We start from the raw sequence: 57,671 nt of genomic DNA on the forward strand, positions 1-57,671 counted from the left end.
TCACATCCATCATTTTGTCAATTTATGTAACTAGTTAAGTAACCGGTTACTTTATGTTTCAATCATAGCATCGCATATCCAGTATGTCAAGGAAAACAAGGAAGTTTGTGAATGATAGACAGTTTTCTATTCAGGCCATTATACACTTTATACATAACCGGTTACTTTACCGATTACTTATTGTTCTTTCTTCCTTTTTCTGCTATACTTGGCATGAAGAGCTACCTATATCTCAATACAGGGACGCGCGGAATTGCGTCCTTCTATACATTTACGTTTCTGGGAAAGGAGAGCATTATGAACCGAAAAAAAAATATAACTTTTGACGATATAGCCAAATATACAAATTTTTCCAAGACGACGATCTCCAGATATTTTAACAATCCGGATTCCCTTACTTTAAAAAACCAGGAGATCATCGCCCAGGCACTTGTGGATCTTGACTACAAAGAAAATAAAGTAGCCCGTATTCTGGCAAGCGGAAAGACAGAATTCATCGGCATCGTAATCCCATTTCTGCACAATCATTACCATTTGGAAATGCTAACCCAAATCCTGCTGACCTACGAACAGTTCGGCTATAAATTTCTCGTATTTATCGGAAATGGGGAAAAAGAGACAGAAAGACAATATATCGATGAACTGCTCGCCTATAAAATCGAAGGGCTCCTGATCCTAAGTTTTACGATCCCTTCAAGAGAGCTGGCTGATCTGCCGATTCCCATCGTGACCATCGAGAGGGAAGACAAATATGTATCCAGCGTAAACACGGATAACTATATGGGAGGAGTCCAGGCTACCAGCCTGCTCGCCAAACACGGCTGTGATATCCTGATTCATCTGAATACACATACTTCCCCTTCCATCCCTTCTTATGGCCGTATCAAAGGATTTCTCGACCTGTGTGAAGAAAAACACCTGAACCAGCGTGTTATATACAAAGATATCGGGACTGAGTACGAGACAATGAAAAAGAATATGGGAGAGATACTTGATGAAATCGAAGCCGAATATTCCGGCATGAAAAAAGGAATCTTTGTCTCCAACGATACAAATGCAAATGTGCTGCTCAATCTTTTAATACGAAAATACGGCAGACTGCCGGATGACTATTATATCGTCGGTTTCGACGATTCCCCAATCTCCCGTGAGGCAGTCATGTCCATCAGTACCGTGGGACAGCAGATTGATAAAATTGCTTTTGAAGCGGTCAGTCTGCTGGTGGAACAGATGAACGAAAGGAAAAAACGCAGACCGACACCGTTGACCGAACCTGTTCATAAGGTCGTCACTCCTGTTCTGCTGCGCCGGGAGACTACAGAACACTAGATATTTGCGCTAAAAAAACACCAGAGCCAAACTTTTTTCAAAAGCTTGGCTCTGGTGTTTCACATATATTGTTCCAGAAACTCTCTTTATGCAGTTTTGTACAGTTTGGGGAGGATCCGGAAAATCGGCCTGTAAAGGGCGATGCAGACGACGATATTTCCGATACAATGGAGGATATCATACGGAATCCCAGACACCCAGTAGGCAAATCCTGCTCCCATCCCTCCCGCGAAAAAATATGGGATCGCACAGAAGGCTCCAAACAAAAGCCCGAAAAATCCAGCTACCAAAGCCCATATCCAGATTGACTCCTGCTTTTTTAAAAGAAGTACCACTCCCGCCAGAATACTCCACACATACAAGTAGTTGATCCACCAGATTCCGAAACCATAGATAATCCCTTCCAGAAACACAAATACATAGATGATCCAGAAAACTTTCTTTCCAAAACTCTTTGCATAGATCATAATAAGCAAAGATACAAGCTCAATGTTCGGTAAAAACGCCAGTCCGACCTGCACAACAAGCAAGACAGCGGCGCATACAGCCAGAATTGCATAGTCCCTGACTTTGATTTTTGCGGAATCTTTCATTAATATCCTTCCTTCAGCGTGAGTTCAAATTCATCTTGATCAGAGACAGGTGTCTGATCCGCCGATGTATTGACCTGCTCTCCTCCTTTTGTAATGCACCACCACTGCTGTTTACTGTCATCCGCTTTCTCTCCGTCTACTTCTGTAATGAAAAGTCCATACTGTCCTTCCGTTCCTTTAACCAGATCATGCTCCTCCAGCACTTCTCTTAAGTACTCCGCGTCTGTCTTGTACTCAAATGATGTTTCCTTTTTATCTCCATGGATCACAGTAATGCTTACTTCTTTCTGTCCTTTTTCCGCTTTTGGCCGGAAATTCTGGTACAAAATGACGGCCGCCGCTATAAGGATTACCAGTACACAAGCTGCGATCAAAAGTATCCTTTTCTGCTTTTTCTCCATCTTCTTTTCCTCCTTGTTCATAAAATAAACAGCCGGGCTACAGGACACGCTATCCTGAGCTTCTGGCATTCCCCTACTATACTATAGATCTTTTCTCATGTCCAGCTTTTTCCATGGTTCTCGCCATGCAAAAACGACTCTGTTCAAACCGTTTTCCGGTTCCCACAGAGTCGTTTCTCTGGCAATAAATTGCAGCCTGTTTCTATTCCTGTTCTGTCTGTGAACTTATCCCTCGATAGCGATATGATTGTTCTGTTCTACTGTTTTATGATCTCTTTTCGGGATGGATAATTTCAGGATACCATCTTCGTATTTTGCGTGAATATCTTCTTTCGTCACGCCTTCTCCGATATAAAAACTTCTGCTCATGCTGCCTGAATACCGTTCACGGCGAATATAGTTTCCTTTTTTATCCTGCTCATCTTTATCGAGACCTTTTGCTGCGGAAACGGTAAGATATCCGTTCTTCAGCTGGGCATTGATCTCATCTTTTTTAAATCCCGGAAGGTCAACATCAAGTTCATACGTATTTTCCGTTTCTCTTACATCTGTCTTCATCATATTTCTTGCATTCTTTCCATACAGTGGATTTTTACTTCCAAAAAAGTCCTTCTCAAACGGGAAATCCATCCAGTCATCAAATAAGTTTTCTCCAAAAATACTAGGCATCATCATAAGTCATATCTCCTTTCATCATGACAAATTGATTTTTCTATTAGCACTGTCGGAGAAATCCGAAGTGTCGATTCCGAACATCGTACTTGGAACCTTTCTTTTTTGTTCCTTCCTTTGTTCTATCTGTAATATAACACTTATTGTTGGCACTGTCAAGCATTGAGTGCTAATAATTTTGTGAAAGAATTGTGAACCTTAAATGAAAACATAACCTCTGCTTTTCTTATATCTTCTTGCTCATATATAAAATCAAATCATCGTCATTGCAGCAGGTTGTGTACGGTTTCAATATCTCGTTTCTGTACCAAACACCGCTTCCGTCTGGAATATAACCCCTTTTCACATAAAGCCTCTGAGCCGCCCCATACCCACTGTGAAGGCCGACTGCCAGGCTGACATGATCTCCGTAGGCGCTGGCCGCTTTCTCCGCTTCATCCATGATACGGCTCCCTATCCCTCTCTTTTGATACGCCATCAAAACATTGAAATCCGTCAATTCCGGGTATCCAAGCTTTGCAAACGGTCCGTTCTTTGCGTGTGGAAGAAGAGTAATGTAGCCTACCGGACGCTTCTCATACTCTGCCACAAAGACATTTCTTTCGGCTTTTTCCTGCTCAGTATAATAATTCCGGAATATTTCCATTTTGGGCGGCCACCCTTGTTCCAAGAAAGAGCGGCAGAACTGTTCCGCATCACTCTCATACATTTTCCTGATCTTTAGCATGCAGATTTCTCCTTTCATTTCTGTCTGTCCTGTCACAGGTAAATCATGTTATACTGTTTTCAGCGTTACCGGCGCTGATCATTTTATTTGGAGGTAGTGGTACCATGTTTGATATCATTTTGTTCGATCTTGACAATACGCTTCTGGATTTTAACTGGGCGGAACGAAGCGCCCTTCTTCACACGCTTCCCTCACTCGGCATCGAGCCGTCGGAAGCCGTGATCCGCCGCTACAGCGAGCTGAACCTTGCCCAGTGGAAACTTCTGGAGCTTGGAAAACTTACCCGGGAAGAGGTAAAACTTCGCCGCTATAAACTTCTCTTCGAAGAGATCGGGTCAGATGCTTCCCCTTATGAAGCTGTAAAAATCTACGAATCTTATCTTTGCCAAGGGCACTGCTTTCTTCCCGATGCAGAAGACATTCTGAAGACTCTCTGCTCTTCCCGCCAGCTTTATCTCGTGACAAACGGCACTGCTGCCGTTCAGAAAGGACGAATCGAAAGCGCAGGGCTTTCCCGATATTTTCGGGATTTCTTTATCTCCGAAGAGATCGGGTACAACAAACCGTTCAAGGAATACTTTGATTACTGTTTTTCTCATATTCCAAATTTTTACAAAGAATCTTGCGTCATTGTGGGAGACAGCCTGAGCTCTGATATCAAAGGCGGAAAAAATGCCGGAATCCAGACAGTCTGGTTCAATCCAGCACTTTCCCAACCGGATTTTGATATTCAGCCGGACTATGAGATCCACGCGCTCAAAGAGCTGCTCACTATTTTGTGATCTGTTTTTCCCAGACTTGTCTGTTTTTGCGATACGGTATCTGTTTCTCCCGCCCTTTGGGGCGGGACTTTCCTGGATACTGTTATTCCTTGACAGCAGATATAAGAAGCATCATCGGTCTTCGCATCTCGTCTTTCATCCCCGGCCACTCCATCATTCTCTGTGGTGGCTCCGGCTCTACCACCCGTTTTATCGAAAACCCCATTTGAAGGAGTGTATCCAGATAGGTCGTCAGCGTTCTGTGATATTTTGTCACTTTCTCCCCGAGAAATACGGCCTCTCTTTTCCCTTCGTAATAATAATTGTCTACCGGAAAATGCAGGATGCTTCCATCCGGTCCGTAATACCAATCCTGATTTCCATAAGCTGTAAACACCGGATGTTCCACGGAAAAGACAAATGCTCCTCCTGAACAAAGCCACCCTTTGATCCTGGATACAAGATCCGGGAAATCTTTTACATAATGAAAAGCAAGGGAACTCAGCACCACGTCAAAAAAATCCTCTTCCAGCACAAGATCTTCCATAGCGCATCTTCTGTACTCAATTATCTCCCCTGCATTCTTCTCTCGCGCTGTCTCCAGCATCTTCTCCGACAGATCGATTCCGAGTACAGATACTGCGCCTTTCTCAGCCGCATACGCGCAGTGCCAACCATATCCGCATCCGAGGTCAAGGACTCGTTTCCCTTGAAAATCCGGCATCATTTCCCGAAATCGTTCCCATTCTCCCGCTCCGGAAAGTCCATATCTCGATCGGCTCATTTCACTGTATTTCTGAAAAAATTTCTCATCATCATATTTATTTTCCTTCATAAGAATTTCCTCCTCGTTGGCTACTTTCCATTATTATAACTTATCCATATTGACACTTCTAGTATTTTGTATTACAATATAGTTAAAGGTATTTTGTATTGCAAAATACTATATAAAACGGAGGCCGCACTATGATTTCTTCACAAATGCTAAAAGGGACACTGGAAGGCTGCATTCTTGGAATCATCAGCCGGAAAGAAACATATGGATATGAGATCTCAGAACAGCTTGGGTCGTACGGATTCGGGAAGATTACCGAAGGAACCATTTATCCCATTCTTCTGCGGCTGGAAAAAAACGGGATGATCACAGCCACCTACCGGCAGTCCGATATGGGACCGAAGCGGAAATATTATTCCCTTACCGCTGAGGGTATGGAAGAATTCCACCATTTTGTATCTGGTTACAACGAGCTATCAAACGCCGTGTCCTGTCTGCTTCAGGATACTTTAGGAGGGGAACGCTATGAAAAGAAATGAAAAAGAGCTGCGCCGGGAAAACAATCTTCTGGAAAAGCAGTTATCCAAAGAAAATCAGGCCATATTGACAGACATTGTCGTATATCTCAAGTCCTTTGATATCAGCGAATACCGCGTAGAAATTGTGCGTCAGGATATCACGAATATGATACTCGAAGGCGAGCGAAGAAATCTTCGGACAGAGGATGTGATCGGTCCTGACTACAAGGCATTCTGCGACAGTATCGTGTCCGAACTCCCGCCTCTGACAAGAAAAGAAAAAGTATGGAACATGGTAAACTCAGTTCTTCTTGAGTTTTTAGTGCTTCTTCCTATCTGGGCTTTGACTTCCTTCTCTTCCGCATGGAAGGTTGAGCATTCTCTTCCGGAGTTTCCGGTATACGCTGGTTCACTCCTTAGCCTTTTCTTCATCGCCGCACTTGCCCAGGGGATTGTCTGGTACATTACGAAAACTTCATTTGAAAAAGAAGAACCTTTTCACGGAAACTGGTGGAAACAATGGCTTTCCCTTACGGCCATCCTGCTGATCTGCTTTTTGCCGTCCTTTGTGTTTCGTCAAGTTCTCTTTTATGTACATTTTGGGTATGTAATCCTCTTGTTACTTTTACTGTTTGCCGCTTACAGACTGAGCGAACTCCTGCATAAATGATACACTCCTTAGATAGGATTCTCCTTTTATCATAAAAAGATACTCATCTTTTTTCCCAAAGTGCTATACTATTTACAGAATCATTCACTATTATTTCTGTCAGAAGGGAGAGACTTTTATGAACTGTTCAGATGCCATAAGAGAAAGAAGAAGTATCCGTAAATACAAAGAGGGCGTCATCATTCCGGATGAAGACATGCACAAAATACTGGAAGCTGCCATGATGGCTCCAAGTGCACGCAACACCCGACCATGGGAATTCTTCGTTGTGACAAACCGTGAAATTCTTGAGAAATTTACCGAAGCACATCCATACACCACTATGCTACGCACCGCATCTGCTGCTATCGTCGTATGCGGACGCCCGGATCTGCAGGAAGGCGTCTGCGCAGGATACTGGCCGCAAGATTGCGGCGCTGCTATCGAAAACCTCCTGCTCCAGGCAAAAGCTCTTGGATACGGCACCTGCTGGTGCGGCTGCTATCCATCCATGGATCGCGTCGAAAAATTGCAAGAAATCCTGCATACTCAAAGCATCCCTGTATCCATCGTGGCAATCGGGGAAGCCGCTGAAACACCGTCAGCAAGAGGATATTTTGATCCCGCACGGGTAACCTACCTCAATTAGAATTATCATTTCGCAAGAAATCCTGCAAAAAATCAGCATCACTGTATTTACATCAAATACATTTTCTATGTTTTGTACGCAGCAGAACGTATAGGGGACGTGTTCCGGCAAGCCGGAACACGTCCCCTATTTTATTCAAACAAACTCATCTGATGGTATTGTTCTTTTGGTTTCTTTTTTCCGGGAGCAATTTCTTTTTTGACTGTTTTTTCATCCAGTTTTTTTGTAAATATGCTTTCTTTTCCGGATTTTGTCATGATCAATTCTTTTTTTGCTCTTGTCATTCCTACGTACAGGAGGCGTCTTTCTTCTTCTTCGTTGGTTGTATAGTTTTCGGATTCCAGTGGGATTGTTCCTTCTTCTACCCCGCAGATGATGGTTACCGGAAATTCCAGTCCTTTGGATCCGTGCAGTGTCATCAGTGTTACTGTTTCGGATGTATATTCATGTTCTGCGCATCGTCTGAGGTCGCTTTCTACACCGAGCTCCAGGGCATTGAGGAATTCCGGCATTGTCCGATAGCATACAGCCATTCCAGTGAGTTTTTGCATGGAGTCTGATTTTTTCAGGTTCATATCGTCGATCCATGTTTCCATAAATTTTTTTGGTTTTTGTTTTTTATAGTTTTTTTCGTATTTTTCTTTTGTCTTTTTCAGGATTTCTTCTGATATAGGGTGGAGTTCATCTTTCCACAGTAATCGAACACTTTCTTCTTTTGCATAATCATCATCCGGATTTTCCAGATATTTGAAAAAGGAAATGCTGCCTCGTACTTCTTCTTTTTCGAGAAAGCTTTCCCGCCCGGCGATCTGATAAGGTATTCCTTCTGTCTTTAAGGTTTTTTCCAGAAGTTCTGCCTGCCGGTGTGTCCGGTAGAGGACTGCTATATCGCTGAATCCTCTCACTTGTTTTCCTTGTCTATTTCCCAAATCATTGTGTGCTTCCAACATTCCAACACCTCCAACCAGACGGTTGATCTCTTTTGCAATAAAGATGGCTTCGCCCATTTTCCCTTTTGTCTCTATCATCCTGACCGGAACTCCTTCGTTTTGATTGGAATGGAGTGTTCTGTCTTTGCCGGGATTTTCGGAAATGACGTCCTGGGCCGCCCTGAGAATTTCTGGTGTGGACCGGTAATTTTCTTTCAGGCGGATTTCTTTCAGATTTTTGAAGTCTTTCCTCAGCCGTTCAAAACATTTCTCATCGGCTCCACGGAATCCGTAAATAGCCTGATCCGGATCCCCGATGACAAAGAGTTCGCGCCCGGCTCTGTTCCACACTTTGATCAATTCGTACTGAACAGGACTGATATCCTGGAACTCATCCACGAGCAGATAACGGAACGGTTTTCCCCATCCTTCGCCTACTTCCTTTTCTTGAATCATTCTCAATGTTTCCAGAAGCAGATCGTCAAAGTCCATCCGCCCCTTTTCTTTCTTCCTCTTTTCATAATCCGAAAATGCCTCTTCTTTTTCACAGTGTTCCTTCTGACCTCTGTGAGTTTTCCACATGGACACCTCATTCAAAAACATGTCTGGCCTGATGGAAAGTCCGTATTCGGCAATGATTTCTTTTGCTATTTCTTTTCGTTCTTCTTCATCTGCCAAAAAGACATCCAGTCCCTGGTTTTTCAGAAATTGCAGGCAAATCGAATGGAAGGTACCGATCTGCATTTTGCCGATCCTCCTGTCTTTCGCAAGTTCTGTTTGAATCCGTTCTCTCATCTCCCGTGCAGCCTGATTGGTAAAGGTTACCGCCGTGATCTCCGAAGCTTTGATCTTCCGGTGTTCCAGAAGATAGACAATGCGGGAGACGAGTGTCTTTGTCTTTCCCGTCCCCGGTCCGGCGATGACAGCGATGTTTGATTCAGCCGCCCTCACTGCCTCACATTGCTCCAAGTTCAGTCCTGGTATTTCTGCACAAGCTTCTGGCATACTGCTTTCTATATCCAACTGTTTTTCATCGCAGTATAGATCCTTTTTCCCCTCCGCAGTTTCTTCCTCTTCTTTATTTTTTGTGTTTCTTTGCATCTGCAGTCCAAGCATTCCAAAGAAATCCATCTGCCCTTTGAGATTTTCCCTCTCATCCGGCCGAAACAGACGGATCGTCCCGTACTCTCCGTCAAATCCCGGGATCTTTTCCGCCTTTCCTTCCCGGAGTCTTCTGATCCCCTCGGCGATCATTCCTCCGGAGACAGAGCGGATCTCTTCTTCCGGAATGGTTCTTAAAATATCGAATTCAGCCCCGAGATGCTTCAACAGGTTTGTGTATTCTTTCTGTACTTTGACGCTGGCCGGCGAATATCCCAGAGATGTCCCGATCACTTCCGGGAGCGGCATAAGATTTTCGTATACTTTCGCATCTTTTCGGACAAACCCTTCCTGCCTGTCTGCCAGCTGCTCGACCCGATGCGACACTCCGACCGTAATCTTTTTCCCGCAGACCGGACAGATTCCATTGTATTTTTCTGTCTCTGCCGGAGTCAGGCAAAGCCCGCATTTGCGGTGCCCATCCAGGTGGTATTTCCCTTCCTCCGGGAAAAACTCGATCGTCCCGCAAAGTCCGTCGCCTTCCTCTATCGCCTTTCTCAATCCTTCATAGGACAGTTCTATATCCAGGAGATTGGCTTCTCTCCCAAGCTTGGACGGAGAATGTGCGTCCGAATTGGAAATCAGCTGATAGCGATCAAGCGCCGAAACTCTCCAGTTCATCGGAGGATCAGAGGAAAGTCCCGTCTCCACAGCATGAATATGGGAAGACAAATCCAAAAAGCACTCTTCTACCGAGTCAAAACCGGAAAACGCTCCGAACATAGAAAAATGCGGTGTCCAGATGTGGGCAGGCACAAACATGGCGCCCCTTACTGTTTCCAGCAAGATTTCCAGAAGATCATGACAGCTAAGCCCCAGAATCGGTCTGCCATCGGAGTGAATGTTTCCGATGCCCGCCAGTTTTTCTGATAATATCTCCGCCTCCTCAATTCCCGGAAGAACAATCAGACTGTGTACTTTTCTTACCTTTCCTCCCTGCTTATAGATGGAGCTGATCTCCCCTGTGATGACAAACCTTGGGATCATCGTGTCTGCTATCGATCCGTCCTGAATCCGGTATTCCGGTTTGAGAACATAAAGCCCATCTTCTGCTGGCATCAGTTTCTCTTTCAATTCTTCCCTCCATGCAGGATGCGTGAAATCTCCGCTTCCTACGATGTGTATTCCTTTCCTCCTGGCCCAAAGATCCAGATGTTCCGGGGTCCCGTCCTTGCTTGTAGCTCTCGAATATCGGGAATGGATATGTAAATCCGCTATGTACGTCATATTCCTTTTCTCCTTTTCCATCGATGTGGCTGTTTTTGTCATGAAAGCGCCCTGATCTTGCCAATCAGTTTTGTCCGGTTACAAAGATTTACGATTTTACCAACTGCCAGTGCAGAAATGACCGTCCCGATGCCAAGTCCGTTCAATCTGTGGAAAAAAAGCAGTGAGAGGATAAACGACAATGTGATCAGTGTCGTGTCAAACACCACTTTCACAGTGCCAAACCGTTTTCTGCTTACTGCAGATATCGCCTTCACAACGCCTTCTCCCGGTACCAGGAGAACATTCGGCGCTACCTCAATGCTGATCCCCATTGCAAGGATCACACATCCTGCCAGCAAAGACAGTATCTGCGCTGAAGCCCCGGACGGAGCAAACGCATCAAGCATATTCATACTGATATCGATAAAGGCACTGAAAATCACATTTACTCCGATCTGCAGAATCTGCCTCTTCTGAAAATCTTTTTTCAAAAGAAAGATTTGCATCAATATGAAAATCATATTCATCACAAAGGTAAATTGCCCCAATGTAAGAGGAAATTTCTTACTCAGTACATACGGCAGACTGGAGATTGGCGATGTTCCAAGCGCGGCCTTTGTAATAAAGGCAATGCCGAACGAATTGATCAAAATTCCAAGCATAAAGCAAATACACCGAATACATTTTTTCCCCATTTTATCTCTCCCCTCTCTTCAGATTCAACAGTATTTTCCTGAATGTTTCCAAAAACCGTTTTCTTTCTTCTTCGCTGATATCGCCCCATGCCTCCTGATCGACTCCGGCGCATATCTCCTTTACTTTTTCCGCTGTTTTTTTCCCTTTTTCCGTGAGAAAAATATTGCTTATCCTTCTGTCTGCTTCGCCTGCTTCCTTTCTCACAAGACCATTTTCCTCCATACGTGACAGAAGGCTTGTCACTGTCGATTTATCCAAAATACACCCTTCCCCAATTTCTTTCTGCGTACATCCTTCTCTGGCTAACAGAAACTCCAGAATTTTCGGTTGTCCTGGCATAAGGTTCTCTCTTCCTGTCCGTGAGACAATCGCCTTGTTAGACAGATTGAACGCAAGAAGAAGAAGATAATGCAGTTCTTTTTCCTCCATATGTTTCCTCCTCGCAATTAGTTTTAATGCAAACTATATTAAATTATATTCTCACTGTTTTTGAAAGTCAAGAAAAAAAGCAGCCCTCCCCGGTTTACGGAAAGTTCTGCCTTCTTGTACACATTTTCATTTTTATTACCGGAACATCCTGCCCCGAAATTTTGTCCATATATGAGCCTGCACATAATCATATGCCCGATCATAGATAAAGAGTCCAATCTGACCTGCCGCTACAATCCCTACAAGAAACATACCAGACAGGCTTTTCCCTCCAAAGAGTACTTCCTGAAAAAAGAAAATCATCGGGACAAACATAATATTGAATACAATATACTTTATTACCCAGAAGATTACCGTTTTCTGCATCCTGTGATCCTTGGCCATAAGCCTCCATGCCGCTTCTATGATAAGAATATAAAACCCCATGGCAGCAAAAGAAATGACATAAAACTTATTCGGCGCAGTCATAAATCCGAGAAGGACATCGGCAACGTAAAACGCTGCACCGACCCGCATCCCGAATTCCCGGATCACGATCCCCACAAAATAGGAGGCCGCTGCCAGAAGGAACAGCGTGTTCGTCTCAATCACGCTTCCAAGAGCCATGCAGACAACCGACAGGGCCAAAAGCAGCCCTCCAAAAGCCATCGTCTTTGGTTTTACATGCATGAACAAAGATCTCCTCCCATACATTCACATAACGTATCCGCGCACCATAAGTCACAGCACATATTTCCTGTTCCGCAGGAACTGTTTCCGCCTCCGTATCCGCCTCCGTACGGATTGTTCTGATATCTCCGGCTGTTCCAGTCGATGGTATTCAGAAGCTGACGATACTGAACATTGTTTGGCTCCATATTGACCGCCTGCTGCGCATGCTCCCGCGCCACAATATTATTTCCGATTCCCATGTTAGCCGCGCCGCTTGCATAGTACCACATGGATGTGCGGTTCGGCATCCTGTCCAGAAGATTCAGTGCCTCCCGGTATCTTCTTGTGTTGATAAAGTTGAATACCGCCTGCATCTCCGCATCCTGACTATTGTTATAAGAAGAATTGTAGGAAGAGGAACTGCTGCTGCCGTAACCGTAAGAATAGCCGCCCGTACTTCCGCCGGATGAACGCTCTTTCATAATCTGATCGTACGCTTCCTGCACTTCCTTGAATTTTTCCTCCGCAAGATCTGCAAGCGGATTATTTACATTGGCATCCGGATGATATTTTCTCGTCAGATCTCTATATGCTTTTTTTATTTCGTCTTCTGATGCATTCTGGGAAACTCCCAGAACATCATAGGGATTTTTTGACATCGTTCTGTTCCTTTCCTTCTTTCTTTTTCTTTTGAATCGCCTTATAGCGGTTCCACACTCCATCATACAGGATATTCCTCAAAATGTCCACATCCAAAAGACATGGAAGCTTCTCAAATTCTGCGCTGCACTCCGCGATCATCATGCAAAGCAGCGTCCGGATCTGTTCCTCGTAGTCTTTCTGCTGCCAGATCTTCCTAAGCGGATTGTAACAGTTTTTTTCCAGGTCGCTGTCCAGGTCATCGTAGGCATCCATAATATAAATAAACTTTCCAAGGAAAAAGCCAAGCCTGCGGAGAGTCTGTTCCCACACATCTTTTTTGTAGACGAAGAATTCCTCCATCAATTTTCCAAAACATCCGGCAGTTTTGTCCAGATCCATGCTGTTTTCTTTCTCGCATTTTGACAATTCCGAAAGTGATCTGCGGATCGCTCTGCTTTGTCTCGGATATTTGGAAATGATCTTTCCCGCTTTTCGCTTCAGCATTCCCATACCCACAAACCCGGACACTTTCTTTTCATCTATCCAGTCATCCTTCATATGGTAGTACGCCAGGAGCACGTTCATATCTGCCGCATACTCGGTTATCTCATTTCGGAGCATCATCTGTTTCTTTACCGGGTGGATCTTGCAGCGGTGCTGCTCTTCCCGCGTCTCGCTCTCGTACAGAGAGGTCAGAAGAATGATGGCGAAAGTCATGTCGTAAGTAAGAGTCATCTGTCCTGAAAACCCATACTTCTCTTTCAGCACACGGCACAATCCGCAGTAATATGCCTTATATTTTCTGAAATCTTTCATTTTCAATTCCGGCTCACAGACCGTCACATACCCAAACATATGTCTCCTCCGATCCTGTTGATTCACGCCGCTTTCGGCACTATACAAAATATTTTAGCAAAATCGTCTCCAAATATCCATAAAATTTTCCTTAAACATTGTTTTCCCTGACCATTTCCCGCTTCTGCTTTCTCATAATATAAAAATAATACGGGATCAATGGAATCAGTGCTGCGATCCACGCTGCCGGATCAGTAAGACATACTCCGACAAAACTTGTTTTTCCAGCTACCAGGGCCACAAGCGCTGCTCTGGCAGCCAATTCGAAAACACCTCCAAGCATTGGAACAAGTCCGTATCCCATACCCTGAAGTGTATTCCGATAAAGGAAAATGCTTCCCACAAACGGATATGCCCAGAATACCGTGTGGAAATATAGCACTGCTACCTCTACCACTTCCGTCTCAGACGGATCCACAAACAGGAACGTCATATACTCTCCAAAGAAATACATAACGACCATCGTAACGAAACTCCACACCAGAATCATGATCTGCGTACACCTTACCCCGCTCTTTACACGATCCATCCTTCCGGCTCCGTGGTTCTGTCCCACATAGGTAGCCATAGTGGCTCCCAAAGCCCCAAATACTGTTGCAACGATATTCTGGATCTTCCCTGCCGCTGAAAATCCGGCCATATAGACAGCTCCATATACATTGACAGCTCCCTGTACGATGATCGTTCCGATAGCTGTGATAGAAAATTGAAGCCCCATCGGGATACCAAGAGCCAGCAGACGTCCCAAACTATGTAAGGAAATCTTGAAATCCATCTTCTTAAGATGCAGGATTGGGAATTTTTTCCATATATACACCAGACACAAAAGTGCTGAAATTCCCTGCGCGATGACAGTCGCGTACGCACATCCTGCGACGCCCATTCCAAACCAGACAATAAAGACGATATCCAGCACCACATTGATTACCGCAGAAATAATAAGAAAATAAAGCGGAGACTTGGAATCCCCAAGCGCTCTTAGAAAGGCTGCAAGAGAATTATATGCAGCTGTTACCAAAAGCCCGGCATAGATGATTCCCATATATGCCTTTACATCGCCCATCAGTTCTTCCGGCGAATTCATCAACCTAAGGATCGGCTCATTGGCAATCTCAAAAATAACCGTCATCACAACTGAAAAAGCAACGGCCAGATAGATTGACATTGCGACATAGTGACGCATCCTGTCATACCGCTTGGCCCCAAACCACTGTGATACTAAAATGGCAAATCCGCTGCACAGTCCGCTCAGCCATCCTGTTACAAAAAACATCAAAGATCCCGTACTCCCGATAGCCGCCAGCGCGTCAACTCCTATAAACTGTCCTGCTATAATAGAGTCTGCAATATTATAAAACTGCTGAAAAATATTCCCAAGACACATCGGAATCGTAAAACGGATGATCAGCCCTGCGGGATTCCCAACCGTCATATCATTGGTCTTAGTTCCCCCCATGATTTAACCCTTCTTTCTCTCTTTTTTCGCACGTTTACTATCATACCATATCTCAGATAGATGTCTATAGAAAAGAATACATTCTTTTGCACAAAAAACAGTTTTTATGTACAAAATCTGAACATATGCTATACTTATTATCAAAATATACAGAAACGGAGGTTGGCTATGAAAATAGAGTTAAAGAAATGGTCTTTAGACGATAAGAAAAGCCTGAGTGAAGTGTGCAGCCGGGTTGACCGTACTTATCTTTCCAACCGGCTGCCTTCCCCTTACACTGAGGACAGTGCCGCCTGGTGGCTCAATATGGCCTGCGAGCAGGAAGGACATTCCGGAATTTTCCGTTCCATTAACGTGGACGGAAAGATTGTAGGAAATATCTCCGTGGAGCAAAAATCTGACGTATACCAAAAAGACGCAGAGATCGGATATCTGCTTACCACAGAAAACTGGTCCCGCGGGATTATGACAGAGGCGGTAAGGCAGATTTGTGACATCGCTTTTGCCAAACTCGACATCATCCGCATTACCGCCCTCGTGTATGAGCCGAATACCGCCTCCAGAAAAGTCCTTCTGAAAAATCAGTTTGTTCTGGAAGGAATCATGAAACGCGCTGTGTGGAAAGACGGGCACATTTACGATCTCTGTGTCTATGGGCGGCTGAAGGATCCCCTCTGATCTTTCTGAGATTCCCTTCTTTTCTTTCTTCTTTCCACAAGGGTCCCTGCCGCTATCCCGGCGGCAGCACAAAGAATTCCCGGCAGCATGGCAGAGAGCTGAGGCAGATTTACTTTATCAAACGTCCTCATGTTTGCCATGGAAAAGGTTGCATACGGAACAAGCATATACAGAACGCCAAAAAACAGAAGCATCAGCCATTTGTACGCGTTCCATCCATCGTCCTTTCCGACAAAAATGGAGCTTACAAATATTACCACCGGGAAGACAATATGCAGAAACAAGATAGAGTAGCCCATGGCATTTTCTTTTGCTCCCAGCCAGAAGATCAGAATACACCCCATCCAGATCAACAGATCGGTAAGGAGCAGCAGGCGTCTTCCAAGCGCCTTTCTGCTCTTTACCACATCTGTGCTTTCTGCCAGATACGCCATCATCTTCTCGTCCTCTTTCAGAAGTTCGTCCAAACTGATATTGTAAAGTCTGCTCAGATCTATGACATATAAAATGTCCGGGTAGCTTCGATTGTTTTCCCAGTTGGATATGGTTTGTCTGCTGACCCCTATTCGCTCAGCCGCAGTTTCCTGTGTGATCTTTGCCCTTTTTCTCGCCTCTTTCAGTCTTTGTCCAATATCCATCCCATCCCCTCCTTTGGCTTCATTATGTCATGGAGAGTCAAAAAAATCTATCAAATATTTTTGACATCGACTTCTTTTATCCCGTTCTAGGTTTCCACATATGCTTCCCTGCACATATCCAGAAACTCCTCACGGCTGCATCCGCCCAGCGCAGCCTCACTTGCTAGCAATATAAGCTCTTTGCGGTGTCCTTCGTTGGATGCAAAATCAGGCATTTGGTTTTTGGCACAGACGACAGCCCCTCTTCTTCTGTCCGTCACAATATACCCTTGCTGATCCAAAAGTTTATATGCCTTGCTGACAGTCATCGTATTAACGCCGATGTCTGCTGCCAGGCTACGCACAGTGGGAAGCTGTTCCCCGAAATCGATCTGCCCTCTTCCAATTCCCTTTACGATCTCATTTCGTATCTGGAGATAGACCGGTACCTCGCTTTGGTAGTCCAGTTCCATGATCATGATCCATTCCCTCCTTTTATCTCCTCGTATATCCGGATTGTCTGAGCTGGATCATCGTCGTTCACGATATAGATGTCCGTCTCTGTCTTGAGTACCAGATACGGACGGTGTTTCCACGCAAGATAGACTCTCACATTCCCGTATTTGTCATAACGGAATTTCCCCTTCCCATAAGATGCTGTGGACGACCCGTTCGTCCGGATCCCCTCGCCCAGATCGTCGGTAAGCTCCGCCTCCACAACCTGTTCTTTCGGAATCTTAGCATCATACAGAGGACCTGTTACTTGGATCACTCCATCTTCTATCACAAGATCCGCAAGAAGACCTTTTTTATCCAGATACTTTGGATAAGCAAACTGCCAAACGACAAACAGAGCAATTCCGGCACAAAACAAAATGATGCCAGCTGTCATCCATTTCCCCTGTCTTGCCGCCTGATTGACTGCGAGGTTAAGTCCGCCGCTGTTATTCTCTTTGAAAACCTCAGGATCGTAAGGATTGGAATATCGAAGTCCAAACCAGCCGACATCCCAGTATGCCTCCTCGTCATACTCATACACGACTTCACTGGCAAGCTCATACTGCTTCTCTCTCCCATACTCAGCCAACGCAAGGATCGCCGCTGTAACAGCCACAATGAGCGCTGCCCCTGCCAAAAACAGGCACTGCAGACGTTCACTGTAAAGAAATCCTGCAATGCCAAGATTCCACACCGCATCCCCACTGCAGATCCAAAGCCATGCCCTGCTGGCTGCTGCTTTTTTCTTTCCGTTCATCCTCTGATTGACAGTGGACTCCTCGCAGTATGTCTTATTTGGCAGCCAGCGAATGAATCCGATTCCGGCCGCTATGATAAGGAGACCGAGTACACAGACTGCAGCAAACGTCTTCCCGCCTTCTCCCTGAACAAGACAGTATACAAAGGCGATACACTGAATCGCAATAGGAATGAGAAACCACCATCTGCTTGTCATCGACTGGTTAGACCTTTTCCTGTCAAGTTTCAGGTCAATCTTATGTCGAGATTCTGTACGGATAAACCATTGTTTCTCTTGCTTCAGAAGCATAAGACGCTTTCTTGATGTTCTCTCGATCCTGGATGGAAGCATTATCTGTACAAAACCAGACAGTATCATCCACACAAATCCCCACTGAGGAGGAAGAAAGAAAATGATTGCACCCAGGAAGACGCATACAAAGAAAAACAGCCGAATTCTTTTTTTATACTGTCCCAGTATTTCCTGGACACTTTCTTCTTTGGCCATCACTGCTGTGATACGTACCATAAATGGATGCCCAAACCGAGTTCTTGCTTCCTGGATATACGTCCAGTAGAATGTGGCACACAACAGAAGATAGATTCCCAAATAAATAAGCTGCACGATCCTTATTTGATCCATAAGACCCCTCCTTTTGTATTATTTATTATAATACAAAAATGAGGGGATTACAATAGAACTGCACCGCGTTCCAAATATTATTTTGTCTGTCTCATTCTTTCGATAACGCTTCCTTTTTTCGCTATACTGTTCCATACAAAAAGCGGAATCAACGTACAGATCAAAAGAATCGCTGCTGTCATGAGAAGTACCGGCCCAGTCGGCACCGCAAAAGGAACATTCCGATAATTTACCGCTTGAAAGATCAGCCAGGTAATTCCCGTCCCAAGAGTCGCTGCAATGCAAAGAGAACCCGCTGCAAAGAAAAGACCTTCTATGATAAGCATGCCGCGTATCTGTCCTTGTGTCATGCCCATACTTTCCATGACGGCAAACTCTACCCGGCGGTTTTGAAGATTTCCCGTTACTGTGTTCATATAATTCAGGATACCGATAAATGCCAATATCAGCGCAATACAGATCCCGATTTCCGTCAGATTCCCCTGAGCTTCTTCTACCATCTCTTTTTCCTCTATCTTCGATGTACTTGAAAAATCTTTGGCGTATGGACTTTTTCCGACCAGTTCCATCATCTCTTTCTCCGCCTGCCTATCGTATTCTCTCTCATAGCGGACCGCAATTCTGGATATGGTAATCTGGTCATCCGGAAGAAACTCTTTTAGAGTATCAGCGCTTACAATAATCGTCATTCTGCTCTGGGACGCTGCCATGTAATAATTTTCTCCCGTGAGACCCGCAATTTCAAACGTCCGCCTGTTGTCCGGATCTCCATATCCGGTACAAGTTACACGCTTTCCTTTCAGATCAGATTCGGCAATATCCAGACCATTCTGATAGAGAAGACAGGTTTTCCCACTGAAAAACTTTTTTCGGTTTACTTTCGTATTTAATGTCTCTGTCAGATAGTCAAACTCATCTTCATCTATCCCGACAATACAGAACAGATTGTCTTCCAGTGTGCCACTTCTGTAAGATTCTCTTACATGATCGTAAGACTCGTACATCCACATCTCGTAAAATTCTCTCATCCACTGGTCGGAAAATTCCGGCTCCCATGGGACATCGATCCGGGCAAAATAAAGCGGATTCGCCTGCTTTATCCCCCCGTTGTGTCTGATTTCCCCCAGAAACCTGTCATCCATGAGTTTTTCCCATTTATCTGAATCTTCTTTTTTCAATGTATCATTGTATAAAACCAAATCCATATCCATGTAGTTTGATACGATTGTGCGTGCTCCCTGGCTTTCAATGATCGTGACCATGCAGAGAAATACCGAAAGCCCTGCTGCCAGCGACAAAAGTATGACTGTTGTCTTTTTCCGGTCTTTCAGAAACTGCTCTTTTGCCATGCGCCAGATAATTTTTCCTTTTCCCGTCTTTTTTCTGCTCTTTTTCCCGTAAGACGCCCGGTATCGAGCTGCTTCCACAGGAGAAATCTGCACTGCCATTCTCACTGGTTTCCTGCTGCCGATCCAGACAGTACAGCCCGCTACCAGCGCCGTCAAAAGAAAGACGAGAGGGTGCATGGAAATCTGTACTCCTCCGATTTTGTCTGCATTTATCCCCAGGGATCCTAAAATGACCGGAATGAAACCGATCGACACTGCTACACCCAATAAGACACCTGCCAGGGTACCTGCACTTCCAAGAATCATCATCTGCCTCTTCATCAATGTGCTGATCTGCTTTTTTGTCATGCCGACAGTCTGAAGCAGACCATAATAACGAACATCCCCGGCCACAGACAAATACATAATATTATATATGAGCAAGTAAGCGCAAAAACACGTGATCATCACGATTCCTATCATCCCGAAATAAATCGGAATGGATGCCGCCATTCCTTCCGTAAAGATCAAAGCCTGCTGCTTATCAAGCTTCATCTTCTCCTGAAATTCCTGCTGTTCTTTTTCCGTTAGGAATGTCTTTGCAAAATCGATGTGACATCTCCCGGACACCACACTGGAAAATTCATAGCCGCATGTATCGTACAGCGCTTTTGAAATGTAAAACACATTTTTGTCTCCGTATCCATCCCAAATTCCGCATATACGGAACTCCATATCCTTTTTCTGTCCTTTTCCGTCCACATAGACTGCCCGAAAAGAATCTCCGATCTGCCGGTCTTCCAGCCCGCATGTCTTCAACGCCTTTCTTGTTACCATGACTTCTTCTTTTTCCTGCGGGTAGGTTCCTTCTACGGAAGTTCTTGCAGGAGACATCATCTCGTTCCAGAATGTCTCATCCGCCCAGACAGTGCCCAAATTAGCCGTTTTGTCCCCTTCCGTCTCCTCAATGTAACCAGCTACCCCTACGAGGCCAACCGCACGCACATCCTCATCTGTTTTACATTTTTCCAGCTGTTCTTCAGATCCCCCATACATCACGGCATCGAAGTCCGCTCCATTCATCCGAATATTCTGAAGACGCGTCATCTTATAGTAGGTACTTCCTATCGTAAAAACGCTGAAGATCATAAAAGATGACAGCGCTACAGCCGCAAACAGGAGGATGCTTCTTCTTCGGTTATATCTGAGCGCTCTCATGGCCATGCGGCAGATAATCTTTTTGTTATTATTCTCCATCATGCATCTCCCCCGCTTTCACAATCTTTCCATCTTCAATATGGATGATCCGATCCGCCATCTGCGCAATATCATTGTCATGTGTAATGAGGATGATCGTCTGTTGAAATCTCTTGGCCACTGTTTTCAAAAGACGGATCACATCATGGCTTGCCGATGTATCCAGATTACCTGTAGGCTCATCCGCCAGGATAATGGATGGTTTTGATGTCAACGCTCTCGCGATTGCTGTCCGCTGCTGCTGACCGCCTGAAAGAGTATTCGGAAGAGCTTCTTCCTTCTCTTTCAAATGTAAAACCTGAAGGATTTCCTCTACAAACTCCCGATCCGGCACTTCCCCGTCTAACTCCACGGGAAATACGATATTTTCATATACATTCAAATCCGGTACCAGATTATAGCTCTGAAATACAAAGCCAACCTTCCTTCTGCGAAATATCGCCAGCTGGTTCCTGTTCATCCCGGACAGTTTTTGTCCGTCCACAAAGACTTCCCCTTCTGTAGGAACATCCAGACCACCTAACATATGGAGAAGAGTACTCTTTCCGCTCCCCGACTTTCCGATTACCGCCACAAACTCTCGTTCTTTTACCAAAAGATCCACACCGTCCAGCGCTTTTACCGTATGTTTCCCCAACATATAATACTTTTTCAGACTTTCTGTTTTTACGATCCATTGACTCATCTCTTCTGCCTCCTTTTTTTGATACTTTGATCATATCAGGGCAAAATCACAAACCAGTCTCAATCTTAAATTATCACAGCACTGTGAGCATTCCCCTGCTGGTTTGGAAGACAGATCCGAAAATCCGATCCTTTTCCCGGCTCAGAACAAACTTCCACATAGCCGTCCTGCAGCTCGGCAATCGTTCGGGTCAGATAGAGTCCGATGCCGACGCCGTCCTGATCATGTACCTCCGGCTCCCTGTAAAATCGGGTAAAAATCTGAGCCTGCCGTTCTTTTGCAATCCCCTTCCCGCTGTCTTTCACATGGATCTCTGTATAGATTTCTCCCCTCACAGTAAAGACATGTATCGTTCCTCCTGCGTCCGTATATTTTACCGCATTGTCCAAAAGGTTGCCTACTGCCTCTTCTGTCCATTTTCGATCGTGCGGTACCTGTATCTCCAGAATCCCTTTTTGGGAAATCCTGATCCTTTTTTCAGCCGCTCTGCAGGAAACGGCTGCTGCCGCACTTTGTACAGTCTTGGCAATATCCTGATCTTTCTTTTTAATCTGAATGATCCCGGTCTCAAGCCGGGACATTTTTACCATACTCTGAAAAAGGAACTCCAGCTTATCTGTCTGATGCTCCAGCTTGGCAAGAAATTCTACGACTCGCTCCGGCAGTTCCTCGCCGCGCAAAATCTCCAGATAAATCTTCTGGTTTGCGATCGGCGTTTTCGTCTGGTGGGAAATATCCGCGATCAGTTCTTTCATCTTTTCTTTCTCAGCCTTCTCTTCCTCCTTCTTCCTGTCCCATATATGACAAACCCGAGCAAATTTCTCACTTATCCTTCCGATCAGCGTATCCTCCATCTCATATCTTCTTTCCGCTTCTCTCCCGGCAAGAACAGCATCCATCGTCTGTTCCAGCTGTTCTGCAAATATATATATCTTCTTCTTCATCTTCCTTGTCCGAAAAAGAAGAAAGCCTGACACGAAAAACATACCCCCTGAAACAATCATCATCCAATCCATTGATATCCCATCCCATATATATTTGAAATATATTTGTGTTCTCCCTGCTCAATCTTTCCTCGCAGCCGGTTCATGTTCACTGCCAGTGCATGCTTATCCACAAACTGATTTCCTTTTTCCCAAAGATACTCCAAAAACACCTCATATGTGAGAAGCTGCCCTCTGTGGGAAATAAACTCTTGCAGGATCCGAAATTCCGTCGGTGTCACAGGGCACTCTTTGCCTTCGATCTCCACCTTTCCTTTTACAAAATCAATACGCAGAAATCCATCGTCAAAACTTTGTCCTTTGACGTCTTTTCTTCGTTTCAAAATCAAATCTATCTTTTTCATAAGGATACGGATGGAAAACGGTTTCGTGATATAGTCCTCCGCTCCAAGCTCATAACCCTTCAGGGCATCTTCCTCAAGGTCACGCGCTGTCAAAAAGATGACCGGTATGTTGTCCTTCTCTCTCATCCACTTCAGAAAGTCGTATCCGTCTCCGTCCGGAAGATTCACATCAAGAAGGATCATATCCAGTACTATATTCTTATAATGCCCCTTTGCCTCCTCCACTGAGTGTGCAGCCACAGTATGCAATCCTTCTTTTTCCAGCATATAACAAATTCCCTGGTTCATCTCCCAGTCGTCTTCCACTACCAATATGTTTGCCATACCATTTCTCCTTTCTGTCCACGCTCTACCGCTATTTTACTATAAATCGGCTTCCGGCAAAACTCCCTTGGACAATTATCACAAAATCGTGACTGGCATCTGCGCACCAGAACAACACGATTTTTATTGCAAAACTTCGGAGAATCGTGCAAAATATAGATATCAAAATGAAGGAGGTAAATAATAATGAAACTATATATCACTTATGGCAGTAATCTCAATAAAGCTCAGATGGCAAAACGCTGCCCTAAAGCCATCCCGGCAGGATCCGGAATTCTCAAAGACTGGGAACTTCTTTACCGTGGAAAGGAAAGCGGCTTTTATGCTACTATCCAGCCAAAAAAAGGCTCTGTCGTACCTGTTGGCCTGTGGGAGATCTCCCCGGAAGACGAAAAAGCTCTTGATATCTATGAAGTGTACCCGGATCTTTATTACAAGGAAACACTTTCTGTGACACTCACAGACGGTACCGAAAAAAATGCCATGGTTTATATCATGTGTGAAGATGCCCGTGACGGTCGTCCTACCGCGGAATATATACAATCCATACGAGACGGATACGCTGATTTCGGCCTTGATATCCGTATTTTCGAGGCATCTCTTGATCAGATAAAATAGATATTTTATTTATCCGCCCTGTTTTTTCTGTATTTTTATATGTTTTTCTATTTTTTTCTGTATTTCTATTGACATCTGCTTATTTATGAGTTATATTTGGTTCATCAAAAACAAGGAGGTCAGACCAATGGGACGGTAATCTATTTCGAAAACTACTATTTTAAATAAATAGTTTCAAATAGATAAGAAAAAATAAGGAGGACATACCAATGGATGGAATAGGTTAAAGATCCACTGTTCGGAAAGAAAAAGAACAGTGGATTTTTTTTGACAAATTTTAAAAAACCTATTGTGTTCTGTCTCCACTATGTTTATCCTAGTATAGGAAACACGTAGAAAAACTTAGCGAGGTGTGTGAAATGAAACCAATTAAAGAAGGAAAAGTCCGTGAAATCTATGACAACGGCGACAGTCTGATCATGGTTGCTACCGACCGTATCAGCTGCTTTGATGTGATCCTGAAAAACACAGTAACAAAAAAAGGAGCTGTATTGACTCAGCTTTCTAAATTCTGGTTTGATATGACAAGCGACATCCTGCCGAATCATATGATTTCAGCAGATGTAAAAGATATGCCGGAGTTCTTCCAGCAGCCGCAGTTCGATGGAAACAGCATGATGTGCAGAAAACTGAACATGCTTCCGGTAGAATGCATTGTCCGCGGCTACATAACAGGAAGCGGTTGGGCTAGCTATCAGAAAGACGGCACTGTATGCGGAATCAAACTGCCGGAAGGACTAAAAGAATCCGATAAACTCCCGGAACCGATCTATACACCATCCACAAAGGCTGAGATCGGCGATCATGATGAAAACATTTCCTACGAACAAAGTGTGGCACATCTGGAAAAATACTTCCCGGGAAAAGGCGAAGAGTACGCATCCAAACTCCGTGATTACACGATTGCCCTTTACAAAAAATGTGCAGACTATGCATTGAGCCGCGGCATCATCATTGCAGACACGAAGTTTGAATTCGGTCTCGACGAAGAAGGCAACATCGTCCTTGGCGACGAAATGCTCACACCGGACAGCTCCCGTTTCTGGCCAGCTGAAGGATATGAACCAGGACATGGTCAGCCATCCTTCGACAAACAGTTCGCCCGTGACTGGCTGAAAGCAAACCCTGACAACGACTGGACTCTGCCGGATGACATCGTACAGAAGACCATCGACAAATACCTTCAGGCTTACGAAATGATTACCGGAGAAAAGCTTCAGTAAATTTCAAACCTGTACAGGCCTACGCAAAATATGGGGCATCGAGGTTCAAAAGATCTCGACGCCCCATATTATTTTATACAATACAAAACTTTTACCCAAGCTCTTGGCAAAGAGCTACGATACAAAATCCCCGCAGAACCATGGTCCTGCGGGGATTCTATTTACATCATCATCTTACGATAATAATTCAATATACAATCTTTAATTATTCGATGATTGTAGCAACACGTCCAGATCCTACTGTACGTCCACCTTCACGAATAGCGAAACGAAGTCCCTGTTCCATAGCTACTGGATGGATCAGTTCAACTGTCATTTCTACGTTATCTCCAGGCATGCACATTTCTGTTCCTTCCGGAAGTTCGCAAACACCTGTTACGTCTGTTGTTCTGAAGTAGAACTGCGGACGGTAGTTGTTGAAGAATGGAGTATGACGTCCACCTTCATCTTTTGTCAGAACGTAAACCTGAGCTGTAAATTTGTGATGGCATGTTACAGAGCCTGGTTTAACAAGAACCTGTCCTCTTTCGATTTCTGTTCTCTGAACACCACGAAGAAGAGCACCGATGTTATCTCCAGCCTGAGCTTCGTCAAGAAGTTTACGGAACATTTCTACACCTGTTACAACTACTTTACGTGTTTCTTCATGGATACCAACGATTTCTACTTCGTCAGATACGTGAAGTGTACCACGTTCTACTCTACCTGTAGCAACTGTACCACGTCCTGTGATAGAGAATACGTCTTCGACTGGCATAAGGAACGGTTTGTCTGTAGCACGTTCCGGATCCGGAATGTAGCTGTCAACAGCGTCCATAAGTTCCATGATCTTGTCGCCCCATTCTCCTGTCGGATCTTCAAGAGCTTTCAGAGCAGAACCTTTGATGATCGGAGTGTCATCGCCCGGGAATTCGTATTCGTCAAGAAGTTCACGAATTTCCATTTCTACTAATTCAAGAAGTTCTTCGTCGTCAACCATGTCACATTTGTTCATGAATACAACGATATACGGTACACCTACCTGACGGGACAGAAGGATGTGCTCTCTTGTCTGAGCCATAACACCATCTGTAGCAGCTACAACAAGGATAGCTCCGTCCATCTGAGCAGCACCTGTGATCATGTTCTTAACGTAGTCAGCATGACCTGGGCAGTCAACGTGTGCGTAGTGACGTTTTTCTGTTTCGTACTCAACGTGAGCTGTAGAGATTGTGATACCACGTTCTCTTTCTTCCGGTGCTTTGTCGATGTTTTCGAAATCTACTGCAGCGTTACCAGCAACTCTTTCAGCAAGAGTTTTTGTGATAGCAGCTGTTAAAGTTGTTTTACCATGGTCAACGTGTCCGATTGTACCAATATTACAATGTGGTTTTGTTCTTTCAAATTTAGCCTTTGCCATTTGAATAGTCCTCCTTAATTCTGCCCCGGATACGGGCAATTTTTTGATTTAAAAGTTTACTCAGCTATATCTGATTATATTTCAAATCTGCCGAATTTTCAAGCCTTTTTAGGCATTTTTATTGGATAATACTTTTTCCTGTACGTTCTTCGGTACTGGTTCGTATTTTTCGAAGAACATGGAGTAGTTACCACGTCCCTGTGTTCTGGAACGAAGATCTGTGGAGTATCCGAACATTTCAGAAAGCGGTACATATGCACGTACGATCTTTCCGCCGCCCAGGTCATCCATTCCTTCGATACGTCCACGACGGGAGTTGATATCTCCGATAACGTCTCCCATGTATTCTTCCGGCATCGTTACTTCTACCTTCATGATAGGTTCAAGAAGTACCGGAGCTGCTTTTGACATAGCATCCTTGAATGCAAGAGATCCTGCAATGTGGAATGCCATTTCAGAAGAGTCGACTTCATGGTAAGATCCGTCGTAAACATTTGCATGGATACCAACAACCGGGAATCCGCCAAGGATACCGGACTTCATAGCTTCTTCGATACCTTCGCCAACTGCCGGGATGTATTCCTTCGGAATAGCGCCACCAACAACTGTGGATTCGAATTTGTATGTTTCTTCTCCATTGACATCCATTGGTTCAAATTTAACTTTACAGTGTCCGTACTGTCCACGACCACCGGACTGTTTTGCATACTTGCTGTCCACATCAACTGCTTTTGTAAAGGATTCTTTGTAAGCAACCTGCGGAGCACCAACGTTTGCTTCTACCTTAAATTCACGAAGAAGTCTGTCTACGATGATTTCAAGATGAAGTTCTCCCATACCTGCGATGATCGTCTGACCTGTTTCATGGTCTGTATGAGCACGGAATGTCGGGTCTTCTTCTGCAAGTTTTGCAAGAGATTCTCCAAGTTTGCCCTGGGAAGCTTTTGTCTTCGGTTCGATAGCAAGCTCGATAACCGGTTCCGGGAATTCCATGGATTCAAGGATTACCGGATGCTGTTCGTCACAGATTGTATCTCCTGTTGTGGAGAATTTGAATCCGATTGCTGCAGCAATATCTCCGGAGTAAACTTTGTCAAGTTCTTCTCTCTTGTTTGCGTGCATCTGAAGGATACGTCCGACACGTTCTTTTTTGCCTTTTGTTGCATTCAGAACGTAAGAACCGGAGTTCATTGTTCCTGAGTACACACGGAAGTAAGCAAGCTTACCTACGAACGGGTCTGTCATGATCTTAAATACGAGAGCTGAGAACGGTTCTTCATCAGAAGAATGTCTCTCTACTTCGTTTCCGTCTTCGTCAACACCCTTGATAGCCGGGATGTCTGTCGGAGCCGGCATGTATTCAACAACCGCGTCAAGCAGCTTCTGAACACCTTTATTTCTGTAAGCAGAACCACAGCAAACCGGGATAGCCTGACATTCGCATGTAGCTTTTCTTAATACTGCTTTTAATTCGTCGATGGACGGCTCTTCGCCTTCCAGGTACTGCATCATCAGATCGTCGTCAAGCTCACAGATTTTTTCTACGAGCTCTGTACGATAGAGTTCTGCATCATCCTGCATATCTTCCGGAATATCGCAAACTGTGATGTCATCGCCCTTATCATCATTGTAGATGTAAGCCTGCATTTCCATCAGGTCGATGATTCCTTTGAATTCGTCTTCTTTTCCGATCGGAAGCTGAAGACAGATTGCATTTTTCCCTAATCTTGTTTTGATCTGTTCTACTGCATTGTAGAAATCTGCTCCCAGAATGTCCATCTTGTTGATGAACGCCATACGCGGTACGTTATATGTGTCTGCCTGACGCCATACGTTTTCAGACTGCGGTTCTACACCACCTTTGGCACAGAACACACCTACAGCGCCGTCAAGTACACGAAGGGAACGTTCTACTTCTACTGTAAAGTCAACGTGTCCCGGAGTATCAATGATATTGATACGGTGTTCAAGAGCACCTTTTTTCGGTTTTGTCTTTTCTTCCAATGTCCAGTGACATGTTGTAGCAGCTGAAGTGATCGTGATACCTCTTTCCTGTTCCTGTTCCATCCAGTCCATGGTAGCAGTACCTTCGTGAGTATCACCGATCTTATAGTTAACACCGGTATAGTAAAGAATACGCTCTGTCAGTGTAGTCTTACCAGCATCGATATGAGCCATGATACCAATGTTTCTTGTTCTCTCTAATGGATATTCTCTTCCAGCCAAGACTTTTTCCTCCTATTAATAATGAGATCGACTGTTTCACAAAACAGAATGTGGATTCTGTCAAGAATCTTAGAAGCGGTAGTGAGCGAATGCTCTGTTTGCTTCTGCCATCTTGTGCATATCTTCTTTTCTCTTTACAGCTGCTCCTGTATTGTTTGCAGCGTCGAGAATTTCGTTTGCCAGTCTTTCTTCCATTGTCTTTTCTCCTCTGTTACGGGAGAATGTTGTCAACCAGCGAAGAGCTAAAGCCTGTCTTCTGTCTGCACGAACTTCGATCGGTACCTGGTATGTTGCTCCACCGATACGTCTTGCTTTTACTTCCAGTACAGGCATGATGTTGTTCATTGCCTCTTCAAATACTTCGATAGCCGGTTTGTCAGCTTTCTCAGCGATTCTTTCAAATGCGCCATATACAATCTTCTGTGCTACACCTTTCTTACCATCTAACATGATGTTATTGATAAGTTTTGTAACAACTTTGTTATTGTACAATGGATCCGCTAATACGTCTCTTTTCTGAGTATGTCCTTTACGTGGCACGGTCCTTCCCTCCTTAATCATAATTGGATTAAATCATCAGTACTCGCTTCACAGAATGCGTTCGTGCGGCAGGACATATTCATCATATATGTCAATCCGCAACCTACTAATCTTCATAGTCCTGTGATACGATAACGATTTTGTTACTTAACTTTTACTTATTTCTTTGCGTCTTTCGGTCTCTTAGCACCGTATTTGGAACGAGCCTGGCGTCTCTTAGCAACACCTGCTGTATCCAGTGTACCACGAACGATGTGGTATCTTGTACCTGGTAAGTCCTTAACACGGCCTCCACGGATAAGAACAACGCTGTGTTCCTGAAGGTTGTGTCCTTCTCCCGGGATGTAGCTTGTTACTTCGATTCCGTTAGACAGACGAACTCTGGCGATCTTTCTAAGAGCAGAGTTAGGTTTTTTAGGTGTAGCTGTCTTAACTGCTGTACATACACCTCTCTTCTGCGGTGCAGATGTGTCTGTAGCTCTTTTTTTCAGAGAGTTGTATCCTTTCTGAAGTGCCGGAGCTGTAGATTTCTTTACAGAAGTTTCACGTCCTTTTCTTACTAACTGATTGAATGTTGGCATTCCTTTCACCTCCTACGAATAATTAATAAGGTTGCTTAAAACATTTTCATGTTTCCGCACGCGAAAATAACTCGCACTTTCACGCGCGCTAGATAATTGTATTACGCCAAATAAAAAAAGTCAAGGCTTTCCCTCGACTTTTTTCAACTATTCAGCCATGCGCGGCTTTTTTTCCGGATTCACAGGCTTGTCTGTGTAAGACGGATAAAAGCCGCATTTGGCATAGCTTTTAATGGATCATCATTCCCATCACGTACAGATCATAATATATTCCATTCAGCAGTGTGGAATTTTTGCGGCATCCTTCGATCTGGAATCCGAACTTCATATAGAGGGAAACGGCCATCACATTATCAGCTCTTGTGTCCAGGCTGATTCTTGTCGTCACACCGTTTCCTTTTGCCCACTCAATAAGCTGACGGATGAGTTCGGATCCAATTCCCTGATTCTGGTATTTCTTTGCTACCACAATTCCGAGTTCCCCGTCATGTCTTGCCTTGATCTTGTGGGAAGAATGAATCGTCGCAATACCTGCGATTTCTTCGCCGTCCATAGCAAGGAGCATAATATTTGTAGCATTTCCTTCAAGAGAGCGGATTTCCTCTTCCTGTTCCTTCACATTCATCGGATACTCGTCTTTTTCAAAACTGAGGTAGCTTGTCTCCCCACCTACGTAATTATAAAATTCTACGATTTTGGCCGCATCTTCTACAGCTGCCCTTCTGATATTGATTTCTCCCATCTGACCAAACCTCTCTTTCTTCTTTTCTCTAACTATACCGCATTGCCATCTAAAACATAACAGATTCCTCGAATCTCCTTCTATCCGATCGACAAAATCAGACACCACAGGGGGAGCGTCACAAGTGATCCAAGCGTCGTGAGAAAGATCATACCAGTCGCATAGCTTTCGTTTCCCCCATATTTGGATGACAAAAGCGCTGTCGTGACAGGAGCCGGCATTCCTGCCATGATTACAGTAATCCCGCGAAGAATGGAAGGAATCGGGAGAAGTGCTGTGACTCCAAACAAAATCATCGGAAGGATCACAAGACGCACGGACGTGTAGAAAACCATTGTCTGGTCAATCAGCCCTCTGGGATCCATCTCCGCCAGCATCATGCCGATCAGCATCATGCTCATAGGTGTGTTGGCACTGCTCAACCCTCCTACCGCAGTTGTGAAAAATATCGGCCATTGAACCGGGAGCAGCATCGCAATGAGGCCAAGAAAAATGGCTACAATACACGGATGGGTTACTACTTTTTTCACGACGTTTTTCTTCTGACCGGATATAAAACAGGACACGCCCACCGACCACATAACGATCCGCACCGGCAGCATAAAGACAGACGCATACAGAAGTCCATTTGTCCCGTATATTCCTTCAATTACCGGGTTCCCCAGAAAACCCCCGTTAGAAACGATCGTACCGTAACGCAGCGGCTTTCGCTTTGTCTCATCTGCCTTCTTATATAGAAGAAACGCTGCTCCTACGGAAATTACATTATAAAGGACCGAAAGCAGGATTGTGATCAGCACCAGCCTCCACACATTATCTTTAGTCTGTACAAGAAACGCGTGAAAAATATTAAACGGCAGGAGCACGTACAGGCACAGATCCACCATGTTCTTTCTTCCTTCCATCCCGACGATTCCCCGTCTTCTCACGAGAAAACCGACCAGAACGAAGAAGAACATCATCCCCTGCATATTCAGCATATTTTGGACGATCATTCCTCTATAATCCTATCTTATCTGCGATCGCACACATGGATGCAAGGGCAATATCGATGAACTCATCAAAATTCATTCCTGTAAATTCAATAGCTTCCATGTAATCTCTATTTGCTCCGGCGGCAAAACGCAACTCCCGGAAGCGCTTCGTTACCGACTTATGCTTTACGCTTGCAATCTTCTTATCCGGATAAATCTGCGCGATGGCCTTTAAGAATCCGCTCATCGGGTCGGATGCAAGGATCGCATACTGAAGATTCGTCTTTGCCTTCACTCCGCTTTGCGGATTATGGGAACAGATTGCGTCAAAAAGTATCGGGTCATCGATCCCTTCACTTTTTAATATCTCCACTGATTTCGGTCCGTGTGTCTCCGGATGTTCCTTCCATTCGCAATGTTCTTCGTCCAGATCATGCAAAAGCCCTACAATTCCCCAGTACTCCACCTGATCCGGCGCAAGTTTTTCTGCTACACCCCGCATGATAGCTTCCACTGCGTAAGAATGTTCCAGATACCGCTGTCCCTTCATATATTTCTGCAAAATTTCGTAAGCTTGTTCTCTCGTCATTCCATATACCTCCGCATTTTCCCTCCGTCAAGCTGCATGATACAGATCGCAGAAGTTTTTTACAGGTATAATACTACTACATTGCAGCTTTTCTGTCCAGCCTGTCATCGATGCCAGGTACCTTGATCCAATGGTTCTGATGACTTGTTCTTATCAGTAAAAGGGAGGGCATTCCCAAAGTCATCTCCTGACTTTTAGAAACGCCCTCCCTTATGTATACGTGTCTTATTCTTCCGGTACTACGATCAAATCTTTTGTAAAGTGGTTCAGAACTTCACATCCGTCTTCTGTAACGATTACAAGGTCTTCGATACGAACACCAATGCCTTCGTCCATCAGATAGATACCTGGTTCAATAGAGAATACCTGTCCTACCTGGATGATATCTTCATTTACAGAAGATACATCGCCATATTCGTGGTCTTCCATACCGATGGAATGTCCTGTTCTGTGTGTGAAGTATTCGCCGTATCCTTTTTCTGTGATATAGTTACGGCATGCAAGGTCAACATCGCACATTCTTGCACCAGGCCTTACAGCGTCGATACCTCTCTGCTGAGCTTCTTTTACGATTTCATATACTTCTCTTGCTTTATCAGATACTTCTCCGATGAATACTGTTCTTGTCATATCTGAGCAGTAATCATTTAAGATACCACCGATATCAAGTACTACGCTGTCTCCGCGTTTTCCTTTTGAGTCGTCTGTTACATGGTGCGGGTCAGCGCCTGATTTTCCATAAGCTGTGATCGGATCAAAAGATACTCCTGAATGTCCTGTTGCAGCGTACATTTCTCTTACTTTCGCATTCAGTTCTTTTTCTGTATATCCTTTTACAACGAGCGGGATCAGTTCTTCCATGATCTTGTCGTTTGCAAGGGATGCTTCTCTCATGAGCTGCTGTTCATGTTCATCTTTGACCATTCTTACATAGTCAACGATCATGGAACCATTGAGGAATTTGCTTCCTGCGCCTAATTCCTGAAGTCTTAAAAGGAATCTTGCCGGCCATACTTTGTCAATTCCGATCGGTTTGTCTTTTTCGACAAATCTGCTCAGAATTTCCACTGCATCCTCAACATCATCATACCACACGAGTTCTACTCCCAGGTCTTTTTCCTGCGGGAACAATTTATTGATAACAAGTTTGTGATTTCCATTTACGTTCAGGTAAAGTGCAAGCATTCTTTCCCCTGGAATAATCCACTTTCCTGTTAAGTAGTAAATTGTCGGAGGATCAGAAATGATCATCTGCGGCATTCCCTGCTCTTCCATTTTCGTTAAAATTCTGCTTAATTTTGTTTGGTCCATAGCTATTACCCCACTTTCAATATGATATTAAACTAGCTGTATTTATTATAGACTTCCTGGCGGTAAAAGTCAATCAACTCCGTGTGCAATTGCTAATCTGCCAGTGTCCCCATCGGATCCCATGCAGCCAAATGGATCGGTTCCTGATCTGCTTCTTTTAGCTGTTCTTCCGTAAGATATTTTTTGTGAATGACTGCCTGGTAAACAAAACGGTCAAACCATGACGCGCTCATCTGATAAAAACCTTTTTCCCCGTGTTCCTCGCTCCAGCTGTTCTGGATTTTCCACTTTGTCGCTTTTCCGTCTTCATCGAGATTGACTCCGGTAATAACCATGGCATGATTCATGGCGCTCTCTCTGTAGTCGAGGCTGTCCCCTTTTGTCATATTAAAATCTATGTCGAAAGCTCCTTCGTAATCATAAGCTTCCGTACTCCATATACCTCTGTCACGCTCTCCATATTTTCCAACATCGCTCCCAAACCACACGAGCTGTCCGTCTGACAGCTGGCGGATGATCAGGTCTCGCAGCGTATCCATAGGGACATTATAGTAACGTACCGGCGCGCCTTCTGCTACATTTCCAAGGAAATCCACCGTATAGCTTCGCCCAAACGGTTTGTCTTCCGTAGGGGAATTGATGATGCTTACATAGTCTTTCAGATTGAGCCCTACGAACTGTTCGTAGAATGTCTCCGGTGTCAGATTCCTTGCAATGTGGTACTTTTTGTCTTTATCCACATATTCAAAATCAAATGTCTTCGGAGGTTTACCAAAACACATGCAGAGGAAGCGATAGATTTCTTCCATCATCTGTTTCTTTTCTGCCTGTGCGTCTCCGCCTTCACGGACAGTCCTGCGAAGTTTTGCCGCGCATTGTCTGAGTCTCGCGTTCAAAAGACTGTTCATCTCAGCGGTATTACTGCTCTGGTACGTCTCTTCCATAGCACTTTTCGGAACTACCTTATATTTTTCCACAAGGTTCACGAACATATCCCACTGGCCGCCGTCCTGTACACCTATGGATAAGATGTGACAAAGCAACCGGTCATCTGTCGGTCGGTCTGCGAGGGCGATCACACTTTCCAGCATATAATTTGCTTTCTCGAATTTGTCCCAGAATGCCATGTAATTTTGGGACAGTTCAAACTTTTCGAGGCCACACTTCTTTGCCGTCTCCTCACGAAGTATATTCAACGCTGAAAAGATCCAGCACCGTCCGCTGGACTTCTGATTCGTTACCGGAAGTGTCGGGATATCCACTGAAAAAGCGAACTGTGACGCTGCCAAAGACTCGTAACAAAACGCCACATCTTTAACCGAGTGCTTGTACAATGCGTTTGTCATCGCTCTCCCCAGCGGATGCCTTTCATAGCACTCGTCAAACTTTTCAATATCCTTCCATGTAACACCTTGAAACTGACTCATCTTCTGTCCTTCCTTTCCGCCGTGTGGGTATATTGGCCATACGGCTTTGCCTGTAAATTGTTTTTGCATTATTGCATTTTCTTCCTCTTCCAATCAGTATATCACAACATAAAAACAGGCACAATACCTTTCGGCACAGCACCTGTTTCTGAGTAAACTTATGAAACGAAATTTTATTCTTCTGTTGTCCCCTCTGATTCTTCTGCCATTTCAGCTTCGTAGTCTTCATCGGCAGCTTCTTCCATGTTGATATCTGCAAATTCAGACTCTCCTGCTTCCAGATTTTCCTCAGCTTCTGCAGACTCTTCTTTTGCCTTTGCAGCCGCTTCCGCTGCTTCTGCTTCTTTGAGGGCTTCTTCCTCTTCTTTGCGAAGACGCTCTTCCTCTTCTTTCTTTGCAGCGATCATGGCATCTGTATTCAGCTTGATGTTGCGGTATTTGCTCATACCTGTACCAACCGGAATCAGTTTACCGATGATTACGTTTTCTTTCAGACCGATCAGCGGATCGACTTTTCCTTTGATAGCTGCCTCTGTCAGAACTTTTGTTGTCTCCTGGAAGGAGGCTGCTGACAGGAAGGAATTCGTCGCGAGCGCAGCCTTCGTGATACCAAGCATTACCTGCTCTCCTGTAGCCGGCTCTTTTCCTTCTTCAATAAGTTTCTGGTTTGTATCTTCAAACTCAAGCGCATCTACCATCGTGCCCGGGAGGAAATTGGAATCTCCATTTTCCTCGATGCGGATTTTCTTCAGCATCTGGCGAACGATAACTTCGATATGCTTATCGTTGATATCTACACCCTGGAGACGGTATACCCTCTGCACTTCCTGGATCATGTAATCCTGTACAGCACGGAGTCCTTTGATCTTCAGGATATCATGCGGGTTGACACTACCTTCTGTAAGTTCATCCCCGGCACCAAGCTCTGCTCCGTCCATGATCTTGATTCTTGATCCGTACGGAATGAGGTATGCTTTTGATTCTCCTGTCTCATTGTTTGTAACAATGATCTCTCTCTTCTTCTTCGTGTCGTGGATTGTTGCAGTTCCTGCAAACTCAGTGATGATAGCAAGACCTTTCGGTTTTCTTGCCTCAAAAAGTTCTTCGACACGAGGAAGACCCTGTGTGATATCATCGCCGGCCACACCACCTGTGTGGAACGTACGCATTGTAAGCTGTGTACCAGGTTCCCCGATAGACTGAGCAGCAATGATTCCGACTGCCTCTCCGATCTGTACCGGTTCTCCTGTAGCCATGTTTGCACCGTAACATTTTGCACAGATACCCAGATGGGATTTACATGTAAGGATCGTACGGATTTTAACCTTCTTGATCTCTTTGCCGTCTTTATCCACACCTTTTGTCACGATCGCAGCCGCACGTTTTGGCGTGATCATATGGTTTGCTTTCACGATGACATTGCCGTCTTTGTCGCAGATCGTCTCACAGGAATAACGTCCTGTAATACGTTCTTCAAGACTTTCGATCTCTTCGTTTCCGTCCATAAATGCATGCACGTACATACCCGGAATTTCTGCGCCCTTCGGCACACAGTCCACTTCACGGATACTCAATTCCTGAGATACATCGACAAGACGTCTTGTGAGGTAACCGGAGTCCGCTGTACGAAGAGCCGTATCGGAAAGACCTTTACGTGCTCCGTGTGCAGACATGAAGTATTCCAAAACGTCAAGACCTTCACGGAAGTTAGACTTAATAGGGAGCTCGATCGTACGTCCTGTCGTATCAGCCATAAGTCCGCGCATTCCGGCAAGCTGTTTGATCTGTTTATCGGAACCACGGGCTCCGGAGTCAGCCATCATGAAAATGTTATTATATTTGTCAAGTCCGGAAAGCAGAGCCTCTGTCAGGGCATCGTCTGTCGCCTTCCATGTCTCTACGACTTCTTTGTAACGTTCTTCTTCTGTGATAAGACCACGCTTGAAGTTTCTTGTGATCCTATCTACTGTATCCTGTGCCTGCTTGATCATTTCCGGCTTCTGCGGCGGCACCGTCATATCGGAAATAGATACTGTCATAGCGGCTCTTGTGGAGAATTTGTATCCGATCGCTTTTACATTGTCAAGCACTTCTGCAGTAGCGGAAGCCCCATGTGTATTGATTACTTTTTCAAGGATTTTCTTAAGCTGTTTCTTTCCTACATGGAAATCTACTTCCAGAAGAAGTTCGTTTCCTTCCACTTCACGGTTTACAAATCCAAGATCCTGCGGGATGATCTCATTGAAGAGGAAACGTCCCAATGTGGATTCCACAGTACCCATGATTGTTCTTCCATCCGGCATTGTTTTTGTCACGCGGACTTTAATCTTGGAATGCAGCGTGATAACCTGATTTTCGTACGCAAGGATGGCTTCGTTGACGCTCTTAAAGATCTTTCCTTCCCCTGCCGCTCCCGGTCTTTCCTGAGTCAGATAGTAAATACCAAGTACCATGTCCTGTGAAGGAACGGCTACCGGTCCACCATCTGACGGTTTCAGAAGGTTGTTCGGGGAGAGAAGGAGGAAGCGGCATTCTGCCTGCGCTTCCACAGAAAGCGGCAGATGTACAGCCATCTGGTCCCCGTCGAAGTCGGCGTTGAAAGCCGTACATACGAGCGGATGAAGTTTGATCGCCTTACCTTCCACAAGGATCGGTTCGAAAGCCTGAATACCAAGTCTGTGCAGTGTAGGGGCACGGTTCAGCATAACCGGATGTTCTTTGATGACATCTTCCAGCACATCCCACACTTCTGTCTGCAGTCTTTCTACCATCTTCTTTGCATTTTTGATATTGTGTGCCGTACCGTTTGCAACCAGTTCTTTCATTACGAACGGCTTGAACAGCTCGATCGCCATTTCTTTCGGCAGACCGCACTGATAGATCTTCAGTTCCGGTCCTACGACGATAACGGAACGTCCGGAATAGTCTACACGTTTTCCGAGCAGGTTCTGACGGAAACGTCCGGATTTTCCTTTCAGCATATCGGAAAGAGATTTCAGCGCACGGTTTCCAGGTCCTGTTACCGGACGTCCGCGACGTCCATTGTCGATCAGGGCGTCAACCGCTTCCTGAAGCATTCTCTTTTCGTTTCTTACGATAATGTCCGGAGCTCCCAATTCCAGGAGTCTTCTCAGACGGTTGTTTCTGTTGATGATTCTTCTGTACAGGTCATTTAAGTCAGACGTTGCAAAACGTCCGCCGTCAAGCTGTACCATCGGACGCAGATCCGGCGGGATGACCGGGATCACTGTCATGATCATCCATTCCGGCTTATTTCCGGATTCACGGAACGCCTCCACTACTTCAAGACGTTTTACGATCCTTGCGCGTTTCTGGCCTGTAGCTCCTAAAAGCTCTTCTTTCAGCTCATGATATTCTTTTTCAAGGTCGATATTCTGCAGAAGTTCCTGTACTGCTTCTGCTCCCATTCCCACGCGGAATGCACTTCCCCATTTTTCCCTTGCGTCCTGATACTCCTGTTCGGAGAGTACCTGTTTGTACTGCAGATCTGTCTCTCCTTTATCCAGCACAATATAAGAAGCAAAGTACAGCACTTTCTCCAGTGTTCTCGGAGAAAGATCGAGGATCAGACCCATACGGCTCGGTATCCCCTTGAAATACCAGATATGGGAAACCGGAGCGGCAAGCGCGATGTGCCCCATACGTTCACGGCGCACACTCGCTTTTGTCACTTCAACTCCGCATCGGTCACAGATCACACCTTTATAGCGGATCTTTTTATATTTTCCACAATGACATTCCCAGTCTTTGCTAGGTCCGAAAATTCTCTCACAGAAAAGCCCGTCGCGTTCCGGCTTCAGTGTTCTGTAGTTGATGGTTTCCGGTTTTGTCACTTCTCCCCTTGACCATTCCAAGATTTTTTCAGGTGATGCCAGTCCAATTTTAATGGCGTCAAAGGTCATTGGCTGATATGTGGCTTCACTATTAGTTCCTGTCATTTATGGCACCCCTTTCTATTCTTCATCAGACATTTCGTCGAATTCAATCGAAAAGTCATCGTCGCTAAAATCCAGTTCCTCTTCTTCCGGCTCTTCTTCGATGTCTACCAGCTCTTCGCCCTGGAATTCCTGCTGTGAAAATCCGTGTTCTCCGTAAGACTCTCTGTCGCCGCCATATCTTCTGTCTCCTTCGATGATGGCATTGAGATTTGTTTCTCCATAATCAGATGTCTCCATGATCTCCACTTCTGTGTTGTCATCTTTGAGGACACGCACATCCAGTCCCAGTGACTGAAGCTCTTTGAGAAGTACTTTGAAGGATTCCGGAATACCTGGTTCCGGAATGTTGTCGCCCTTGATGATCGCTTCGTACGTCTTCACACGTCCGATGACGTCGTCGGACTTCACTGTGAGGATTTCCTGCAGCGTGTAGGATGCGCCGTATGCTTCCAGCGCCCAAACTTCCATTTCCCCGAAACGCTGTCCACCAAACTGTGCCTTACCACCCAGTGGCTGCTGTGTTACCAGTGAGTAAGGACCTGTGGAGCGTGCATGGATCTTGTCGTCTACCAGGTGGTGGAGCTTCAGATAATGCATGTGTCCGATCGTAACAGGGCTGTCAAAGTATTCTCCTGTACGTCCGTCTCTCAGCCGTACTTTACCATCTCTGGAAAGCGGCACACCCTTCCAAAGTTTTCTATGTTCTCTGTTGTCATAAAGATACTGCATCACTTCCGGAAGAAGTTCTTCTTTATGTTTCTCTTCAAACTCTTCCCAGGAAAGATTTACATAATCGTTTGCCAGATCCAGTGTATCCATGATATCGTTCTCGTTCGCCCCATCAAATACCGGTGTTGCGATATTGAAGCCAAGTGCTTTGGCCGCAAGACTCAAGTGGATCTCCAGCACCTGTCCGATGTTCATACGTGAAGGCACCCCAAGTGGGTTCAGCACGATATCAAGCGGGCGGCCGTTCGGCAGGAACGGCATATCTTCTACTGGAAGTACGCGGGAAACGACACCCTTGTTACCGTGACGTCCGGCCATTTTATCTCCGACGGAAATCTTTCTCTTCTGTGCAATATAGATACGTACTGCCTGGTTTACGCCAGGAGACAATTCGTCTCCATTTTCTCTTGTGAACACTTTTGCATCCACAACGATACCGTATTCCCCGTGCGGTACTTTGAGGGAAGTATCTCTTACTTCGCGGGCTTTTTCTCCAAAGATCGCTCTCAGAAGTCTTTCTTCTGCGGTAAGCTCTGTCTCTCCTTTCGGAGTTACCTTTCCGACAAGGATATCTCCGGCACGCACTTCCGCACCGATACGGATGATACCTCTGTCATCAAGATCTTTCAGCGCATCGTCGCCGACACCCGGGATATCTCTTGTGATCTCTTCCGGTCCCAGTTTTGTGTCACGCGCTTCTGCTTCGTATTCTTCTATATGAACGGATGTGTATACGTCGTCCTGTACAAGACGTTCGCTTAACAATACAGCATCCTCGTAGTTATAACCTTCCCATGTCATGAAACCGATGAGCGGGTTCTTTCCAAGCGCCATCTCGCCGTTGGATGTGGATGGTCCGTCTGCAATGACTTCTCCCTTTTCCACTCTGTCCCCTTTGAATACGATCGGCCTCTGATTGTAGCAGTTGGACTGGTTGCTTCGCAGGAACTTTGTAAGTTTATATTTCTTTCTGTTTCCACCATCCTGTTTGATGATGATTTCTGTGGATGCGGAACGCTCTACGATACCGCCTTCCTCAGCGACAACGCACACACCGGAGTCAACCGCTGATTTTTCTTCCATACCTGTTCCTACTACCGGAGCTTCTGTTGTGAGAAGCGGAACGGCCTGACGCTGCATGTTTGATCCCATGAGCGCACGGTTAGCATCGTCGTTTTCAAGGAATGGGATAAGGGCTGTAGCCACAGAGAATACCATCTTCGGAGACACGTCCATGTAATCGAACTTGCTTCTTTCGTATTCCTGTGTCTCTTCACGATAACGACCAGATACATTCTTTCTGACAAAATGTCCTTCTGCATCCAGCTGCTCGTTGGCCTGTGCCACATGGTAATTGTCTTCCTCGTCCGCTGTCATGTAGACTACTTCGTCTGTGACAACCGGATTCTCCGGATCGGATTTGTCGATCTTTCTGTACGGAGCTTCAACGAATCCGTATTGGTTGATTCTTGCATATGTCGCAAGAGAGTTGATCAGACCGATGTTCGGACCTTCCGGCGTCTCAATCGGACACATTCTTCCGTAATGGGAATAATGAACGTCGCGGACCTCGAATCCGGCACGGTCTCTTGAAAGACCTCCTGGTCCAAGTGCAGACAGACGTCTCTTGTGTGTCAGCTCGCCGAGCGGGTTATTCTGATCCATGAACTGAGAAAGCTGAGAAGATCCAAAGAACTCTTTTACCGCCGCAGTAACCGGTTTGATATTGATCAGAGACTGCGGAGAGATGCCTTCCAGATCCTGTGTCGTCATTCTCTCACGCACCACTCTCTCCAGTCTGGAAAGACCGATCCGGTACTGATTCTGGAGAAGTTCTCCTACCGCACGGATACGTCTGTTTCCTAAGTGGTCGATATCGTCATCATTTCCAATTCCGTATTCCAGATGCATGTTGTAGTTGATAGATGCAAAAATATCTTCTTTTGTAATATGCTTCGGAATCAGTTCATGAATGCTCTTCTTGACAGCAGCCTTCAGTTCATCCACATCTCCAGCTGTCTCTTCCAGAATTTCAGCCAGTACCGGATAGTAAACAAGTTCTGTCACTCCCACTTCATGAGGGTCGATTCCAGTCACTTCTTTGAGGTCAACAGCCATATTGGAAAGGACTTTGATATCTCTTTCTTCGCTTTCGTTGCTGATCCACACATACGGAACTGCATTATTCTGAATCGTATCTGCAAGCTCTCTGGTCACTTCTGTGCCTGCTTCCGCGAGGATTTCCCCTGTAAGCGGACTTACCACATCTTTTGCAAGGACATGGCCTGTGATCCTGTTCTTGAGGAGCAGCTTTTTGTTGAATTTATAACGTCCTACTTTTGCAAGATCGTATCTTCTCGGATCAAAGAACATACTTGTGATCAGGCTTTCTGCACTGTCCACAGCAAGCGGTTCGCCTGGACGGATCTTCTTGTAGAGCTCCAGAAGACCTTCCTGATAATTCTCTGCCGTATCTTTCCCGAAACTTGCAAGGATCTTCGGTTCTTCACCGAACATCTCGATGATTTCCGGATTGGTGCCGATACCCAATGCACGGATCAATACCGTAATCGGTACCTTTCTTGTTCTATCTACTCTTACATAGAAAACGTCATTGGAGTCTGTTTCATATTCAAGCCATGCACCACGGTTCGGAATAACCGTACATGAGAACAATTCTTTACCGATCTTGTCGTGGGCAATTCCGTAATAGATACCCGGGGAACGTACAAGCTGACTTACGATAACACGTTCCGCACCGTTGATCACGAACGTTCCTGTCTTCGTCATGATAGGCAGATCGCCCATAAAGATTTCGTGCTCATTGATTTCATCTGTTTCCTTATTATAAAGCCTTACCCTTACTTTCAAAGGTGCCGCATATGTCGCGTCACGCTCTTTACATTCCTCGATCGTATATTTCACATCGTCTTCACATAATGTAAAATCCACAAATTCCAGACTGAGCTGTCCACTGTAATCTGTGATCGGGGAAATGTCCTCGAACACTTCCTTCAGTCCTTCATCAAGGAACCACTGATAGGAATCTTTCTGGACTTCAATCAGATTTGGCATCTCAAGAACTTCTTTTTGTCTGGAATAAGTCATACGGGAACTTCTTCCGCTTTTCATGGGACGAATTCTGTTTTTCTCCATTGACGTTTCACTCCTTGTATATTTATTTTCGTGAAAAACACCAGTTTTCATGTTGCTTTGCGGGATTTTCCTACAATTTTGCGCCCATCTCATGGCGCACCATCCCACAATAGTGCATTTTTAACTATATCACAAAGCATTTTGTCATGTCAAGAACTTTTTTATTTTTCTTTACTTTCTTTTCCAGGCACCGCATCCCGTCCAGATGGCCTTTTATTCTACAGGGGAGTCCAGAAGACTTTCCCAACAGAACAAAAAGGCAGGACCCTTGCGGATCCTGCCTCATACAAGCACAATTATTTAACGTTAACTTCTGCGCCTTCGCCTTCAAGTTTAGCTTTGATTTCTTCTGCTTCTTCTTTAGAAACAGCTTCTTTTACTACCTTCGGAGCGTTGTCAACAAGTTCTTTTGCTTCTTTCAGTCCAAGTCCTGTGATTTCACGAACGACTTTGATTACTTTAACTTTGGATGCTCCAGCTGCAACAAGTTCTACGTCGAACTCTGTCTTTTCTTCAGCTGCTGCTGCTTCTCCGCCTGCTGCTGCAACTACAACGCCTGCTGCTGCGGATACACCAAATTCTTCTTCACATGCTTTTACTAAATCATTTAATTCCAGTACGGATAATTCTTTGATAGCTTCAATAAATTCAGCTGTTGTTAATTTTGCCATTTCATTTACCTCCATATTTTGTTTCGGTTTTGTTTTTCAATCAATTATTCAGCTGTTGTTTCAGCTGCTTCTTCTGCCGGAGCTTCTGCTGCGGCTTCACATTCGCCTGCTCCACCTTTTTCAGCGATCTGATTAAGTACACGAGCAAGATTTGTGATAGGTGACTGTAAGCTTCCAAGCAATTTGGAAATAAGTTCTTCTCTTGACGGAATCTTGGAAAGTTCATTGATTCCTGCTGCATCGTAAACTGTTCCTTCAACGACACCAGCTTTTACTTCAAGAGCTTCTGCTGTTTTAGCGAACTTACAGATAATTCTTGCCGGAGCTGTAGCATCTTCTTTAGACACTGCCATAGCGCTCGGTCCGTCCAGATATTCTTCCAGTCCTGCAAACTCTGTGCCTTCGAACGCTCTTTTCATCATAGTGTTCTTGCAGACTTTGTAGATCACACCCGCTTCTCTTAACTGTTTACGCAGTTCTGTATCCTGAGCTACTGTCAATCCACGGTAGTCAACAAGCACAACAGACTGTGCGTCCTTTACGTCTTCAGCGATTGCCTGCACGATCGGCTGTTTTAATTCTACTTTTGCCACGATGGTTGCACCTCCTTATATTATTTGTGAGCTGCCAGAAAAAACCTCTCTGCAAAGACAGAGAGGTCAACATTCAAGTAATGAATTTCGTCTTCCTCGGTAGGCGTTTTGATCCTTATGCCATCCGGCACCTACTGTCTTCGGCAGTTACCTTGTAACCTTATCACAACTTTTTCTGGTTGTCAATATTTTTTTGATATCTTTTTTGATTTGCTCCCTTTGATTTTCTTCCACATTCTTTTTTCCGGTTTATGCAGATATCCCCTCTTCTGTATCCTATAAACAATATATTTTCCAGACGGTGGGAATTATGGTACAATACGGGTTATGATTATATCGTATGTACGCAAAACCAATACTCAGAATCATAAAGGAGGAGATATAAATGATCTTAATAAAGAATGCAGCCGTTTATGCTCCGGAGGCGCTCGGTGTAAAAGATGTCCTGATCTGCGGAGGACAGATCGAAGCCATTGAAGATGAGATCCATCTCTCTTTTCCATCCTGCCACGTTATCGAAGGAACAGGAAAAAAACTGGTGCCTGGAATCATAGATCCGCACGTACATGTCACGGGCGGTGGCGGCGAGGGCAGTTTCCACACTCAGGTGCCGCCAGTCACTCTGTCTGAGCTGATACGCGGAGGTATCACGACAGTTCTCGGCCTGCTCGGAACAGACGGAATCACGAGAAACACAGAAAATCTGATCGCACGGGTCAAGGCTCTGAAAGAAGAGGGGCTTTCCGCCTATGCCTGCACCGGCTCTTATGCGTATCCAAGTATTACCTTGACAGGCAGTGTCGGACGGGATCTAGTTTTTGTAGATGAAATCATCGGCGTGAAACTGGCTCTTTCTGACCACCGGGCTCCCAATGTCACTGTCGAAGAACTGATCCGCCTTGGAAGTGACGCCCGTACCGCCGGCATGCTTTCTGGTAAGTGCGGCATCGTACTCCTTCATATGGGAGATGCTCCGACTGGCCTTTCTCTCGTCCTGGAAGCATTAAGGCAAACCGCAGTCCCTGCCAAAATCTATCATCCCACTCATGTTAACCGAAAGAAAGAACTTTTAAATGAAGCATTTTCTTTTGCCAGCCAGGGCGGGTTTATCGATCTGACCTGCGGCATTACCGGCGCAGGCAGGCCGGCCTCATGTATTATGGAGGCCAAAAATCGCGGTATCCCACTGGACCGTATTACCATAAGCTCGGACGGCATGGGAAGCTGGTCTACCTATGACACTGTTGGAACTCTTCTTGAAATAGGTTACGCTCCTGTCGATACAGTCTATAAGGAGCTCAAAGTTCTCGTACAGGAATATCAGATGCCTTTAGAAGAAGCTCTCTGTTTTGCCACATCCAATACTGCAAAATCACTGGAGCTTTTTCCGCAAAAGGGATGCGTGCGCGTCGGATCCGACGCCGATCTCCTGCTGCTGGATGAAGATCTGACTCTCCACACTGTGATCGCCAAAGGTAAACGGATGATGGCAGATCATGTCCTGTTAAAAAAAGGCACCTATGAATCATAACATTCAAAAACAGAAAACCCACCGCAAAAAGGATCCTGCAATCGCCGGTGGGTATTTCTGTCTGAATTTTATTTCTCCTTCCATTTCCGTCCCTCTTCTGCTATACTATATCTGCATTTATACAATCGGAATACAATGTATTCCGGACTGGTTCGTGAACTTCCCAGTATAAAAAACCAAGTATCTCAAACTAACATTTTAAAAGAAAAGGAGATTGGAGAATGAATGCAAAAAAAGTAATTCTGGACTGTGATCCGGGGATCGACGACGCGCTGGCTCTTATGCTTGCCTTGTCCTTACCGGAAATCGAAGTCATCGGCATCACAGTCGTCTGCGGGAATGTTCCCGTCGAAACCGGCGCAAAGAATGCGCTTCAGGTCCTGCAATGGATGAACCGGACCGACATCCCTGTCTACATCGGGGAAGCAAAGCCTTTAAAAAGGCCTTATGTGGACGCCATGGACACGCATGGCAGAGACGGTCTCGGGGAATCTTTTTTCACTCTTGAAACAACGCAAAAACCAAGAACAGATGCCGTTTCCTATCTGCTGGACACATTAAAGTCTGAAGAAGACGTATCGGTCATCGCCCTTGGCCCCATGACAAACCTTGCCCGGGCAATCCAGAGAGACATCCAGGCATTCTCACGCGTAAAAGAACTTGTATCCATGGGCGGATCCTACAAATCCCACGGAAACTGTTCTCCTGTGGCCGAATACAATTACTGGTGCGACCCGGACGCCGCAGCTTACGTGTACGATGCGTTTTCCACACGCCCAGAGCTCAGCGGCAAAAAAATCCACATGATCGGACTGGATGTAACCAGAAAAATTGTGCTAACCCCAAATATTTTGGAATACATGAAGTATCTTCAGCCGGATATCGGGGAGAAAATCAAGTCAATCACACGGTTTTACTTTGATTTCCACTGGAAACAGGAAGGTATTATCGGATGCGTCATCAACGACCCTCTCGCAGTGGCATATTTCGCCAACCACGATATCTGTCAGGGATTCGATGCATTTACCGCTGTGGAGACCGAAGGGATAAGTCTTGGACAGAGCGTCGTCGATGCCTGTGGCATCTGGAAAAGATCTGCAAATGCAACCATCCTTACAAGCGTCAATGTGAAGGAATTTTTCCTTATGTTCTTTTGCAGTGTACTGGGGGCAGACAGGGAAACGACCGATCACATCCTGAGTCATATCCTGACCCAGGAGGCAATATCATGAGGAACAACAAACTTCATATATCCCAGTTGTCTTTTCTCGCACTTACGGCTGTGCTGAATATTGCGGGGGCTAACCTTGCGCTAACACTGCGGCTTCCCATCTATTTTGATACTCTGGGTACTATGATGGCCGCCATGCTTTTTGGCCCTGTGTACGGAATGATCCCAGGTCTTATCAGCGCACTGATAACCGGAATCACAACCGACATCTACTCTCTGTTTTTCTTGCCAGTCCAGCTTATCACAGGGTTTGCCGCGGGACTGCTGCTGCACACGAAAGACCGGACCATCCATTCGGGCAGATTTCCTCTCCCGGTTCTCACACTGCTGATTTCCGTCCCAGGTACAGTCGTATCAGCACTGATATCCTCTTTTGTATTTGGCGGCATCACTTCATCCGGTTCTTCCGTCCTTGTGCAGATTTTGCACCACAGTGGTCTCGGACTTACCGCAAGTGTATTCTGTGTGCAGATTTTTACGGATTACGCCGATCGGATACTTACGCTTTTCGTGTCCATCTTTTTGCTGCACGCACTGCCAAAAAGCATCATCCAGAGTTTAAAGGAAGGAGTATCCTATGGATCGATACAGTAAGATCACAAACAAAAATCAGCGGGAGATCGTTCTCCTAAAAGGCTATCCCTGCGTGTGGGGAAAATGCCGATTCTGCGACTACATCGATGATAACTCCCGGGATCTGGAGGCCATGCGTGCCCTGAACCAGGAAGTGCTCTCGCACATAACCGGGGAGTTCGGCGTCCTGGAAATCATCAATTCAGGAAGCTGTTTCGAGCTGCCGAAAGAAACATTGGAGGATATCCGGACAATTGTCCAGAAAAAAAAGATTCAGAAGCTCTTCTTTGAGGCACACTGGATCTATCGGAACCGCCTCGATGAAATGCGCCGTTTCTTCGGCATTCCGATCGTATACAAAACCGGAGCCGAGACATTTGACTATGATTTTCGCGAAAACTATCTGAACAAACACGCTTCTTTCAAAGATGCGGAAGAATTGAGTCAATACTTTGATTCCCCTTGCCTCATGGTGGGCATCAAAGGCCAGACAAAAGAAATGATCCGGTACGATATCGACTGTCTGAAACGTTATTTCAAACTTGGGACGCTCAACGTCTTCACAGACAATACGACGGATGTAAAACGGGACGAATCGCTCGTCCGCTGGTTTCTCGAAGAATACCGCTGGCTCGAAGACGATCCGTCCATAGAGGTTTTATATGAAAATACTGATTTTGGGGTGGGGGATTAGTCCTCATCCCAATCTTTTTTGTTCCGCCCGACAGCAGACAAATAGATGCCAGATGCAATGATTCCGATAAGCGGGATAAGGAACACACCGTAGGCAATGGCGTCAAGAGCAATCCATACCGTGGCCGACCACGCCGCATAACCTATCAGTATTTCTGTCAAAATCGCTCCAAAGTACACAAGCAGACAGATTCCTGCTATCTTCTGTTTCTTCCGCCTTCTTCGGTCTCCGCAGTGCCGGACTGTCCAGATTCCAATCAGAAGGATTGAAATTTCTGCAATTATTTCTTTGATGCCCCATATAACATACATCTGCTCAAAATTGTCCAATCCTCCGCCCTGATAACTCTCCATCAAATTCAACGTTCCGAAAAAGAGAAACCGCATCCCCCAATGCACGAGATAGACGATGCCGTACACGATGAAAAAAATTCCCACGCCCTTCAATTGTTTTCTGCCCGGAGCCATCTCCCGTCCGGTGGACGCCCGAAAAATTTCCTCGGCAAATGTCCGCTCCGACTCCCCAATCTCTTCTCTCAGACTTCTGCCGCGCACGCGCGCTTCTTTGGCCATCCCGATGATTTCCCTTCGAATCCCTTCCAATTCTCCCTCATCCACTTCACAGCAGGAAATCTGGCGCATGATCTTCCTCAGCGTCATCCAATCTTCATCTTCCAAAGAGGAATCATCTACATATACATGTTTTTCTTTATACGTTTTCATACGTTTCCTCCTTTCTTCCATAATCGATCCATCGCTTCCCGGATCGCACTCCAGCTCTCTTCAAAACTTTCCATGTAGCGCACTCCCTCTTCCGTCAGCTTGTAGTATTTTCTGTCCGGTCCAAGCGGAGACGCCTTAAATTCTCCTTTTATGATCCCTTTCTTTTCCAGTCGGATCAAAAGAGGGTAGATCGTCCCTTCCTTGATCTCCCCAAAGCCGCATGCCTGGAGCTGCACGAGGATCTCATATCCATATGTCTCATTTGCGGACAGGATCTTCAGTATCGCCCCTTCCAGCGTCCCCCGCATCAGCTGCGATTTATCATACATGTTACCACCTACTTTGTTCCACAAGGTACTTTTCTTAACTACATAGTAGCACAAAGTAGTCTTGTAATCAAGGAATTTTGCGCACAAAAAAAAGAACCCTGCATCTATTCAGGGTTCTCTTTATCTACGCCAATCAGATTAAGCTAATTTTGCCGGGTTTACTTTTACTCCAGGTCCCATTGTAGATGTGAGTGTCACACTCTTCAGGAACTGGCCTTTTACTGCTGCCGGTCTTGCTTTGATGATTGCATCAATAAGCGTCTGGAAGTTGTCCGCTAACTGTTCTTCAGTGAAAGAAGCTTTTCCAACCGGTACATGGATAATGTTTGTCTTGTCCAATCTGTACTCGATCTTACCGGCTTTGATATCTTTGATCGCTTTTGTAACGTCCATTGTTACTGTACCAGCCTTCGGGTTCGGCATTAAGCCCTTCGGTCCAAGTACACGTCCAAGACGTCCTACAACGCCCATCATATCCGGTGTAGCTACAACTACGTCGAATTCGAACCAGTTTTCATTCTGGATTCTCGGGATCAGGTCTTCTGCTCCTACGTAATCTGCTCCTGCTGCTTTTGCTTCTTCAGCTTTTGCATCTTTTGCGAATACAAGGATACGAACTTTCTTTCCTGTTCCGTGCGGAAGTACTACCGCACCACGGATCTGCTGATCTGCGTGACGTCCGTCGCAGCCTGTTCTGATGTGAGCTTCGATTGTCTCATCAAACTTTGCTGTTGCAGATTTTTTAACTAATGCTACCGCTTCGTCTCTGTCGTAAAGATTTCCTCTTTCGATCAGTTTAGAAGCTTCGATATATTTCTTTCCTCTTTTCATCTTATAACCTCCTAGTGGTAATATCGGGAGCGAGCCCTCCCACGTTTCTCAAGTTTACAATTAGTCAACTACTGTAACACCCATGCTTCGGCATGTACCAGCGATCATGCTCATAGCAGCTTCTACGCTTGCAGCGTTTAAGTCTGGCATTTTCAGTTCAGCGATTTCCTGAACCTGAGCTTTTGTGATCGTAGCAACTTTTGTCTTGTTCGGTACACCAGAACCGGATTTGATCTTACATGCTTTCTTGATCAGAACTGCTGCCGGCGGTGTCTTTGTGATGAAGCTGAAGCTTCTGTCATTATAAACTGTGATGACTACAGGAATGATCAGATCTCCCTGATCTGCTGTTCTTGCGTTGAACTGTTTTGTAAATTCTACGATGTTAACTCCGTGCTGTCCAAGAGCCGGTCCAACCGGAGGAGCCGGTGTTGCCTTTCCAGCAGGAATCTGCAATTTAATATAACCTTCTACTTTTTTAGCCATTATTTTGTACCTCCTTGTGGTATTTGCGGGGATTTCCCTCCCACTTGTTTTACGCTACATTTTCTTGACATCTGAAAAACCGATTTCCACCGGTGTTTCACGGCCAAATAATTCAACATTGATCGTGACGCTTTGCTTCTGCGTATTGATCGCCTGGATCACTCCAACCGTATCTGCCCACGCACCGGAGATGACGCTTACCGTATCGCCGACTTCAAAGTCCACAACAATATCTTCTTTCTGAATTCCAAGCGGTTCCATCTCTTCATCCGTAAGCGGCACCGGCTTGGATCCTGGTCCTACAAATCCTGTCACACCTCTGGTATTACGCACCACATACCAGGTATCGTCATTCATAACCATGTGAATCAGCACGTATCCAGGGAACATCTTTCTCTGGGCTGCCTTCTGAACTCCGTTTTTAAGTTCTACCACATCCTGCATCGGAACTCTGACTTCCAGAATCTGATCTTCCAGGTGTCTGTTTTCAATCGTCTTATCAATGTTGGCTTTTACTTTATTTTCATACCCTGAATAAGTATGAACTACATACCATTTTGCCGTTGACATATAATCACCTTTCTTACTGTCAGCTTCTTAGTGAACTAAGAAATCAATTCCGAATTTCAGGAGCGCATCCACAACAGAAATGATCGCTCCAAGGATCAGAGACACAGAAACGACTGCTACTGTTTGTTTTGCAAGTGTCTTTTTGTCTGGCCAGATGATTTTCTTAAACTCAGCTTTCAAGCCTTTGATCTTTCCAGGCTTTTTTGCTTCTGTTTTAGAATCTCCCATAACGTCCACTCCTTTTCCAAACGATTATTTCGTTTCTTTGTGTACTGTGTGAGACTTGCAGAATCTGCAATACTTCTTGGTTTCCATGCGTTCCGGATGAGCTTTCTTATCCTTAGTCATGTTGTAATTACGCTGCTTACATTCTGTACATTCTAATGTAATTCTTGTACGCACAACTTCCACCTCGCTTTTTTTCACTTCTTATTTTCTTGTTACGCGGCAGTTTGCGAAACTGCCTGATTTTAGGCATAAAAAAAAGACCTATACTTCCATTCGCCCTCACAGAATACCACAAAGTCAAGCGGAAATCAAGTCTTTTTCCAAACATTTTAATGTACAATCGCCATCTGCGTGTCTTTATCAAAGATATGCATCTTCGACAAATCCATGGCAAATGCGATCTCGTCTCCTCTTCTTGCTTTCGTATCAGATTTTACTGATGCCGTCAGCTTCTCTGAGTTTTTCTCACAGTACAGGCAGCACTTATCTCCCAGCATCTCGTATACCTCCACTTTTGTGTGGACCGTGGCATCCGGAAACCGGCTCAGCATCGTTTCATCGTCGTATAGATCTTCCGGCCGGATCCCAACCACAACTTTTTTTCCGGTATACCCTTTCCTGAGCAGCATGTCGCCTTTTCCTTTATCCGGAACAATGATCCCAAGTCTTGTTGCAAGCTTTACCTCTCCGTCGTTTATGATGCAGTCCGCCTCTAAAAAATTCATTTGAGGCGTCCCGATAAATCCGGCGACAAACATGTTGACCGGATAGTCATAAAGCTGGGACGGAGTGTCCACCTGTTGCATGACCCCATCTTTCATCACGACGATCTTTGTTCCGAGAGTCATCGCTTCCGTCTGATCGTGCGTCACATAAATAAATGTAGTGTCGAGATTTTTATGAAGATTCCGTATTTCTGTGCGCATCTGATTTCTCAGCTTCGCGTCCAGATTGGACAAAGGTTCATCCATGAGAAATGCTTTCGGTCTGCGCACGATAGCCCTTCCCATCGCCACCCGCTGCTTCTGGCCTCCGGACAATTCTTTTGGTTTTCTGTCCAGGAGCTCCTCTATTCCAAGAAGTTTTGCTGTCTCCAGCACTTTTTTTCTCCGCTCTTCTTTCGGCACTTTTTTCAGCTTCATGCTGTACGCAATGTTTTCGTACACTGTCATATGCGGGTACAGCGCATAGTTCTGGAAAACCATCGCCATATCCCTGTCACAGGATTCCACATCGTTCATGTACTCTCCATCTACGTAAAGTTCGCCTTCGGTAATGTCTTCCAATCCGGCGATCATACGGAGTGTCGTAGACTTTCCGCATCCGGACGGCCCAACAAAGATCACGAATTCTCTGTCATGGATATCCAGTGAAAAATCCCGCACCGCTGCCGCTCCGCCCTCGTATATTTTTGACACATGTTTCAGTTCTATTTCTGCCATCTTTAGATTTCTCCTTCCAGTGCATCTAAAAGCTTCGGTATCTCTTCTACCGATGGAATGATAAAATCTGCATATTCTCTTAAGTCCTTTTCTTTGCTTACTCCGCTCAGTACACCTGCAGATTTTGCTCCCGCTTTCTTAGCAAACAGCATATCGTTTCTCGTATCGCCTGCCACAAGCACCTCTGCCGGCTGTATCTTGTTCTGCCGTGCAAAATCAAGAAGCATATCCGGCGCCGGTTTTGGCTGTTTCCTCCCGTCATCCGCCCCAAGATAATCCAGGTACTCGAGAACGCCCAGCTTTCTCATACAGTTTTCCGCTGATTTTTGTGTGTCCGCTGTAGCAAGGCCGATACAGATTTCCCTCGCTTTCAGCTCCTCGAACAAACCCCCGAGTTCTGCAAGCGGAACAATCTTCGCGTCCTCTCCCTGCATCGCTTTTTCAAACATCCGTTTCATTTGATCTTCCGTCCGCTTTTTATCAAAGTCCAGACTGTATTTCTCCAAAACCCGGCCTATATCCTCCGCTATTTCTGCAAAGGATTTGTAGGCAAGAGCTCCGTTTGGATCGACTTGTCCATCACAGATCCCAATAGATTCATAGAGTGCATTTTCCAGGTCTTCGCATCCGCTGAATCCATTTCGGCGTATAAATTCCGGGACGACCTTCTGCGCCGCTTCCAGCCACAAGCCAAAAAAATCAATCAATGTACCGTCTTTATCAAACAATACTCCTCTAATCTTCATCAAATACCTCCAAAGCTTCCTTATAGTTCAAAAAGGCTGCTTTTTTCGTTCCCTGCCATACCGGGTTGCTGTACAGCAGAAAGTCCCCTTCTTTCGTCCGCACTTCAAACCGCGCCCAGTTCCATTCCCCTTCGCGGAATGCCACTTCGTCCGCCGCGCGGACGCCTTCTTGGGAAGCATCCGTCACAAGTTTCTTTCTTTCGCCGTTTACTATAACATAAACTTCCGGCGTTTGAGAACATCCTTTGACTTCGATCTCCATTTTTACTGTCCGATTACAGTTTTCCAGTTTATCTCCAGGAAGGAATTCTCGCCCTTCTGATTCAATCCTGATATCCGCCGTGCAAAACCTGCTCACATAGATGTGGCCTTTTTTTACACCTTCCACAAGCAGTTCCGGCGTGAGGGAATCACAGTGGACGTACGTTCCCGGATCCCCGGCTATAGACGGCAATGAAGCGCCTTCATACCGCTCTTCTGCCAGATTGTGAGAATCGCTTCCGCCGATTCCCCATATACGATGTCCGTTCTGCCACAAAAAGTCCAAAAATCGGATCGCCTTATCGTTGGACGGCTTCGCATCCGTATATGTCGGATCATTTATTATCTCTATGCAATCTATATCGGAAAGCCGCGCTTCCCCATACTTCCATTTCCAGATTGTCAGAAACGGATGATTTATGCTGACGATCCAGTTTCTTTTCTTTGCTTCCCGGATCGTTTCATGGAGATACTCTCCGATCTCCGGCTCCTGATTAAATTCCATGATCTCCGGCAGTCTCTCCGGCATCTTGTCAATGCCGATCAGATTACAGTGTCCGATCTCCGTCGTGATCTCCACTCCCGGCAAGATCAGCAGCGAATCATCGATCCAGCCGGTAGGAACAACATTATGTTCCGTCGGGACATAAAAATCCATATCCATCTCCACCGCTTTTCTCATAGCGTTTTCGATCGTCTCTTTTCCGTCAGAGAGATGTGTGTGCGTGTGGAAATCCCCTTTATACCAGCGTTTTCTGCTGCTGTAAAAAGTTTTTCTGTTATAATATCCAAGCCAAATCTGCTCTCTGTAGTGCCTGTCTACCCACAGACTTTTTCCGATGGTTTCCGTGATCTGTGCTTTACGGTCCGAGATGTGGAAACGAAGTGGAAATGTAAGGTCTCCAAGTTTCTGTTCGATATATTCTGTAAACAGAAAGACCGTAAGCGTCCATGTCCCCGCTCCAATCGGTCCCGGAACACCGCTGATGGTCGTATCTCCTGCATGTTTTCCTATTGAAATTATTTTTTCTCCGTATCCGGCCATTTTCTGGAACCGGATACGGTTTTTTTCGTCACGGATGACGATATAACCCATCAGGGCATACTCATCTTTTTCCACGTCTATTGAGATCGTAAGCCGCTTCAGCGGCTTTGTTATGACGATCTCTTCTGTGAGTTTTTTCGGCGTGGATTTATTGATAAAAAGTGTGATTGATTTTTCCATACTATTTTACGTTGTCAAGCGCCTCCTGTGCTGTTTTCTGCGCTTCATCCAGAGCTTCTTTTGCAGAGATCCCTTCGATCTCTACCTTATCTGCGGCGATGGTAAGCGCATCGATGATCTTTCCTCCCGTCGGGTCGTTGATGGAAAGGGAACCATGCATGGACTGTGTAAGCGGCACAAGAGCCTGCGGGTTTTCATCTGTGTAGGCCTTAAATTCCGGATCCTCCTGTGTGGACTTACGAACTGCAACATATCCTGTATTCATAGACCATTTTGCCTGGTTCTCCGGCTCTGTGAAGAATTTCATAAATTCATAGACACCTTCTTTTTCTTCATCGGATGATCCGTCAAGCATAACAAACTGGAGCGCATCTGCCGTCGGCGCAGATGGATTTTCTCCCCATCCCGGCTGTTCGAAAGCGCCGACTTTTGTAAAGTCAAGGTCTGCCTGATCTCCTGAAGATCCGGTATATCCGCCAGCTTTATCCTGGAGTACGTCGTCAATGGTCTTATACCAGTATTCCCATCCCTGTCCTCCGGAATGGATTGTCATGATCTTGTCTTCGTGTATCCACTTGCGGAAGCTTTCCCACACTTCTACCCACTCTTCACTGTTGATCAGCACAGTCTTTCCGTCGTCACTTATAAATTTTGCACCGTTGCTAAGAGATGCATCTACCAGATTGCCATATCCCCACATCGGTTCCCATCCATAGAACGCCTCCCCTTTGGACATCTTCTTTGCGGCTGCTTCCAGATCCTGCCATGTCTTGATAGATGCCGGGTCAATACCTGCGTCGGCAAAGGCCTGCTTATTGTAATACATAACCTGAGTCGTCCCGTAAGCCGGAAGGGCAAAGAGCGCTTCCCCGTCGTCTGACAATCCCTGGTCGTAGAAAACTTCAATATAATCCTCTTTCTGAAAGCTGTCGTCCTGTTCGATGAATTCATTCAAATCGGACACCTGTTTTTTTTCATACAGATTTCTCGACTTATCCACGTCCAAAAGAGCGATATCCGGTGCATTTTTCCCGGCTATACCTGCCTGCAGTTTTTCATATGTCTCTGTATAGTCTGCCTGTGTTGTTCCTTTGATTTCATATTTGTCCTGTGATTGATTAAACTCTTCTACAAGATCTGTGAGGACATTTACCGCCGTTTTACCTCCTGAGTACCAGAAGTCGATCTGGATCTTTCCATCTTCTGTCTTCTGTGTCCCGCCAGACTTCTGTCCGTTTCCACATCCTGTCATCAGTGTTGCTGCCATCGCCGCTGCCAGTAAAGCACATAAAATTCTCTTTTTCATCTGATTTTTTCCTTTCTTTTTCGCATCTGTAAATAAACTGTAAATCCTACCCTTTCATTCCTGTGTCGCCGCCAATTCCGTTGATAAACCATTTCTGTGTGAATGCAAACAGAACAAGGAGCGGGATGACGATCACAGCACTTCCTGCCATGACAAGCGACCAGTTGGTGCCGTAGGCGCCGCCTTCTATGAAAAACTGCCGCAGCCCCTGCGACACAAGACTCAGCCTCGTATCATCTGTGATCAGGGACGGCCACATGTAATTGTTGTAGCATGTGATAAAGCTCATAAGCCCAAACGTGATAAACGATGATTTGGTCATCGGCATCACGATCTTCCAAAGTGTCTTCCAATGTCCGGCTCCGTCTATTCTTGCCGCCTCGATCAGCCCTGTCGGTACCTGCATAAAAGCCTGCCGCAAAAGGAAGATTCCGAAAATACTTACCGCACTGGATATGATCAGACCAGTATATGTATTCAACAGGTTCATATTGGCAAGGATGATGTATGACGGAATGTAGGTTGCCGCTGTTGGAAGCATGTATGTCCCCATAATGATGGCAAAGAGGGCCTTCCTTCCTCTAAAGTGCATGAATACTATGGCGTATGTGATCATTGCCCCCGTCACAAGCTGGATCGCTACGGTTATAACAGAGACATAAAGACTGTTTCCGATATAGCGCACGATGGGGGACTGAAAGATGACCTCCGTAAAATTCTGCCACTGTGGATTTTGCGGGAAAAAGGCGCTCACGTCCATGATTTCCTCTTTTGTCTTCAGGGCACTTAAAATCATCCACAGGAACGGAAATGCTGTTACTGCGCTGGCCATCAGAAGCACAATTTTTTTTACCCATTCTGCAGCTGTGCTTGACGCTTTCTTCTTTTTTCGATGCACTGCCGGCCTGGCTGAAACTTCTGTTTTCAAATTCAATGTTCTCTGACTGTCCATTTTCTTGCCGCCTTTCTAATAATGTACCCACTTTTTGGATGCCCTGAACTGCACCGCTGAGAGCAGGACTGTGATCACGATCATGACCATGGCTACCGCTGTTGCCTGCCCCATGTCAAACTCTTCAAACCCAAGCTGATAATACATGTAAAGCAGTGTTCTCGTACTTCCGGACGGTCCTCCCTGGGTTAGGATCTGGATCTGATCGTACGCCTGCAGAGAATTGACCATCGTGATGATCATGAGGAAAAATGTGGTAGGCGATATGCTCGGTATCGTGATGTCGCGGAACCGCTGCCACTTCCTCGCCCCGTCAAGCCCGCACGCCTCATAGAGTTCAGACGGTACTTTTTCCAGCGCGGAAAGGTAGAAGATCATCGCGTATCCAAGACTCTTCCATACCGTTACGATGATCACCGCAAGCAGGGCTGTATCTGAACTTTCGATCCATTTCAGACCAGGCATATGAAAGAAATTCAGCACCGCATTTGCGATCCCTGTATCCGGATCAAAAATCCATACCCAGACAATGGAAATAGCGACTGTCGGCGTGATCCATGGCGAGAACAGAATAAATTTGTAAATGCC

57 protein-coding genes, 1 riboswitch and 1 other annotated feature (1 of these 59 running past the window's edge) are annotated in these 57,671 nt (G+C 45.4%); of the genes, 12 read left to right on the forward strand and 45 right to left on the reverse strand.

What is annotated here, in order from left to right; all coding sequences use genetic code 11:
• Positions 1-297: 297 nt before the first annotated feature.
• On the forward strand, positions 298-1,329 hold the full coding sequence (locus FLB61_RS02470) for a LacI family DNA-binding transcriptional regulator (RefSeq protein WP_087201474.1): 1,032 nt from the start codon (positions 298-300) through the stop codon (positions 1,327-1,329).
• 86 nt (positions 1,330-1,415) lie between these two features.
• Here the strand turns inward: FLB61_RS02470 and FLB61_RS02475 are convergent, their stop codons facing one another.
• From FLB61_RS02475 to FLB61_RS02490, 4 genes are all read right to left on the reverse strand, one after another.
• Positions 1,416-1,922: a hypothetical protein gene (locus FLB61_RS02475; protein ID WP_221919311.1), complete on the reverse strand. Its 507-nt coding sequence runs from the start codon at positions 1,920-1,922 to the stop codon at positions 1,416-1,418.
• Positions 1,922-2,323 carry a DUF4430 domain-containing protein gene (locus tag FLB61_RS02480; protein WP_087201471.1) on the reverse strand — a complete coding sequence of 134 codons (402 nt, stop codon included), beginning with the start codon at positions 2,321-2,323 and terminating at the stop codon, positions 1,922-1,924. The genes FLB61_RS02475 and FLB61_RS02480 overlap by 1 nt, the downstream gene beginning before the upstream one ends.
• 225 nt (positions 2,324-2,548) lie before the next feature.
• On the reverse strand, positions 2,549-2,998 hold the full coding sequence (locus tag FLB61_RS02485) for an Hsp20/alpha crystallin family protein (RefSeq protein WP_221919312.1): 450 nt from the start codon (positions 2,996-2,998) through the stop codon (positions 2,549-2,551).
• A 223-nt stretch (positions 2,999-3,221) separates the two neighbouring features.
• Complete coding sequence (locus FLB61_RS02490) at positions 3,222-3,722, reverse strand: GNAT family N-acetyltransferase (protein ID WP_087201467.1); 501 nt, start codon at positions 3,720-3,722, stop codon at positions 3,222-3,224.
• A gap of 104 nt (positions 3,723-3,826) precedes the next feature.
• Here FLB61_RS02490 and FLB61_RS02495 point away from each other — a divergent pair, with 104 nt between their 5' ends.
• Positions 3,827-4,504, forward strand: a complete 678-nt coding sequence (locus tag FLB61_RS02495; RefSeq protein WP_221919313.1) for a YjjG family noncanonical pyrimidine nucleotidase — start codon at positions 3,827-3,829, stop codon at positions 4,502-4,504.
• Positions 4,505-4,586: 82 nt separating this feature from the next.
• On the opposite strand, the gene FLB61_RS02500 is transcribed toward FLB61_RS02495, so the two are convergent.
• Entirely contained in the window at positions 4,587-5,318 is a 732-nt protein-coding gene (locus FLB61_RS02500) for a class I SAM-dependent methyltransferase (RefSeq protein ID WP_221919314.1), read from the reverse strand.
• Positions 5,319-5,449: 131 nt separating this feature from the next.
• On the opposite strand from FLB61_RS02500, the gene FLB61_RS02505 reads away from it, so the two are divergent.
• From FLB61_RS02505 to FLB61_RS02515, 3 genes are all read left to right on the forward strand, one after another.
• The gene (locus FLB61_RS02505; RefSeq protein ID WP_087209914.1) at positions 5,450-5,797 is read left to right on the forward strand and encodes a PadR family transcriptional regulator; all 348 of its coding nucleotides are present in this window, start codon (positions 5,450-5,452) and stop codon (positions 5,795-5,797) included.
• Positions 5,784-6,446: a DUF1129 domain-containing protein gene (locus FLB61_RS02510; RefSeq protein ID WP_221919315.1), complete on the forward strand. Its 663-nt coding sequence runs from the start codon at positions 5,784-5,786 to the stop codon at positions 6,444-6,446. Before FLB61_RS02505 ends, FLB61_RS02510 begins: the two co-directional genes overlap by 14 nt.
• Positions 6,447-6,564: 118 nt before the next feature.
• Positions 6,565-7,074 (forward strand): nitroreductase family protein, encoded by a 510-nt coding sequence (locus tag FLB61_RS02515; protein ID WP_221919316.1) that lies wholly within the window; start codon positions 6,565-6,567, stop codon positions 7,072-7,074.
• 131 nt (positions 7,075-7,205) lie between these two features.
• Here FLB61_RS02515 and FLB61_RS02520 read toward each other — a convergent pair whose 3' ends face one another.
• The 7 genes from FLB61_RS02520 to FLB61_RS02550 all read right to left on the reverse strand — a co-directional run bounded on the left by FLB61_RS02520 (position 7,206) and on the right by FLB61_RS02550 (position 15,102).
• Entirely contained in the window at positions 7,206-10,391 is a 3,186-nt protein-coding gene (locus tag FLB61_RS02520; protein ID WP_221919317.1) for a UvrD-helicase domain-containing protein, read from the reverse strand.
• A gap of 38 nt (positions 10,392-10,429) precedes the next feature.
• Positions 10,430-11,068, reverse strand: coding sequence for a YczE/YyaS/YitT family protein (locus tag FLB61_RS02525; protein ID WP_221919318.1), 639 nt, complete (start codon positions 11,066-11,068; stop codon positions 10,430-10,432).
• 1 nt (position 11,069) lies between these two features.
• Positions 11,070-11,498: a MarR family winged helix-turn-helix transcriptional regulator gene (locus FLB61_RS02530; RefSeq protein WP_087199769.1), complete on the reverse strand. Its 429-nt coding sequence runs from the start codon at positions 11,496-11,498 to the stop codon at positions 11,070-11,072.
• Between the two features lie 135 nt (positions 11,499-11,633).
• Positions 11,634-12,167: a hypothetical protein gene (locus FLB61_RS02535; RefSeq protein WP_221919319.1), complete on the reverse strand. Its 534-nt coding sequence runs from the start codon at positions 12,165-12,167 to the stop codon at positions 11,634-11,636.
• Positions 12,158-12,808 carry a J domain-containing protein gene (locus FLB61_RS02540; protein WP_087199773.1) on the reverse strand — a complete coding sequence of 217 codons (651 nt, stop codon included), beginning with the start codon at positions 12,806-12,808 and terminating at the stop codon, positions 12,158-12,160. Before FLB61_RS02540 ends, FLB61_RS02535 begins: the two co-directional genes overlap by 10 nt.
• The gene (locus FLB61_RS02545; RefSeq protein ID WP_221919320.1) at positions 12,789-13,646 is read right to left on the reverse strand and encodes a DUF5685 family protein; all 858 of its coding nucleotides are present in this window, start codon (positions 13,644-13,646) and stop codon (positions 12,789-12,791) included. Before FLB61_RS02545 ends, FLB61_RS02540 begins: the two co-directional genes overlap by 20 nt.
• Positions 13,647-13,737: 91 nt before the next feature.
• Positions 13,738-15,102: an MATE family efflux transporter gene (locus FLB61_RS02550; protein ID WP_221919321.1), complete on the reverse strand. Its 1,365-nt coding sequence runs from the start codon at positions 15,100-15,102 to the stop codon at positions 13,738-13,740.
• A gap of 168 nt (positions 15,103-15,270) precedes the next feature.
• On the opposite strand from FLB61_RS02550, the gene FLB61_RS02555 reads away from it, so the two are divergent.
• A complete protein-coding gene (locus tag FLB61_RS02555; protein WP_221919322.1) occupies positions 15,271-15,780 on the forward strand; it encodes a GNAT family N-acetyltransferase in 510 nt (169 codons plus the stop codon).
• On the opposite strand, the gene FLB61_RS02560 is transcribed toward FLB61_RS02555, so the two are convergent.
• The 7 genes from FLB61_RS02560 to FLB61_RS02590 form a co-directional block, all read right to left on the reverse strand.
• Positions 15,753-16,418, reverse strand: a complete 666-nt coding sequence (locus FLB61_RS02560; RefSeq protein WP_221919323.1) for a helix-turn-helix domain-containing protein — start codon at positions 16,416-16,418, stop codon at positions 15,753-15,755. The genes FLB61_RS02555 and FLB61_RS02560 overlap by 28 nt on opposite strands.
• 86 nt (positions 16,419-16,504) lie before the next feature.
• Positions 16,505-16,876 (reverse strand): GntR family transcriptional regulator, encoded by a 372-nt coding sequence (locus FLB61_RS02565; protein ID WP_087199782.1) that lies wholly within the window; start codon positions 16,874-16,876, stop codon positions 16,505-16,507.
• Positions 16,873-18,276: a PH domain-containing protein gene (locus FLB61_RS02570; protein WP_221919324.1), complete on the reverse strand. Its 1,404-nt coding sequence runs from the start codon at positions 18,274-18,276 to the stop codon at positions 16,873-16,875. The genes FLB61_RS02565 and FLB61_RS02570 overlap by 4 nt, the downstream gene beginning before the upstream one ends.
• A 77-nt stretch (positions 18,277-18,353) precedes the next feature.
• Entirely contained in the window at positions 18,354-20,864 is a 2,511-nt protein-coding gene (locus tag FLB61_RS02575) for an ABC transporter permease (RefSeq protein WP_221919325.1), read from the reverse strand.
• Positions 20,851-21,546: an ABC transporter ATP-binding protein gene (locus tag FLB61_RS02580; RefSeq protein ID WP_221919326.1), complete on the reverse strand. Its 696-nt coding sequence runs from the start codon at positions 21,544-21,546 to the stop codon at positions 20,851-20,853. The genes FLB61_RS02575 and FLB61_RS02580 overlap by 14 nt, the downstream gene beginning before the upstream one ends.
• 65 nt (positions 21,547-21,611) lie before the next feature.
• Positions 21,612-22,490 (reverse strand): sensor histidine kinase, encoded by an 879-nt coding sequence (locus FLB61_RS02585; RefSeq protein ID WP_318255631.1) that lies wholly within the window; start codon positions 22,488-22,490, stop codon positions 21,612-21,614.
• 59 nt (positions 22,491-22,549) lie between these two features.
• Positions 22,550-23,218, reverse strand: a complete 669-nt coding sequence (locus FLB61_RS02590) for a response regulator transcription factor (protein ID WP_087199789.1) — start codon at positions 23,216-23,218, stop codon at positions 22,550-22,552.
• A 186-nt stretch (positions 23,219-23,404) separates the two neighbouring features.
• Here FLB61_RS02590 and FLB61_RS02595 point away from each other — a divergent pair, with 186 nt between their 5' ends.
• The gene (locus tag FLB61_RS02595) at positions 23,405-23,836 is read left to right on the forward strand and encodes a gamma-glutamylcyclotransferase family protein (protein ID WP_087199791.1); all 432 of its coding nucleotides are present in this window, start codon (positions 23,405-23,407) and stop codon (positions 23,834-23,836) included.
• A gap of 350 nt (positions 23,837-24,186) precedes the next feature.
• Entirely contained in the window at positions 24,187-25,059 is an 873-nt protein-coding gene (locus tag FLB61_RS02600) for a phosphoribosylaminoimidazolesuccinocarboxamide synthase (RefSeq protein ID WP_288723441.1), read from the forward strand.
• 205 nt (positions 25,060-25,264) lie between these two features.
• On the opposite strand, the gene tuf is transcribed toward FLB61_RS02600, so the two are convergent.
• The 13 genes from tuf to rplJ form a co-directional block, all read right to left on the reverse strand.
• Positions 25,265-26,458, reverse strand: coding sequence for an elongation factor Tu (tuf, locus tag FLB61_RS02605; protein WP_087199795.1), 1,194 nt, complete (start codon positions 26,456-26,458; stop codon positions 25,265-25,267).
• A 108-nt stretch (positions 26,459-26,566) separates the two neighbouring features.
• Complete coding sequence (gene fusA / locus FLB61_RS02610; RefSeq protein WP_087209945.1) at positions 26,567-28,684, reverse strand: elongation factor G; 2,118 nt, start codon at positions 28,682-28,684, stop codon at positions 26,567-26,569.
• A 69-nt stretch (positions 28,685-28,753) separates the two neighbouring features.
• A complete protein-coding gene (rpsG, locus tag FLB61_RS02615; RefSeq protein ID WP_207651603.1) occupies positions 28,754-29,224 on the reverse strand; it encodes a 30S ribosomal protein S7 in 471 nt (156 codons plus the stop codon).
• 158 nt (positions 29,225-29,382) lie between these two features.
• Entirely contained in the window at positions 29,383-29,805 is a 423-nt protein-coding gene (rpsL, locus tag FLB61_RS02620; RefSeq protein WP_087199800.1) for a 30S ribosomal protein S12, read from the reverse strand.
• Between the two features lie 229 nt (positions 29,806-30,034).
• On the reverse strand, positions 30,035-30,547 hold the full coding sequence (locus FLB61_RS02625; protein ID WP_221919328.1) for a GNAT family N-acetyltransferase: 513 nt from the start codon (positions 30,545-30,547) through the stop codon (positions 30,035-30,037).
• Positions 30,548-30,627: 80 nt separating this feature from the next.
• Entirely contained in the window at positions 30,628-31,542 is a 915-nt protein-coding gene (locus FLB61_RS02630; protein ID WP_087199804.1) for an AEC family transporter, read from the reverse strand.
• A 4-nt stretch (positions 31,543-31,546) separates the two neighbouring features.
• Positions 31,547-32,110 carry an HD domain-containing protein gene (locus FLB61_RS02635; RefSeq protein ID WP_087199806.1) on the reverse strand — a complete coding sequence of 188 codons (564 nt, stop codon included), beginning with the start codon at positions 32,108-32,110 and terminating at the stop codon, positions 31,547-31,549.
• Positions 32,111-32,335: 225 nt separating this feature from the next.
• Positions 32,336-33,421, reverse strand: a complete 1,086-nt coding sequence (locus tag FLB61_RS02640) for a M24 family metallopeptidase (RefSeq protein ID WP_087199808.1) — start codon at positions 33,419-33,421, stop codon at positions 32,336-32,338.
• A 92-nt stretch (positions 33,422-33,513) separates the two neighbouring features.
• Positions 33,514-34,848: a C1 family peptidase gene (locus FLB61_RS02645; protein WP_087200038.1), complete on the reverse strand. Its 1,335-nt coding sequence runs from the start codon at positions 34,846-34,848 to the stop codon at positions 33,514-33,516.
• 173 nt (positions 34,849-35,021) lie between these two features.
• Positions 35,022-38,807: a DNA-directed RNA polymerase subunit beta' gene (gene rpoC / locus FLB61_RS02650; protein WP_087199810.1), complete on the reverse strand. Its 3,786-nt coding sequence runs from the start codon at positions 38,805-38,807 to the stop codon at positions 35,022-35,024.
• Between the two features lie 15 nt (positions 38,808-38,822).
• Positions 38,823-42,692 carry a DNA-directed RNA polymerase subunit beta gene (gene rpoB / locus FLB61_RS02655; RefSeq protein WP_221919329.1) on the reverse strand — a complete coding sequence of 1,290 codons (3,870 nt, stop codon included), beginning with the start codon at positions 42,690-42,692 and terminating at the stop codon, positions 38,823-38,825.
• A gap of 296 nt (positions 42,693-42,988) precedes the next feature.
• Positions 42,989-43,363: a 50S ribosomal protein L7/L12 gene (rplL, locus tag FLB61_RS02660; RefSeq protein WP_087199814.1), complete on the reverse strand. Its 375-nt coding sequence runs from the start codon at positions 43,361-43,363 to the stop codon at positions 42,989-42,991.
• Between the two features lie 44 nt (positions 43,364-43,407).
• Positions 43,408-43,956: a 50S ribosomal protein L10 gene (rplJ, locus tag FLB61_RS02665; protein ID WP_087209965.1), complete on the reverse strand. Its 549-nt coding sequence runs from the start codon at positions 43,954-43,956 to the stop codon at positions 43,408-43,410.
• A gap of 29 nt (positions 43,957-43,985) precedes the next feature.
• Positions 43,986-44,118: a sequence feature (ribosomal protein L10 leader region), on the reverse strand.
• Between the two features lie 223 nt (positions 44,119-44,341).
• Here rplJ and iadA point away from each other — a divergent pair.
• From iadA to FLB61_RS02685, 4 genes are all read left to right on the forward strand, one after another.
• The gene (gene iadA, locus FLB61_RS02670) at positions 44,342-45,487 is read left to right on the forward strand and encodes a beta-aspartyl-peptidase (RefSeq protein ID WP_221919330.1); all 1,146 of its coding nucleotides are present in this window, start codon (positions 44,342-44,344) and stop codon (positions 45,485-45,487) included.
• A gap of 141 nt (positions 45,488-45,628) precedes the next feature.
• Positions 45,629-45,673, forward strand: a riboswitch (PreQ1 riboswitch).
• A 35-nt stretch (positions 45,674-45,708) separates the two neighbouring features.
• Positions 45,709-46,719: a nucleoside hydrolase gene (locus tag FLB61_RS02675; protein WP_221919331.1), complete on the forward strand. Its 1,011-nt coding sequence runs from the start codon at positions 45,709-45,711 to the stop codon at positions 46,717-46,719.
• Positions 46,716-47,312 carry an ECF transporter S component gene (locus tag FLB61_RS02680; protein ID WP_221919332.1) on the forward strand — a complete coding sequence of 199 codons (597 nt, stop codon included), beginning with the start codon at positions 46,716-46,718 and terminating at the stop codon, positions 47,310-47,312. The genes FLB61_RS02675 and FLB61_RS02680 overlap by 4 nt, the downstream gene beginning before the upstream one ends.
• On the forward strand, positions 47,296-47,985 hold the full coding sequence (locus FLB61_RS02685; protein ID WP_221919333.1) for a radical SAM protein: 690 nt from the start codon (positions 47,296-47,298) through the stop codon (positions 47,983-47,985). The genes FLB61_RS02680 and FLB61_RS02685 overlap by 17 nt, the downstream gene beginning before the upstream one ends.
• On the opposite strand, the gene FLB61_RS02690 is transcribed toward FLB61_RS02685, so the two are convergent.
• The 13 genes from FLB61_RS02690 to FLB61_RS02750 form a co-directional block, all read right to left on the reverse strand.
• On the reverse strand, positions 47,982-48,707 hold the full coding sequence (locus FLB61_RS02690) for a hypothetical protein (RefSeq protein ID WP_221919334.1): 726 nt from the start codon (positions 48,705-48,707) through the stop codon (positions 47,982-47,984). The genes FLB61_RS02685 and FLB61_RS02690 overlap by 4 nt on opposite strands.
• Positions 48,704-49,036 carry a PadR family transcriptional regulator gene (locus FLB61_RS02695; protein WP_221919335.1) on the reverse strand — a complete coding sequence of 111 codons (333 nt, stop codon included), beginning with the start codon at positions 49,034-49,036 and terminating at the stop codon, positions 48,704-48,706. The genes FLB61_RS02690 and FLB61_RS02695 overlap by 4 nt, the downstream gene beginning before the upstream one ends.
• Positions 49,037-49,174: 138 nt before the next feature.
• Positions 49,175-49,867 carry a 50S ribosomal protein L1 gene (gene rplA / locus FLB61_RS02700; RefSeq protein ID WP_087199829.1) on the reverse strand — a complete coding sequence of 231 codons (693 nt, stop codon included), beginning with the start codon at positions 49,865-49,867 and terminating at the stop codon, positions 49,175-49,177.
• 60 nt (positions 49,868-49,927) lie between these two features.
• Positions 49,928-50,353, reverse strand: a complete 426-nt coding sequence (rplK, locus tag FLB61_RS02705) for a 50S ribosomal protein L11 (RefSeq protein WP_087212546.1) — start codon at positions 50,351-50,353, stop codon at positions 49,928-49,930.
• A gap of 54 nt (positions 50,354-50,407) precedes the next feature.
• A complete protein-coding gene (gene nusG / locus FLB61_RS02710) occupies positions 50,408-50,923 on the reverse strand; it encodes a transcription termination/antitermination protein NusG (RefSeq protein WP_087199833.1) in 516 nt (171 codons plus the stop codon).
• 27 nt (positions 50,924-50,950) lie between these two features.
• On the reverse strand, positions 50,951-51,151 hold the full coding sequence (gene secE, locus FLB61_RS02715; RefSeq protein ID WP_087199835.1) for a preprotein translocase subunit SecE: 201 nt from the start codon (positions 51,149-51,151) through the stop codon (positions 50,951-50,953).
• Positions 51,152-51,175: 24 nt separating this feature from the next.
• Positions 51,176-51,325: a 50S ribosomal protein L33 gene (gene rpmG, locus FLB61_RS02720; RefSeq protein ID WP_087200040.1), complete on the reverse strand. Its 150-nt coding sequence runs from the start codon at positions 51,323-51,325 to the stop codon at positions 51,176-51,178.
• A gap of 155 nt (positions 51,326-51,480) precedes the next feature.
• Positions 51,481-52,593, reverse strand: coding sequence for an ABC transporter ATP-binding protein (locus FLB61_RS02725; protein ID WP_221919336.1), 1,113 nt, complete (start codon positions 52,591-52,593; stop codon positions 51,481-51,483).
• A gap of 2 nt (positions 52,594-52,595) precedes the next feature.
• Positions 52,596-53,339 carry an HAD family hydrolase gene (locus tag FLB61_RS02730; RefSeq protein WP_087212543.1) on the reverse strand — a complete coding sequence of 248 codons (744 nt, stop codon included), beginning with the start codon at positions 53,337-53,339 and terminating at the stop codon, positions 52,596-52,598.
• Positions 53,329-54,825, reverse strand: coding sequence for a CehA/McbA family metallohydrolase (locus tag FLB61_RS02735; protein ID WP_087199840.1), 1,497 nt, complete (start codon positions 54,823-54,825; stop codon positions 53,329-53,331). The genes FLB61_RS02730 and FLB61_RS02735 overlap by 11 nt, the downstream gene beginning before the upstream one ends.
• A gap of 1 nt (position 54,826) precedes the next feature.
• The gene (locus FLB61_RS02740) at positions 54,827-56,131 is read right to left on the reverse strand and encodes an ABC transporter substrate-binding protein (protein WP_221919337.1); all 1,305 of its coding nucleotides are present in this window, start codon (positions 56,129-56,131) and stop codon (positions 54,827-54,829) included.
• A gap of 46 nt (positions 56,132-56,177) precedes the next feature.
• Entirely contained in the window at positions 56,178-56,963 is a 786-nt protein-coding gene (locus tag FLB61_RS02745; RefSeq protein ID WP_405121560.1) for a carbohydrate ABC transporter permease, read from the reverse strand.
• 135 nt (positions 56,964-57,098) lie between these two features.
• Positions 57,099-57,671 carry the 3' portion of a carbohydrate ABC transporter permease gene (locus FLB61_RS02750; protein WP_221919338.1) on the reverse strand. It continues 312 nt past the right edge of the window, so the window shows 573 of its 885 coding nt (coding positions 313-885); its start codon lies beyond the right edge, outside the window — the gene reads right to left on this strand; it ends in the stop codon at positions 57,099-57,101.

Origin of the sequence: Sellimonas caecigallum (assembly GCF_019754295.1) — a bacterium.
Classification (GTDB): domain Bacteria; phylum Bacillota; class Clostridia; order Lachnospirales; family Lachnospiraceae; genus Sellimonas; species Sellimonas caecigallum.

Bases quoted from the DNA above. Each gene is read 5' to 3' on its own strand.
- FLB61_RS02470 (WP_087201474.1), top strand. From the start codon at position 298: ATGAACCGAAAAAAAAATATAACTTTTGACGATATAGCCAAATATACA.
- FLB61_RS02475 (WP_221919311.1), bottom strand. From the start codon at position 1,922: ATGAAAGATTCCGCAAAAATCAAAGTCAGGGACTATGCAATTCTGGCT.
- FLB61_RS02480 (WP_087201471.1), bottom strand. From the start codon at position 2,323: ATGGAGAAAAAGCAGAAAAGGATACTTTTGATCGCAGCTTGTGTACTG.
- FLB61_RS02485 (WP_221919312.1), bottom strand. From the start codon at position 2,998: ATGATGATGCCTAGTATTTTTGGAGAAAACTTATTTGATGACTGGATG.
- FLB61_RS02490 (WP_087201467.1), bottom strand. From the start codon at position 3,722: ATGCTAAAGATCAGGAAAATGTATGAGAGTGATGCGGAACAGTTCTGC.
- FLB61_RS02495 (WP_221919313.1), top strand. From the start codon at position 3,827: ATGTTTGATATCATTTTGTTCGATCTTGACAATACGCTTCTGGATTTT.
- FLB61_RS02500 (WP_221919314.1), bottom strand. From the start codon at position 5,318: ATGAAGGAAAATAAATATGATGATGAGAAATTTTTTCAGAAATACAGT.
- FLB61_RS02505 (WP_087209914.1), top strand. From the start codon at position 5,450: ATGATTTCTTCACAAATGCTAAAAGGGACACTGGAAGGCTGCATTCTT.
- FLB61_RS02510 (WP_221919315.1), top strand. From the start codon at position 5,784: ATGAAAAGAAATGAAAAAGAGCTGCGCCGGGAAAACAATCTTCTGGAA.
- FLB61_RS02515 (WP_221919316.1), top strand. From the start codon at position 6,565: ATGAACTGTTCAGATGCCATAAGAGAAAGAAGAAGTATCCGTAAATAC.
- FLB61_RS02520 (WP_221919317.1), bottom strand. From the start codon at position 10,391: ATGACGTACATAGCGGATTTACATATCCATTCCCGATATTCGAGAGCT.
- FLB61_RS02525 (WP_221919318.1), bottom strand. From the start codon at position 11,068: ATGGGGAAAAAATGTATTCGGTGTATTTGCTTTATGCTTGGAATTTTG.
- FLB61_RS02530 (WP_087199769.1), bottom strand. From the start codon at position 11,498: ATGGAGGAAAAAGAACTGCATTATCTTCTTCTTCTTGCGTTCAATCTG.
- FLB61_RS02535 (WP_221919319.1), bottom strand. From the start codon at position 12,167: ATGCATGTAAAACCAAAGACGATGGCTTTTGGAGGGCTGCTTTTGGCC.
- FLB61_RS02540 (WP_087199773.1), bottom strand. From the start codon at position 12,808: ATGTCAAAAAATCCCTATGATGTTCTGGGAGTTTCCCAGAATGCATCA.
- FLB61_RS02545 (WP_221919320.1), bottom strand. From the start codon at position 13,646: ATGTTTGGGTATGTGACGGTCTGTGAGCCGGAATTGAAAATGAAAGAT.
- FLB61_RS02550 (WP_221919321.1), bottom strand. From the start codon at position 15,102: ATGGGGGGAACTAAGACCAATGATATGACGGTTGGGAATCCCGCAGGG.
- FLB61_RS02555 (WP_221919322.1), top strand. From the start codon at position 15,271: ATGAAAATAGAGTTAAAGAAATGGTCTTTAGACGATAAGAAAAGCCTG.
- FLB61_RS02560 (WP_221919323.1), bottom strand. From the start codon at position 16,418: ATGGATATTGGACAAAGACTGAAAGAGGCGAGAAAAAGGGCAAAGATC.
- FLB61_RS02565 (WP_087199782.1), bottom strand. From the start codon at position 16,876: ATGATCATGGAACTGGACTACCAAAGCGAGGTACCGGTCTATCTCCAG.
- FLB61_RS02570 (WP_221919324.1), bottom strand. From the start codon at position 18,276: ATGGATCAAATAAGGATCGTGCAGCTTATTTATTTGGGAATCTATCTT.
- FLB61_RS02575 (WP_221919325.1), bottom strand. From the start codon at position 20,864: ATGATGGAGAATAATAACAAAAAGATTATCTGCCGCATGGCCATGAGA.
- FLB61_RS02580 (WP_221919326.1), bottom strand. From the start codon at position 21,546: ATGAGTCAATGGATCGTAAAAACAGAAAGTCTGAAAAAGTATTATATG.
- FLB61_RS02585 (WP_318255631.1), bottom strand. From the start codon at position 22,490: ATGAAGAAGAAGATATATATATTTGCAGAACAGCTGGAACAGACGATG.
- FLB61_RS02590 (WP_087199789.1), bottom strand. From the start codon at position 23,218: ATGGCAAACATATTGGTAGTGGAAGACGACTGGGAGATGAACCAGGGA.
- FLB61_RS02595 (WP_087199791.1), top strand. From the start codon at position 23,405: ATGAAACTATATATCACTTATGGCAGTAATCTCAATAAAGCTCAGATG.
- tuf (WP_087199795.1), bottom strand. From the start codon at position 26,458: ATGGCAAAGGCTAAATTTGAAAGAACAAAACCACATTGTAATATTGGT.
- rpsL (WP_087199800.1), bottom strand. From the start codon at position 29,805: ATGCCAACATTCAATCAGTTAGTAAGAAAAGGACGTGAAACTTCTGTA.
- FLB61_RS02625 (WP_221919328.1), bottom strand. From the start codon at position 30,547: ATGGGAGAAATCAATATCAGAAGGGCAGCTGTAGAAGATGCGGCCAAA.
- FLB61_RS02630 (WP_087199804.1), bottom strand. From the start codon at position 31,542: ATGATCGTCCAAAATATGCTGAATATGCAGGGGATGATGTTCTTCTTC.
- FLB61_RS02635 (WP_087199806.1), bottom strand. From the start codon at position 32,110: ATGACGAGAGAACAAGCTTACGAAATTTTGCAGAAATATATGAAGGGA.
- FLB61_RS02640 (WP_087199808.1), bottom strand. From the start codon at position 33,421: ATGGACCAAACAAAATTAAGCAGAATTTTAACGAAAATGGAAGAGCAG.
- FLB61_RS02645 (WP_087200038.1), bottom strand. From the start codon at position 34,848: ATGAGTCAGTTTCAAGGTGTTACATGGAAGGATATTGAAAAGTTTGAC.
- rpoC (WP_087199810.1), bottom strand. From the start codon at position 38,807: ATGACAGGAACTAATAGTGAAGCCACATATCAGCCAATGACCTTTGAC.
- rpoB (WP_221919329.1), bottom strand. From the start codon at position 42,692: ATGGAGAAAAACAGAATTCGTCCCATGAAAAGCGGAAGAAGTTCCCGT.
- rplL (WP_087199814.1), bottom strand. From the start codon at position 43,363: ATGGCAAAATTAACAACAGCTGAATTTATTGAAGCTATCAAAGAATTA.
- iadA (WP_221919330.1), top strand. From the start codon at position 44,342: ATGATCTTAATAAAGAATGCAGCCGTTTATGCTCCGGAGGCGCTCGGT.
- FLB61_RS02675 (WP_221919331.1), top strand. From the start codon at position 45,709: ATGAATGCAAAAAAAGTAATTCTGGACTGTGATCCGGGGATCGACGAC.
- FLB61_RS02680 (WP_221919332.1), top strand. From the start codon at position 46,716: ATGAGGAACAACAAACTTCATATATCCCAGTTGTCTTTTCTCGCACTT.
- FLB61_RS02685 (WP_221919333.1), top strand. From the start codon at position 47,296: ATGGATCGATACAGTAAGATCACAAACAAAAATCAGCGGGAGATCGTT.
- FLB61_RS02690 (WP_221919334.1), bottom strand. From the start codon at position 48,707: ATGAAAACGTATAAAGAAAAACATGTATATGTAGATGATTCCTCTTTG.
- FLB61_RS02695 (WP_221919335.1), bottom strand. From the start codon at position 49,036: ATGTATGATAAATCGCAGCTGATGCGGGGGACGCTGGAAGGGGCGATA.
- rplA (WP_087199829.1), bottom strand. From the start codon at position 49,867: ATGAAAAGAGGAAAGAAATATATCGAAGCTTCTAAACTGATCGAAAGA.
- rplK (WP_087212546.1), bottom strand. From the start codon at position 50,353: ATGGCTAAAAAAGTAGAAGGTTATATTAAATTGCAGATTCCTGCTGGA.
- nusG (WP_087199833.1), bottom strand. From the start codon at position 50,923: ATGTCAACGGCAAAATGGTATGTAGTTCATACTTATTCAGGGTATGAA.
- secE (WP_087199835.1), bottom strand. From the start codon at position 51,151: ATGGGAGATTCTAAAACAGAAGCAAAAAAGCCTGGAAAGATCAAAGGC.
- FLB61_RS02725 (WP_221919336.1), bottom strand. From the start codon at position 52,593: ATGGCAGAAATAGAACTGAAACATGTGTCAAAAATATACGAGGGCGGA.
- FLB61_RS02730 (WP_087212543.1), bottom strand. From the start codon at position 53,339: ATGAAGATTAGAGGAGTATTGTTTGATAAAGACGGTACATTGATTGAT.
- FLB61_RS02735 (WP_087199840.1), bottom strand. From the start codon at position 54,825: ATGGAAAAATCAATCACACTTTTTATCAATAAATCCACGCCGAAAAAA.
- FLB61_RS02740 (WP_221919337.1), bottom strand. From the start codon at position 56,131: ATGAAAAAGAGAATTTTATGTGCTTTACTGGCAGCGGCGATGGCAGCA.
- FLB61_RS02745 (WP_405121560.1), bottom strand. From the start codon at position 56,963: ATGGCCAGCGCAGTAACAGCATTTCCGTTCCTGTGGATGATTTTAAGT.